Here is a 57,671-nt window from a genome sequence, read left to right on the forward strand (position 1 = left end):
CGTCCGGGTCCTGGCGTTTGCCGAACACGTTGAAGTACCGCAGGCCCACGGTTTCGAAACCGTAGGAGCGTGCGAAGACGTCGGCGTACAGTTCGTTGACGTACTTGGTGACCGCGTACGGCGACAACGGCTTGCCGATGTTTTCTTCGACCTTGGGCAGCGCCGGGTGGTCGCCGTAGGTGGAGCTGGACGCAGCATAGACGAACGATTTCACCTTGGCGTCGCGAGCGGCCACCAGCATGTTCAGGAAGCCGCCGATGTTGACGTCGTTGGTGGTGATGGGATCGTTGAGCGAGCGCGGCACCGAACCCAGCGCGGCCTGGTGCAGCACGAAGTCCGCGCCTTCAGCGGCACGGCGGCATGCGTCCAGGTCGCGGATATCGCCTTCGATGAAGGTGAAGCGCGCCCATTGTTCCGGGGTCACCGAGCCTTGCACCTCGTCCAGGTTGCGCTGGTGGCCCGTGGCGAAGTTGTCCAGGCCGGTCACCGACTGGCCCAGCTTGAGCAGGGTCTCCAGCAGGTTCGATCCGATGAAGCCGGCGCAGCCGGTCACCAGCCACTTGCGCGGCGACGCGGCCAGTTCCTGCGTGATGGTCTCAAAACGAGTGGTCATTGCAAAATCCCTTACAGACGCAGATCGGATTCGGCGGGCGACAGCACGTACTTCAGGTCGTACAGAATGTGTTGCGCCTTGCCCAGCTTGCGGATGCCTTCGGCGCCCATGTGCTTGAACTGGCTGTGCGCCACGGCCAGGATCACGGCGTCGTACTTGCCTTCCTCGGGCTTGGCGACCGGGGTCAGGCCGTACTCGTGCACCGCTTCTTCCGTGTCGACCCAGGGATCATAGATATCCACGTCGACGTTGTAGTCGCCCAGTTCACGCACGATGTCCACGACGCGCGTATTGCGCAGGTCGGGGCAGTTTTCCTTGAACGCCAGGCCCATCACCAGGACGCGCGCGCCCTGAACGTGGATGCGGCGCTTGGTCATGCACTTCACCAGTTGCGAGACCACGTAGCTGCCCATGGAATCGTTGAGACGGCGGCCGGCCAGGATGATTTCCGGGTGGTAGCCGATGGATTGGGCTTTGTGCGTGAGGTAGTACGGGTCGACGCCGATGCAGTGACCGCCCACCAGGCCCGGACGGAACGGCAGGAAGTTCCACTTGGTGCCGGCGGCCTGCAGCACGGCTTCAGTGTCGATGCCCATCTTGTTGAAGATCAGGGCCAGTTCGTTGATCAGCGCGATGTTCACGTCGCGCTGGGTGTTTTCGATCACCTTGGCGGCTTCGGCCACGCGGATGCTGGAGGCCTTGTGGGTGCCGGCGGTGATGATTTCCTTGTAGAGCTGGTCGACCAGCTCGGCCACTTCGGGCGTGGAGCCGGACGTGACTTTCTTGATGGTGCTGACGCGGTGTTCCTTGTCGCCCGGGTTGATGCGCTCGGGGCTGTAGCCGGCAAAGAAGTCCACGTTGAACTTCAGGCCCGACACGCGCTCGAGCACCGGCACGCAGTCTTCTTCGGTGGCGCCCGGGTAGACGGTGGATTCGTAGATGACGATGTCGCCGCGCTTGAGCACCGCGCCGATGGTTTCGCTGGCCTTGACCAGCGGCGTCAGGTCGGGTTGCTTGTATTCGTCGATCGGGGTGGGCACGGTCACGATGAACACGTTGGCCTCGCCCAGTTCGGCGCGCTCGGCGGTATAGCTGAGCTGCTTGGCCTCGCCCAGTTCGGCGTCGCTGACTTCCAGCGTGTGGTCGTGGCCAGCCTTCAGCGCATCGATGCGGCGCGTGTTGATGTCAAAGCCAATGACCGAACGCTTCTTGCCGAATTCCACGGCCAGGGGCAAGCCGACGTAGCCAAGGCCCACGACGGCGAGTTTCACATCCTGAATTCGCAACATAACTCTCCCTTCACCGTAGAACGATTACGGCATTTTAAATATGGTCTGGTGATGGATAACCGAGCCCCCGGCGGAGATCGCCGGGGCACTCAAACTAATCGGTGGTTCGCAGGACTGAAGGCAGCAGCAGCCAGCCCGGGCGGCGCCAGGACACGAGGCGCGCATACAGCCAGATGTAGACACTGGCGAAGACCACCAGGCTGGCGCTCAGCGCCCAGGCGTTGTCCCACCAGATCGTGGCTGGCACCAGCCCGATCAGCGCCAGCACCCACATGTACGGGGATGCCAGTGCATTGCACAACGCGGGGACGGCGTGACGCCGTCCGCGGCTGAAGGTCACGCGGACCAGGCGGCGGAACACGAGCTGGTGCAGGTGCAGCGCATCCGGCTGGTCGACGGGCACGCCGCGCTTGAAGCGGCGGCGCCAGATCGAGAAGCCGGTTTCGAATACGGGGTAGAACAGGACGGCCAGCGCGTAGAACGGCGACACCGACGGATTGCGCACCACCAGCAGCACCGCCAGCTCAGCCAGCATGAAGCCCAGGAAGTACGCGCCGCCGTCGCCCAGGAACACGCGGCCGAACGGGAAATTCCACACGAGGAAGCCCAGCGTGGCGGACGCCAGCGCCGCGGCCACCAGGAAGATCGGCACATCGCCGACTTGCAGGGCGACCAGGCTGATCGACACCGCCATCAACGTGGCGACCATGCCGGCCAGGCCGTTCATACCGTCGACGATGTTCAGCGCATGGGTACAGCCGCCCACGGCGAACATGGTGAACAGCAGCGACACAGGCCAGAACGACAGCACGTAATCCACAGGGGCCATGCCGACGCGGCTTACGCCGCCCAGCAGCCACCACGCGATGGCTGCCGACAGGAATGCGGCCAACAGGCGCTTGCTGGCGCCGATGTCCTTGGTAATGTCTTCAAGCAGGCCGGCCACGAAAACGGGCAGCGCCGCAACGAACAGCGCGGGCCAAAGCCAGGTAAGGGTCATGTTGCTGGGGCCGAGGACCAGCAGGCCGGCAAGGGTGCCGGCAAGCACCGCCAGCCCGCCCACGCGAGGCGTCGCGCGGGAATGGTTGGCTTGGGGCTTGTTGAGGTCGCTATCGCCCGTAAACGCGCCATGCCAGCGCTCGGACGCCACGATGAGTCCCCCCACCATGAACGCGACCACGCATATATACAGCCAGGTCACTGGATCACCTCTGGTTGGTCTATCGAGACAGGCCCGCCATTATCGGGGGCAGGTGTAACTCCCATATATGGGAGGGATAAAGAAGTGCAATTCCGCGGCACAGAACGTAACGCGGGGAGGCGGGAAATCCGTCCGCCCCGCATGTGACCGGAAGGCGCTGGCGTGGCAGCGCCCGGCAGTACTGGTTTCATGAATGGATTGTAGATCGTTCCGCCCTGAGGAGCGCGAAATATCCAAGGGAAAATGCGGAGCCTTGAACCTGCCGCAAGCGTGTATGCGGAACCCAGGAGTTGCCAAGCAACCTAAAAACGGGGACACAACAATTGCAGGCAAAAAAAAGCCCGAGATCGTGAGATCTCGGGCTAAATCCACCAAAGGAGGAGGGTGGAGGAGACAACCGTGGCATGCTGGGAGCTGGCCTTCTGCTCGCTGCGCTTCCGGGGTTTTCACCGCGCCGTCTGCGTTTCAACATCCGATGACTGAATAGTACCGAGGTTTTTTGTGCGATGCAAGATTTTTTTTGATCTCTTTTTAAGGCCAAAGCGCGCGTTGCTTTTTTGCCGCAATTTACCGCGCCCCCGGGCGGAAAGCCGCGCCAGTCAATGCCCTCGTCGAAAACCGGGTTAATGCCGAAGGGGTTTACCCGTTACGGACTAACCCTAGACGACAGCGGGTTATCCCACCCTGGAAATTGCACCAAAACAGTGCTGTCCGCACCACGACGCGGCCTCTTTTGCGCATTGCAACATTTCGCCGCGTTCCGTTTTCAGATCCAGTACGCCGTGCTGGTCATGACCTTGGACATCGCCCGCATGGCGGTTTTCACGGGCATGGGCAGGGGTACGCCGCCCGCCTGCTCGGCGCTGGCGCGATGCTGGGCTTCGTCGTCTTTCATCTTCTGGACGATCTGACGTGACCGTTCGTCCTGCACCGGCAAGGTGCGTAGATGTTCTTCCAGGTGGGCTTCGACCTGCTTTTCGGTTTCAGCCATGAAACCCAGGTTGCGCGGCACACCCGCGACGCTGGCCATCACACCCAGCGCGAACGAACCCGCGTACCAGAGAGGATTCAGAAGGCTGGGCCGGCTGCCGAGTTCCGTCAGGCGTTGATTGCACCAGACGAGGTGATCCACCTCTTCAGTGGCGGCGTTCAACAGCAACGCCCGGGGCGCGGGTTCCCGGCATACGGACGCCTGGCCCCGGTATAGCGCCTGGGCGCAGACTTCTCCGACGTGATTGACCCGCATGAGCCCGGCGGCGTGGCGCTTTTCCTTTGGCGACAGGGCCGTCGGCGTTTCCTCTGCCTTGGCCGGATAGGGACGGCCCGCGCTGGCGCTGCCCGACAGCACGCGCAAGGCGCGGTCGGCCTCGGCCAGCAAGGCGTCCAACGGGCCGGGCTGGCGACGAAGCGAAACGGGGCCTGTTCTGGACGACGTAGTGGACATGGCAACTCCTAGGCAAGTCAGCGCGTTCCGCCCCTGATGCGGAGCGGGGTTCTCGTGCCGGGGATTGTACGCAACGGGTATCATCAGCCATTGACTGTGCTCAAGCTCAAGGACGCGACAAAAATGGAATGCACGATCGACTGGGGCGGCCCCAACGGCATGCTCTTTACCGCCAGCACGGGTAGCGGCCACGTGGCCGTGATGGACGGCGCCGTGGACGGCGGCGGGCACAACCTGGCGCCCCGCCCCATGGAAATGCTGCTGGCCGGCACGGGCGGCTGCACCGCCTATGACGTGGTGCTGATCCTGAAACGCGGCCGGCACGCAGTCTCCGGTTGCAGCGTCAAACTGCAGGCCGACCGCGCGGACACCGACCCCAAGGTTTTCACGCGCATTCACTTTGCCTTCACCGTGACGGGCCGCAACCTGCCGAAGGCCGCTGTCGAGCGCGCCGTGCAGCTTTCCCACGAAAAATACTGCTCGGCGTCGGCGATGCTGGAAAAAACCGCCGCGATGACGTTCTCCGTGGAAATCGTCGACACGCAGGAAGCCGCCGCCACAGCCTGAGCCGCGCCCGCGGCGTGGTGTAATTCGGCTTGCTTTTATCTTTACAGGCGCCGCCGCGACGGGTTCGCGGCGGCGCGATTGCGTCGCCCGCCTGACGGGCAAGCGCAAGGACCGCCATGAAACAATATCTGGACCTCGTTCAATCCATCATCGACACCGGCTCATGGCAGGACAACCGGACCGGCATTCGCACTCTGAGCATGCCGGGGGCATCCCTGCGTTTTGACCTGCAACAAGGCTTCCCGGCCGTCACCACCAAAAAGCTGGCGTTCAAGTCCGCCATCGGCGAAATGGTGGGCTTCCTGCGCGCCTCGCGCAGCGCCGCGGAGTTCCGCGAGCTTGGCTGCAAGGTCTGGGACCAGAACGCCAACGAAAACGCGCAATGGCTGGCCAACCCCTATCGCGAAGGCCCGGATGATCTGGGTCCTGTCTACGGCGTGCAATGGCGCCAATGGCCTGCCTACAAGATGCTGGACGCCGGCCGTCCGGCGCAGATCGAAGACGCGCTGGCGCGGGGCTACGCCAAGGTCGCCGACCTGGACGAAGGCGGGGTGCCCAAGGTGTTGCTGTACAAGGCGGTCGACCAGCTTCGGCAATGCCTGGACACCATCCACGAACGCCCGGGCGACCGCCGCATTCTGTTCCACGGCTGGAACTGGGCCCAGATCGAAGAAATGGCGCTTCCGCCCTGCCACCTTCTGTACCAGTTCCTGCCCAACGCCACCACCCGCGAAATCTCGTTGTGCCTGTACATCCGTTCCAATGACGTGGGACTGGGTACGCCGTTCAACCTGACCGAGGGCGCGGCGCTGCTGCACCTGGTGGGGCGCCTGACGGGATACACCCCCCGCTGGTTCACGTATTTCATCGGCGATGCGCATATCTACGAAAACCATCTGCCGATGCTGCGCGAACAATTGACGCGCACGCCGTACGAGTCGCCCCGGCTCGTCCTGTCCGACCGCATTCCCGATTTCGCAGTTACCGGGCGGTACGAGCCCGAGTGGCTGGAAAAGGTGGAACCGAGCGACTTCTCGCTCGCCGGTTACACGCACCACGCCCCCTTGACCGCAGCCATGGCCGTATAAAGAGCGGCCGCGCGCCCACATCTGCCGGGGGCAAACCGCCCTTGGTGAAGATTGGTGAGCTTTTGGAAGCTCGATTTCGGTATAACCCATGCCTTAGCCACGGACGCGCGTCTAGCATGCCGCGCGCCCCGTTGGGTTTCGACCGGCCACTTGGCGCGCAATTCGCAGCGCCCGTACAACGCCGACCGCTGGCGTTGCTCGCCGCATCCCCCATCCCTACAAAGAGAGTGTGAGAATAGCCAGCGTCGAGAGCAGGACCATCCTTGCGACCGGAATGCAACTGTTGACTACCAATTGAATTGAATTCGTGCCCCGCGCAGCGGCCGTATGCGCTCAGGACAGGACCTCATAAATGCTCGTTGGAACTTATAACCCTTCGCTCGTCCTCGTATCCCTAGGGGTCGCCATCCTGGCGTCTTATACGGCGTTGGGTATGGCCAACCGCGTCAAGGCCGCGCAGGGGCTGCCGGCCGCGAAATACTGGTTGGCGGGTGGCGCGTTCGCGATGGGCATCGGGATCTGGTCCATGCACTTCGTCGGCATGCTGGCCTTCAGCCTGCCCATCCCCACCGGCTACGACCTGGCGCTGACGGTGCTGTCGCTGGCCATCGCCATCGGCTGCTCGGCCTTTGCCCTGTGGATCGTCTGCAAGGACGAGCTTCCCTGGCGCCAGCTTGCCGCCGGCGCGCTGCTGATGGGCGCGGGCATCGCCGCGATGCATTACATCGGCATGGCCGCCATGCGCATGGCGCCCGGGATTGAATACGATCCGCTGTGGCTCGCCCTGTCCATCGTCATCGCCGTCGCCGCCTCGGGCGCGGCGCTGTGGATCACCTATCGATTGCGCCAAGACGGTCCGCGGGTCGCGCTGTCCCGGCCGTTGGCCGCGGGCGTCATGGGGCTGGCTATTGTCGGCATGCATTACACCGGCATGGAAGCCGCGGGCTTTCCGGCCGGCAGCATCTGCATGGCGGCCGACGCCGGAATCTCCGCCGGCTGGCTGGCGATCGCCGTGACGGCCGTGACCCTGAGCGTGCTGGCCATTGCCCTGGTCGTCGCCGTGCTGGACAACCGCCTTGAAGCGCGCACCTCCGCCCTGGCCTCTTCGCTGGCCGAGGCCAACGAAGAGCTGGTGCAACTGGCGCTGCACGACACCCTGACCAAGCTGCCCAACCGCATCCTGCTCGAAGACCGCCTGGAACAGGCCATCGAAAGCGCCAGCCGGCGCCGTGGCTATTTCGCCGTGCTGTTCTTCGACCTGGATGGATTCAAGGCGGTCAACGACGCCTATGGACACCACACCGGCGACGCGCTGCTGATCGACCTGGCGCAGCGCATCCGCCAGGCCTTGCGCACGCAGGACACGGTCGCCCGCCTGGGCGGCGACGAGTTCATCGTGCTGAGCGAGGTGCTCGAACCCACCGACGCAGCCAACGTGGCCGACCGGTTGATCGACGCCATCGCCCGCCCCGTCACGGTGTACGGCCACGAAGTGCTTGTCACGTCGAGCGTGGGCATCGCGGTCTATCCCAACGACGGCGAGGACACCCATTCCCTGCTGACCAACGCCGACGCCGCCATGTATCACGCCAAGCGCCTGGGCGGCACGGGCTACAGCTTCTTCGAGCCGTCCATGAACGCGGATGCGCACGAACAGATCGAATTGCTGCACGACCTGCGGCTGGCGCAGGAACGCGGTCAGTTCGTCCTGCACTACCAGCCCAAGTACGAAGCGCCGGCCGGCCCCATCATGGGCGCCGAGGCGCTGCTGCGCTGGAACCATCCCACGCGCGGGCTGGTGGGCCCGGACCTGTTCATCCCCACGGCCGAAAAAACGGGCCTGATCCTGTCCATCGGCGAATGGGTCATCAACGAGGCCTGCCGCCAGATGCGGGAGTGGATCGATGCCGGCCAGGGGCACTGGACCATCGCGGTGAACATCTCGGCGCTGCAGTTCGCCCATGCCAGCCTGGTCGAGACGGTGCGCTCGGCCCTCACGCGGCACAACGTCCCGCCGTCCTGCCTGACGATCGAAGTCACCGAATCCACCGCCATGCGCGATGCCGAAGCCAGCCTGACGGTGCTCAAGCGCCTGTCCAACCTGGGCGTCACGATTTCCATCGACGACTTTGGCACGGGCTATTCGAGCCTGCTTTACCTGAAGCGGCTGCCCGCCACCGAATTGAAGATCGACCGCGGATTCGTCAACCAGCTCGACAACGACAACGAAGATGCCGCCATCGTTTCCGCGATCATCGCGCTGGCTCAGCAGTTGAATCTGCGCATCGTGGCCGAGGGAGTGGAAACGGCGGCGCAGCAGAAGTTCCTGACGGGGCTGGGCTGCGACTCGCTGCAAGGCTTCCTGCTGGGCAAGCCCATGCCGGCCACCGAATTCCTGGAGCATGCGGTGCACTGACGGCCGGCGCCGGCGCAATTTGCTACGCTTACGGCGTCCCGTTGCCCTAACCCTAACCGTTGCAAGCACGCATGCCCGCAAGCCTTACCCTGATCGTCGCCTATTCCACCAACCGCGTCATCGGACGCGACAATGCCCTGCCCTGGAAGCTGCCGGGCGATCTGGCTCATTTCAAGCGCAGCACGCTGGGGCATCCCATCATCATGGGGCGCAAGACCTGGGATTCGCTGGGCCGCCCCCTGCCCGGCCGCAGCAATATCGTCATCAGCCGCAACCCCGACTTCAGCGCCCAGGGTGCGATTCCGGCGCCCACGCTCGAGGCCGCCGTCGCCGCATGCGGCGACATCGAAGAAGCCTTCGTGATCGGCGGCGCGCAGATCTACGCCCAGGCGCTCCCCGTGGCCCGGCGTGTGCTGGCCACCGAGGTCCACGCCGACGTCGATGGCGACGCGTTCTTCCCGCTGCTGCCGTCATTCCAATGGAAGGAAACGGCGCGCGAGCCGCAGCCCGAAGAGAACGGCTACCGCTACGACTTCGTCACCTACGAACGCGCGTAGCGTCTGCTCGTGCCCGTTGCCACGGGCGCTCTGCCCGCCACAACCCGACCGCCCGGCATCGCCGCGCTGACTTCGCCGGCTAGGCCGCGCCGGCATTGCGCATGAACCGCCACAGCGCGGGCGCCGCCGAATACGCCACGTTGAAGCGCACCCAGGGCGTATCCGCCTCATCGGCCTCGAAGTAAGAGCCGGGCGCCAGCCAGATACCGTCTTTCAGCGCCAGTTCCGCCAGCCCGTTGGCGCCGCGATCACGCCATTGGCCGGCCACCCTGGCCCACAGGAACAAGCCACCCTGCGGCCGGCCATAGATTTCGAATCCATGCTGCCGCATCTGCTCGGCGACTTCCACGTGGGCTTGGGCAAGGCGTTCGCGGGTGCGCTCGATATGCGCGCGATACCGCCCTTCGCGGATGACCTGGTGCACGATGCGTTCCATGATTTCGGGCGTGGTCAATCCCACCGCCATCTTGGTGCGTGCGATGTCGCGCACCAGGTCGCGGTGAGCCACGACGTACCCCACCCGAACCGACGGGCTGATCACCTTCGAGTATCCGCCCAGGTAGACGACCCTGCGCGCCCCGTCCAGCGCCGCCAGCATGGGCGTCACTCCCGGCGCCAGCTCCCGCGAGATGTCGTCTTCCACGACCCACAATCCATGCCGCTCCGCCGCCTGCAGGATGCGGAACGCATTGGCCATGCTGATGCTGGCCCCCGACGGATTCTGCAGCGCGGTATTGATGAACAGCGCGCGCGGCCGGTGCTGGATCGCCACCCGCTCCAGCGCGTCGCAGTCCAGCCCGTCTATCGTCCGAGGCACCGCAATGACCCGCAGTCCCGCCAGGCGCAGCAGCTGCAGCAGATTGGCGTAGGCGGGCTGCTCCACGACCACGGTATCGCCCGGACGCAGCAAGGTGCGGATCACCGTGTCCAGTCCGTGCGTCACGCCTTGCGTCAGCAGCACCTGCGAAACGTCGACCTCCATGCCCTGCGCGCTGAGGCTGGCGGCGATGGTCTCGCGCAGCGGCGCATAGCCATAGGGATGCCCGTAGTTGGCGATGCGCATCGCGGGCACGCGCCCCATGTGGCGCAAGGCCACGTGCAGCCCTTCTTCGTTCAGCCATTCGCCCGGCAGCCAACCGCAGCCCGACTTGATGGGGATGGAATGGTCCGCGAAGATGTCCGACAGCAACCAGCCGGCATTCAGCCGGGGCGGTTCCCACGACGGCGGATCGGTCCGGCGCGCAGGCGCATCGGGCGAGGCCACCCGGTAGCCCGCGCCCGGGCGCGCGGCCAGCCACCCTTGCGATACCAGCCGGCTATAGGCGCTGGCCACGGTGAAGGTGCTGACGCCGTACTGGCGGGCGAACTCGCGCACCGAGGGTAGGGACATACCCGGACGCAGGGTCTGCGCCTCGATGGCGCCAAGAATGGCCGCGACCAGCTGCTCGACGAGGGTTGGCGCTGGCCCGCGGCCACGGACGGGTTGGAAGTCGATCACGGCATAACTGTACAGTTGCGGCGACACTAACTATACAGTTAGCGCTAAATGCGCGGATTGTATATTTTCATTCCCTGCGGGACGTTCCAGAATCGTCCGAAATCCGCTGCTCCCCCGCCCGTCGGCGCGGCGGTTATCCCCCCTTCCGGAGTCACCATGAACGCCCCCGCCCAGTTGCCCGACCTGTCCCATCTCTGGATGCCTTTCACTGCCAACAAGCAGTTCAAGGCCCACCCGCGCATGCTGGCCAAGGCCAAAGGCATGTACTACACCTCCACCGACGGCCGCCAGATCCTGGACGGCACCGCCGGACTGTGGTGCGTGAACGCCGGGCACGGCCGCGAGGAAATCGTCGAAGCCATCGCCCGCCAGGCCGGCATCATGGACTATGCGCCCGGCTTTCAACTGGGCCACCCGCTGGCGTTCGAAGCCGCCACGGCGGTTGCGGGCCTGATGCCGCAGGGGTTGGACCGCGTGTTCTTCACGAACTCCGGGTCCGAGTCCGTGGACACGACGCTGAAGATCGCCCTGGCCTACCACCGCGCGCGCGGCGAAGGCCAGCGCACGCGCCTGATCGGCCGCGAGCGCGGCTACCACGGCGTGGGTTTTGGCGGAATTTCGGTCGGCGGGATTTCGGCCAACCGCAAGACGTTCTCGGGCGCGCTGCTGCCCTCGGTGGACCACCTGCCCCACACCCACAACCTGGAGCAGAACGCCTACTCGAAGGGCCAGCCCGCCTGGGGCGCTCATCTGGCCGACGAACTCGAGCGCATCGTCGCCCTGCACGACCCCTCCACCATCGCCGCCGTGATCGTCGAGCCCATGGCCGGATCCACCGGCGTCCTGATTCCGCCCAAGGGCTATCTGGAAAAGCTGCGTGAAATCACGTCCAAGCACGGCATCCTGCTGATTTTCGATGAAGTCATCACCGCCTATGGCCGTCTGGGCGCCGCCACGGCATCCGAATTCTTCGGCGTCACGCCGGACATCATCGCCATGGCCAAGGGCGTCAGCAATGCCGCCGTGCCGGCTGGCGCGGTCGCGGTGCGACGCGAGGTCCACGACGCCATCGTCAACGGCCCGGCGGGCGGCATCGAGTTCTTCCACGGCTACACCTACTCGGCCCACCCGCTGGCCGCCGCCGCGATCCTGGCCACCCTGGACATCTACCGCCGCGAAGACCTGTTCGGCCGCGCGCGCAAGCTGTCGGCCGCATTCCAGGACGCCGCCCACAGCCTGAAGGGCGCGCCGAACGTCATCGACGTGCGCAATCTGGGCCTCGTGTCGGGCATTGAACTCGCCCCGCGCGAAGGCGCTCCTGGCGCGCGCGCCGCCGAGGTCTTCCAGAAGTGCTTCGACAGCGGCCTGATGGTGCGCTACACCGGCGACATCATTGCCGTGTCGCCCCCGCTGATCATCGACGAGAACCAGATCGGCCAGCTCTTCGAGCAGATCGGCAAGGTCCTGAAAGAGATCGCTTAGTATCCCGCGCGGCGCCACCGCGCGGCGCGCCAACCTGACCGGGCGGCCTCGGCGCCGCCCAACAGCTGTTTCACGAATTCCCGCATCGAGCCTTGCATCCATGAAGAAGATTCCCCATTTCATCAACGGCCAACCCTACGACGGCGGCAGCAGCCGCTACGCGGACGGCTTCAATCCGGCAACCGGCGAGATCTGCTCGTCGATTCCGCTGGCCTCCAATGACGACGTCGCGATGGCCGTGGCCGCCGCCAAGGCCGCCTTTCCCGCCTGGTCCGAAACCCCGGCGCTCAAGCGCGCGCGCATCCTGTTCAACTTCAAGGCGCTGCTGGACAAGCATCAGGACGAACTGGCCGAGCTGATCACCCGCGAACACGGCAAGGTGTTCTCGGACGCCAAGGGCGAAGTGATGCGCGGCATCGAGATCGTCGAATTCGCCTGCGGGATTCCCCAACTGTTGAAGGGCCAGTACTCGGACCAGATCGGTGGCGGCATCGACAACTGGAGCATGCGGCAGGCGTTGGGCGTGGTGGCCGGCATCACGCCGTTCAACTTCCCGATGATGGTGCCGTGCTGGATGTTCCCCGTGGCCATCGCCTGCGGCAACACCTTCGTGCTGAAGCCGTCCGAACGGGATCCCTCGGCGTCGCTGCGCCTGGCCGAACTGCTGACCGAGGCCGGCCTGCCCGCCGGCGTCTTCAACGTGGTGCATGGCGACAAGCAGGCCGTGGACGCGCTGATTTCTCACCCCGACGTCGAGGCCCTGTCCTTCGTGGGCTCCACCCCGATCGCAGAATATATCTACGCCGAAGGCACCAAGCGCGGCAAACGCGTGCAGGCCCTGGGCGGCGCCAAGAACCATCTGGTCGTCATGCCCGACGCCGACCTGGACCAGGTCACCGACGCGCTGATGGGCGCCGCTTATGGTTCCGCCGGCGAACGCTGCATGGCCATCTCGGTGGCCGTGGCGGTGGGCGACGTGGCCGACAAGGTCGTCGAACGTCTCATCCCCCGAGTCAAGGCCCTGGTCGTCAAGGACGGGATGCAGCCGGACGCCGAGATGGGCCCCCTGGTGACCGCGCAGCACCGCAAGAAGGTGATGGGCTACATCGAAGACGGCATCGCCAGCGGCGCCGACATGGTGGTGGACGGGCGCGACCTGAAAGTCGCCGGCAACGAAAAAGGCTTCTTCCTGGGCGGCACGCTGTTCGACAACGTGAAGCCCGCCATGAACATCTACCGCGAAGAAATCTTCGGGCCGGTGCTGTGCATCGTGCGCGTGCCCGACTTCGCCAGCGCGGTCGAACTGATCAACGCACATGAGTTCGGCAACGGCGTCGCCTGCTTTACGTCCGACGGCGGCGTGGCGCGCGCATTCGCCCGCCAGATCAAGGTGGGCATGGTCGGCATCAACGTGCCGATCCCGGTGCCCATGGCCTGGCATTCTTTCGGCGGCTGGAAGCGTTCGCTGTTCGGCGACCACCACGCCTACGGCGAGGAAGGCATCCGCTTCTATTCGCGCTACAAGAGCGTGATGCAGCGCTGGCCCGACAGCATCGCCAAGGGCGCTGAGTTCACGATGCCAGTCGCTAAGTAATCCCCCCCCGAAGCGCTGCGCGCTTCCCCCCCAGGGGGGCGTCGCAGCGGCCTGGCGAAGCCAGCTCCGCGCGACCTGGCTTGGGGCGGTTTGCCAATTTGTGGCGCTGTCTTTCTTTTGTTTTGCTTTGGTTGGTTTGCTCTGGGTGGTTTGCTTGGGTGGCGCATCGCGCCACCGGGAAGTGACATAAGCGCGGCGTGGGCCGCGCTATTCGAATATCTGTACGACAAGGGGATCCCTGATGCGTATCGGGATAGGCGGCTTTCAGCATGAAACCAATACGTTTGCGCCGTCGCGCGCCGGTTGGGAGGATTTTGCGGACAAGGGTGGGGGGTGGCCCAAGCTGGTGAGCGGGCCGGCGATGTTTCAGGCGGTGGCGGGCGCCAATATTCCAGTCGCGGGATTCATCGAAGCCATGGGGCAGCACACCTTGCTGCCTGCCACCTGGGCGGCGGCGAGCCCCTCCGGACATGTCACCCGCGACGCGTTCGAACGCATCAGCGAGATGATCCTGCGGGGGCTGTCGCAGGCGATGCCGCTGGATGGCGTGTACCTGGACCTGCACGGCGCCATGGTGACCGAGCACCTGGATGACGGCGAAGGCGAGCTGCTCAAGCGCGTGCGGGAACTGGTCGGGCCCGGCGTGCCCATCGTGGCCAGCCTCGACCTGCATGCCAACGTGACCCGCGCGATGGTTCGCCATGCCGATGCGCTGGTCTGCTATCGCACCTATCCCCACATCGACATGGCCGAGACCGGCCAGCGCGCCGCGAGCCTGCTGGCGTTGCGGCTGGCGGGCATGCCGCGCCATTACGCGGCGCTGCGCACCCTGCCCTTCCTGATTCCCCTTTGCTGGCAATCCACCGACATCGAACCGGCTCGCAGCCTGTACCAGCTGCTCGGCGATATCGAGTCGCGCGGCGGGGCGACCAGCCTGTCGTTCGCCACGGGCTTTCCCGCTGCGGACTTTCCCGAATGCGCGCCCACCGTGTGGGCCTACGGCATGACGCAGGCCGACGCCGATGCGGCGGCCGACGAAATGGCGCGAGCCGTCCTGAACGCGGAGCAGGATTTCGGCGGCAAGCTCTACACGCCGGACGAGGCCGTTCAGGAAGCGATGCGGCTGGCCCGTGACGCCACGCGGCCCGTGGTCATCGCAGACGCGCAGGACAATCCGGGCGCGGGCGGCAGCTCCGACACCACCGGCGTGCTGCGCGCGCTGATCCGGCACGATGTGCGCGACACGGCCATTGGCCTGATTGTCGACCCCGCGGCCGCGCTGGCCGCGCACCGCGCCGGCGCGGGAAACAAGGTCCGGATTGCACTGGGTGGACATTCGGGTATTCCCGACGACGAGCCGCTGGAGGCCGAATTCATCGTCGAAAAAACGTCGGAGGGACGCTTCGATACGCATGGCGCGTTCTATCGCGGCTTTCACATGGACCTGGGCCCCAGCGCCTGCCTGCGCATCGGCGGCGTGCGCATCATCCTCGCCTCCAACAAGGTGCAGATGGCCGACCAGGAAATGTTCCGGTTCGCCGGCGTGGAGCCCACCCGCGCGGCGATCCTGGTGGTGAAAAGCTCGGCGCATTTCCGCGCCGATTTCGCGCCCATCGCGCAAACCATCCTGGTGTGCGCGGCCCCTGGCTCCATGCTGATGGATGCGGCAAAACAACCATGGACACGGTTGCGTCCCGGCATCAGAATGGCGCCTTGCGGGCCAGTGTTCGACGGCCGGTCCGTTGCCACAGCCTGACCCTCGCGCGCCGCCAATGCGCGGCGCGTTAACGACGTAGCGGCCAACCACGCCGCTCACTACGCTTCAAGGGGAAATACATGCTCAAGTTTGTCCGAGCGGCCGCGCTGGCCGGTGTCACTCTCGCGATGGCTCATGGGGCCTACGCCGAGACCGTCATCAAGACGGTGATGCACTCGCCTCTGCGCCTGACCGATCCGCACGCCACCACCGCATATATCACCACGTGGCATGGCTACATGATCTACGACACCTTGCTGGCCACCGACGCCGACAACAAGGTGCAGCCGCAGATGCTTGAGAAGTGGGAAGTCTCCCCCGACGGCAAGACCTACACCATGACCTTGCGCCCCGGCCAGAAATGGCACGACGGCAAGCCGGTCACGTCGGAAGACTGCGTCGCGTCGATCAAGCGCTGGGCAGCCGGCGACGGCATGGGCCGCACGCTGCTCAAGTTCACGGACAAGATCGAAGTCATCGACGACAACAGCTTCCGCATCGTCATGAAGGAACCCACGGACCTGGCGCTGCGCGCCCTGTCCAAGCCCACCGGCACCGCGCCGTTCATGATGCCCAAGCGCATCGCGGAACAGGCCATCGGCCAGCCCATCACCGACATGACGGGATCGGGTCCGTTCAAGGTCATCGAATTCAAGCCGGGCGTGAAGACCGTCTACGCCAAGAACGCCGACTACGTGCCGCGCAAAGAGCCCGTCAGCGGCCTGGCCGGCGGCAAGGTCGTGCATGTGGACAAGGTCGAATGGGACGTCATGCCCGACGCCCTGACCACCGCCAACGCGCTGCTCGGCGGCGAGATCGATTTCGTCGAACAGTTCCCGTACGACCTGCTGCCCATGATCGAGGGCAACAAGGACCTGAAGGAAGAGTCGCTCAGCCCGGTCGGCTACTTCACGATGTACCGCTTCAACTTCAAGTACCCGCCCTTCAACAACAAGAAGATCCGCCAGGCCGCCATGTACGCGATCGGCCAGGAAGATGTGATGAAGGCGCTGGTCGGCAATCCCAAGTACTGGAAGACCTGCGCTTCGTTGTGGGGCTGCGGCACCCCGCTTGAAAGCGATATCGGCAAGGACATGGTCGTTCCGTCGAACATCGACAAAGCCAAGGCGCTGCTGAAGGAAGCGGGCTACGACAACACGCCCATTCTCGTGATGCACGCCACGGACGTCGGCACGCTGTCGGCGCAACCGGTCGTGATGGCGCAGGCGCTGCGCAAGGCCGGCTTCAACGTCAACCTGGCGGCGATGGACTGGCAGAGCGTTGCGACGCGCCGCGCATCGAAGGCGGCGCCCGCGGAAGGCGGCTGGAACATCCACAACACCAACTGGTACGCCACCGACGTGATGGACCCGGTGCGCTCGGCCCCGGCAGCCGCCAACGGCGACAACGCCTGGTTCGGCTGGCCCGAGTTCCCGCAGATCGAAGAACTGCGCACGAAGATGGCCTTGACCGCCGACCCGGCCGAGCAGAAGAAGATCTCCGAAGAAGTGCAGCGTATCGGCATCGACGAAGGCCTGTACGTGCCGCTGGGCCAGATGTCCGTGCCCACGGTCTACTCGACCAAGCTCTCGGGCCTGGTGCATGCGCCGGTCTTCGCGTTCTGGAACGTCAAAAAGGCCCCTTGAAGGGCGAAGGGCCCGCGCGAGGCGTCCTGCAGTACGCGCGGGCCTTACTAGTAACGGGGGAAATACATGCTGGCATTTGTCTCACGCCGGCTCCTCGCGACCATCCCGGTTCTGGTGATGGTCGCGGTGGTGGTCTTTGCGATATTGCGTTTCAGCCCGGGCGATCCGGCCATCATCATGGCTGGCGACGGCGCCACGCCCGAACGTATCGTCCAAATACGGCAGACGATGGGCCTGGACCAGCCGGTCATCAAGCAGTTCTTCATCTGGGGCGGCAAGCTCCTGCAAGGCGATTTGGGCACCTCGCTCATGTCGGGCGTTCCGGTCACCAAGCTGATCGCCCAGCGCCTTGAACCTTCACTTAGCCTGGCCGTGCTGACGCTGGTGTTCACGCTTCTTGTCGCGATTCCGCTCGGCGTGCTGGCCGCGTGGCGCCAGGGCAAGCTGCTGGACCGCGCGGTGATGGGGTTTTCGGTGCTGGGGTTCTCGGTCCCGGTGTTCGTCACGGGATACCTGTTGATCTGGGCCTTCGCCATCAAGCTGGGCTGGTTCAACGTGCAGGGTTACACGCCGCTGGAAAAAGGCTTCTGGCCCTTCCTGCACCGGCTCATACTGCCGTCGCTGGCGCTGTCCACGGTGTATGTGGCGCTCATCGCCCGCATCACACGCACCAGCGTCATCGAGGTCATGGGCGAAGACTTCATCCGCACTGCCCGCTCCAAAGGCCTGGGCGAGACCGGCGTACTGCTCGGCCACGCGCTGCGCAACGCCGCCGTGCCGATCGCCACCGTCGTGGGCGTGGGCATCGCGCTGCTGATCAGCGGCGTGGTCGTGACCGAATCGGTGTTCAACATCCCGGGCCTGGGCCGTCTGGTGGTGGAAGCCGTGCTGGCGCGGGACTACCCCGTCATCCAGGGCCTGACGCTTTTCTTCGCGTTCGTCTACGTGTTCATCAATCTAGTTGTCGATTGCGCCTATACGGTGTTCGACCCGCGGATCAGGTACTGACACCATGCAAACGCCAATTGATTCCGCTGCGCAAGCGGCCGCCGACCTCCCCGGAGGCGGCACACCCCACGTCACTGCCTGGCGGCAGATCCGCGAGGGGCTCAAGAGCTGGCCCGTCATGCTCGCGCTCGTCGTGCTGGCGGCCATCGTCGTCATCGCCCTGTTCGCGCCGCTGCTGGGCACGGTCGATCCCACCCTTCTCAATCCCGGCGCGCGCCTGAAGCAGCCGTTCACCGACTACCTGCTGGGCACGGACGCCTTCGGCCGCGACGTCTGGTCGCGCGTGGCCTACGGGGCGCGCATCTCGCTCATCGCCGGGCTGGGCGCCGCCGTGGTCAGCGTCGCAATCGGGCTGGTCATCGGCGTGATCGCGGGCTGGTTCCGGTCGCTGGACGGCCCCATCATGCGCACCATGGACGCCATCATGGCGATCCCCGGCATCCTGCTGGCGATCGCGCTGGTGTCGGTCACGGGTGCCAGCATCACCACCGTGCTCGTGGCCATCACCATTCCCGAGATCCCGCGGGTGGTGCGCCTGGTGCGCGGGCAGATCCTCAGCGTGCGCGGCGAACCCTACGTCGAGGCCGCGCTGGCGCTGGGCACACCGCTGCCGCTGCTGCTGTGGCGCCACATGGTGCCCAGCACCGTTGCGCCGCTGACCGTGCAGGGCACGTACGTCTTCGCATCCGCCATGCTGACCGAGGCGATCCTGAGCTTCCTGGGCGCGGGCATCCCGCCCGAAATCGCGTCCTGGGGCAACATCATGTCCGAAGGCCGCATGTATTTCCGCATGCTGCCCGGCCTGATCCTGTTCCCCGGACTGTTCCTGTCGCTGACCGTGCTCAGCGTGAACATCCTGGGCGACGCCTTGCGCGACGCGCTGGATCCCAAAATGGTGCGCAGGATCTGATGCCGATGACCTACTCCCCCAATCCCCCCGCGGGCGACACCTCCTCCGCCGTCCTGGCCATCCGCAACCTGTCGGTGGAAGTCGCCGGCGCCGGCAACCGCGTCGTGCGCAACCTCAGCCTGGACGTGCATGCCGGCGAAACGGTCTGCGTCGTCGGCGAATCCGGTTCGGGCAAGTCCGTCACCTCGCTGGCCGTCATGGGCCTTCTGCCGAAAGGCATCCTGGGCATCAGCGCCGGGTCCGTCCGCGTCGAGGGCGAAGACGTCGCGACCGCCACGCAGCGCCGGTTGCGTGAACTGCGAGCCACCCGCATGGCCATGGTCTTCCAGGAGCCCATGACCGCGCTGAATCCCGTGCACACGGTGGGCAAGCAGGTCGACGAAGTGCTGCGGCTGCATCGCAAGAACATGTCTTCGGCCGAGCGCCGCGCCAAGGTGCTGGACATGTTCCAGTCGGTGCACCTGCCCGACATCGAACACATCTACGACGCCTATCCGCACCAGTTGTCGGGCGGACAGCGCCAGCGCATCGTCATCGCGATGGCGCTGATCCTGGAACCCAAGCTGCTGATCGCCGACGAACCCACGACCGCGCTGGACGTCACCACGCAGAAGCAGATCCTGGCGCTGATCAAGGAACTGCAGGTCAAGCACCAGACCGCCGTGCTGTTCATCACGCACGACTTCGGCGTGGTGGCCGAGATCGCGGATCGCATCGTCGTGATGAACCGCGGCGACCTGATCGAAAGCGGCACGCGTCACGAAATCCTGGCCGAACCCAAGCAGTCCTACACGCGCCGCCTGGTGTCGTCCGTGCCCAGCCTGGTGCCTTCGCGCCGCGACGCGCCCGCCGGCGCGCCGGTGCTGCACGTCAAGGGGCTGGGCCGCACGTACGGCGGCAAAAGCTCGCTGTTTTCGCGCAAGGCGGCGCGCAACGTCGTCGCCGCCACGGACGTCAACCTGACGCTGCGCAAGGGCGAGATCCTGGGCATCGTCGGGGAATCCGGGTCGGGCAAGTCCACGGTGGCGCGCTGCATCGTGCGCCTCATCGAGCCCACCGCCGGCCACATGATGATGGGCGGCGAAGACCTCAGCACCTTGTCCGGATCCGCGCTGCGCCCCGTGCGCCGGCGCATCCAGATCGTTTTCCAGGACCCGTACCGCTCGCTGAACCCGCGCCGCACCGTCGGCGAGTCCATCATCGAGGGCCTCTTGAACTTTGGCGTGTCGCGCGAACAGGCGTTGAAGCGCGCCGGCGAAACCCTGAGCGTCGTCGGCCTGAGCCCCGACGCCATGCGCCGCTATCCGCACCAGTTCTCCGGCGGCCAGCGCCAGCGCATCTGCATCGCGCGCGCGCTGGTCATGGATCCGGAAATCCTGGTGGCGGACGAGGCGGTCTCCGCGCTGGACGTGTCCGTGCAGGCCCAGGTGCTGGAACTGCTGGAGCAGGTGCGGGAACGCACCGGCGTGGGTGTGCTGTTCATCACGCACGACTTGCGCGTGGCTGCCCAGATCTGCGACACGATCATGGTCATGCAGCGCGGCCAGGTGGTCGAGACCGGCACGGCCGAGACCGTCCTGACGGAACCCCGCCACGAATACACGCGCGCGCTGATCGACGCCGCACCGGGACGCGATTGGGACTTCCGCAATTTCCGGCCCATCGCGGCCGGCCTGATGCCCGCCGCCCCCGCCGCCTGACGCCCCAAGTCCACAGGAGTCGACCGAAATGTCGCAACCGCATGAATTGTCCGCCCGGGAACTGCTGGACGCCTATCGCAGCAAGACCCTGTCGCCCGTCGAAGCCACGCGCTCCGTGCTGGAACACATCGACCGCTGGGAGCCCCGCCTGAAAGCCACCTACGCGCTCGACCCCGACGGCGCGCTGGCCCTGGCGCGCGCCTCGGAGGCCCGCTGGATGAAGGGCGAACCGCAGACCTGCGGCGGCTACACCCTGGACGGCGTGCCGGCCACCATCAAGGAAAACATCGCCACCCGCGGCGTGCCGATACCGCTGGGCACGGCGGCCACCGATCTGACCCCGGCCGCGGCCGATGCTCCGCCAGCCGCCCGGATGCGCGAAGCCGGCGCCGTGGTGCTCGGCAAGACCACCATGCCCGACTACGGCATGCTGTCATCGGGACTTTCCAGCTTCCATGAGCTCACGCGCAATCCGTGGGATCTTTCCAAGAACCCGGGCGGCTCCAGCGCAGGCGCCGGCGCGGCCGCGGCGGCAGGCTATGGCCCGCTGCACATCGGCACCGACATCGGCGGCTCCGTCCGCCTGCCCGCGGCCTGGTGCGGCATCGCGACGCTCAAGCCCAGCCTGGGCCGCATCCCCATCGACCCGCCGTTCATGGGCCGCTGCGCCGGCCCCATGACCCGCACCATCGCCGACACCGCCCTCATGATGGGCGTGCTGTCGCAGCCGGATGCGCGGGACCACATGAGCCTGCCGTTCCAGGAATTCGATTGGCTGGACCTTGAGCACGACGTGCGCGGCCTGCGCATTGGTCTGCTGCTGGACGCAGGCTGCGGCCTGCCGCTGGACCCGGAGATCCGCGATGCGGTCGAGGCGGCCGCGCGCGCCTTCGAGGCCGCGGGCGCCATCGTCACGCCGATGCAGCCCTGGATGACGCCGTCCATGCTCGACGGCGTGGACCGTTTCTGGCGCACCCGATCGGCCATCGACCTGTCCGCGCTGTCCGAAGAGCGCCGCGCCAAAATCCTGCCCTTCATCCGGTCGTGGGCGGAAAGCGGCGGCGGCCAGAGCGGCGAAGCCGTGTTCCGCAGCTACTACGAAACCCTGAACGTGCGCGCCCGCACCGTCGCGGCCTGCGCGCCGTTCGACTACGTGCTGTCGCCCGTCGCGCCCGTCGTGGCCTACAACGCCGAATGGGCTTCGCCCACCAATGACGTCGCGACCACGATGCACCACATCGGCTTCACGCTGCCCTTCAACATGAGCGAGCAGCCCGCCGCCTCGGTCAATTGCGGCTACACCAGGGCGGGCCTGCCCATCGGGCTGCAGATCGCTGGCGCGCGCTTCGACGATCTGGGCGTGCTGCGCGTGTCGCGCGCCTGGGAACAGATGCGCCCCGCGCAGCGCCCATGGCCTGTTCCCCCGACGAACTGACTTTCCACGGCAAACCACAGGAACTCCCCATGCGTTGGCTTTTGGCAATGATCAAGCACGAGACGAACACGTTTTCGCCCGTGCCGACCCCTCTTGAACGCTTCTTCCGCGGCAGCCCCGAAATCCTGGCCGGCGAACGCGCCATCAAGGCTTACGAAAACACCGACAGCGGCCTGGGCGGCTACATCGAGGTCGCCCGCCGCGAGGGCGCCGAAATCGTGGTGCCCGTGGCCGCCGAATCCTGGCCCAGCGGGCCGACCAGCGCCGCCACGCACGAGCGGCTTTGCGCGCTGGTGCTGGACGAGGTCAAGCGCGGCGGCTTCGACGCCATCCTGCTGGACCTGCACGGCGCCATGGTGGCCGAGGGCGTCGAAGACGCCGAGGGCGACCTCCTGCGCCGGCTGCGCGAGATCGATCCCACGACGCCGGTCGCCGTGACGCTGGACATGCACGCCAACATCTACGACGACATCGTGCGCAACGCCACGGTCATCAGCGGCTTTCACACCTATCCGCACGTGGACATCCGCGACGCGGGCGTGCGCGCGGCCAACGTCATCGTCCGCACACTGAAGGGCGAGATCAAACCCATCATGACCTGGGCCAACAAGCCCATGCTGCCGCACATCATGTGCCAGGGCACCCATGCCGCCCCCAACAAGCCCCTGCAGGAACGCTGCAAAGAGCTGGAGGCCAATGGCGTGCTGGCGGCTTCGGTGTTCGTGGGCTTTCCGCACGCGGACATCCGCGAGGCCGGCCTGAGCGCCGTGGTCTGTACGGACGGCAACCTTGCCAGCGCCGAACAACACCGCGACGAACTCCTGGAACGCGCCTGGTCCGGCCGCGCCGACTGGGTGTTCCATTCCGAACCGCTGGCGCCCACCATCGCGCGGGCCAAGGCCATCGAACAAGGGCCGGTCGTCCTGCTGGACCATTTCGACAACACGGGCTCGGGCGGCACCATGGACACCACGGCCGTGCTTGCCGAAGTGCTGCGCCAGGAACTGGACAGCGTGGTGTTCTACGCCATCTGCGACCCGCAGGCGGCCCTGGAGGCTGCGGCCGCTGGCGTAGGCAGCACCATCACCTTGAAGGTGGGCGGCAAGCTGCCCATGCCGGCCATCAAGGAACCTAGCGAACCCCTGGAAGTGACGGGCCGCGTCAAGCTGGTGTTCGATGGCGTCTACCTGAACCGCGGTCCCATGTACCGGGGCGTGCGCAACGACACGGGCCTGACCGTCGTCATCGACACCGGCCGGGTCGAAATCGTGGTGGTGTCGCGCCACCAGGAACCCTTCGACATCAATTGCCTGCTGTCCGCCGGCATCGATCCGCTGCAAAAGCGCTATGTCGTCCTGAAAAGCCGGATCCACTGGCGCGCGGGGTTCTCCGACATGGCCACGCACATCATCGAATGCACCGGCGTCGGCGTCACCACGTCCGACTACAGCCAGCTCGAATTCAAGAACGTGCGCCGCCCGATCTATCCGCTGGACCCTCTGTAATCGCGACGGATTGTCGACAAAAAAGCCGGCGCCCATGCGCCGGCTTTCATTTTGAAATCTTCGGTAACGTCGAACGCGCCGGGTTAGACACGTGTCTCGGTATACTCCGGCGCGGGCCTTACAGGCCGATGAATACGCGTATCCCGAAGGCGCGCCCTCCAAGCGGGGCGCGGCGGCGCAATCAGCCGCTTTGCCGGATATGACTCGACAATCAACGATATAAGCAGAGCGATGAAAAAGAGCGTAGCGATCACCCTGGGCGTGGTCATAGTGGGAGCGGGAAGCTGGGTAGGCGCCTCGTGGTACACCGGCAAGCGCATCGAGGAAAGCTCGCAGCGCCATCTGGCCGAAGCCAATGAAAAACTGGCAAAGCTCACCCCGTTGTTCGGTCTGCGCATCGATCAGCTCAAGTACGAACGCAGCCTGTTTTCCACCCAGGCGCGCTACGGCGTGTCGCTCATCAAGAACGACAAGGGCCTGGATGACCTGCCCGCCGGCATGATCGAATTCGACGCCAACGTCGAGCACGGCCCCTTCCCCAAGAGCGCACTGGCGCGCGGCGCCATCGCGCCCAAGCTGGCCTTCGTCCATGCCGAACTCGCCAAGACCGACAACGTCAAGCCGCTGTTTGAACTGACCAAGGACGTTGCGCCCCTGGTCAGCGACGCCATCATCAGCTACAACGGCGCCGCCTCGACGACGGCCAGGATCGCGCCCGTCACCACCACGCATGACGGCACGTCGGTGAAGTTCAGCGGCATGCAGATCAACGGCACGTTCGACCGCGACACGCAGGCCGTCACCGCGCACAGCATGATGGAAGAACTGTGGGTGGACGTCAGCAAGGGCGATCCGGTCCAGCTCACGCTGGCCGGCATGGCGATCGATCTCGACAGCCGCATGGGCAAATTCGGCATCTCGATGGGCGATTCGGATGTGAAGATCAAGCGCATCGACGTCGTGCGTCCGGACGACAAGATGAAGGCATCGCTGGACAACTTCGCCTATGGCGTCAAGCTGTCCGAAGACGACAAGTCGATCAATGTGCAGGCGTCCTACCAGACCGGCGACATCACGGTGAACGACGTGGCGCTGGGCAACGGCCAGGCCGTGATCAAGCTGGCCAACCTCGACGGCCCGGCCGTCAAGCAGCTGTCCGACACCTACAACCAGCTCGCTCGCCAGTACATGCTGGGCGCCAGCGACGAAGGCCTGAAGGACGAACAGTTCGACCTGATGCTGGACAACGCCGGCAAGCTGCTGGCGGGCAATCCGTCGTTCAGCATCGATCCGATCAGCTGGAAGACCGCCAAGGGCGAAAGCAAGATCACGTTCTCGCTGGACCTGGCCAACCCGGCCAACGCCAAGGACCTGACGCCGCAGGAAATCGCGGTCCAGGCCATCAAGAAGATCGATGCGTCGCTGGTCGTCTCCAAGCCCATGATCCAGGACCTGATGGTGCAATACGCCATAAAGAAGGAAGGCAAGGCCCCGGACCAGGCGGCAGCGGAAGCCGACGAGCAGATCCGCCAGATGTCCGGCATGGCCGAGATGCTCAACGTGGGCAAGAACGACGGCGACAACATCGTCGGCAAGTTCACCTTCGCCAACGGCGAGGGTGACCTGAACGGCCAGAAGATTCCGGCGGAACAGATTTTCAGCGGTCTGCTGGGCGCTTCCGGCCTGGACTCCATGGACGACGAGGACGAACTGTCCGGCGCCAGCATGGACGATGAAGAGCCCGCCGCCAATGCGGTTCCCGCCGAAGGCATCCTGCAGGACTTCAACCTGGAATCCGTGGCCAGCATGCTCGAGGACATGGGCTACACCATCACCCGGACCGACGGCACCGACGGCCCCGTGCTGGTCCTGAATCCGGGCACCACCGGCGCCAGCGACCTGCGCCTGGAGTTCCTGTGCAACGACTTCACGGAAAAGTGCCTGGACCTGGTCGCGACCGCCACGTACGCCACCAAGAAGCCGATGACGCTCAAGGCCATCAACGCCTGGAACCAGGAATACCGCTGGAGCCGCGCCTATCTGGACGACAAGAACCAGGCCGTGCTGCAGATGGACATGAACGCCGAAGGCGGACTCGGCAAGGACAACCTGCAGATCCTGCTCAATACGTTCATCAGCATCGCCGAAGACTTCGGCGCCGCCGCCAAGGCGCCCGCCAAGTAATGCCATGCCGGCCTTGTGCCGGCATCAGCAAAAAGCCCCCGCCTGGACAGGTCGGGGGCTTTATTTTCGCCCTGATCGCTCGGCGATCGGGCGATGGCGTCCGGCGGTTGCCGGACGCGCGTTCGAGGGGCGTTACGCGTACGCTTCGATCGGCAGGCAGGCGCAGACCAGGTTGCGATCGCCGTAGGCGTTGTCCACACGGGCGACCGGCGGCCAGTACTTGGCGTCGCGCAAGGAAGCCACCGGGTAGGCGGCCTGCTGGCGCGGGTAGTCGTGCAGCCATTCCTCGGCCAGCAGCATCTGCGCGGTGTGAGGCGCGTTCTTCAGGACGTTGTCCTCGCGATCGCGCTCACCGCGCTCGACCTGGGCGATTTCCTCGCGGATCGAGATCATGGCGTCGATGAAGCGGTCGAGTTCGGCCACGCCTTCGGATTCGGTGGGCTCGACCATCAGCGTGCCCGCGACGGGGAAGCTCATGGTGGGCGCATGGAAGCCGTAGTCCATCAGGCGCTTGGCGATGTCTTCGGCGCTGATGCCGCTGGTGTCCTTCAGCGGACGCACGTCCAGGATGCACTCGTGCGCAACGCGGCCATTGCGGCCCGCGTACAGGACCGGATAGTGGTCGCGCAGCCGCGTGGCGATGTAGTTGGCGTTGAGGATGGCGACTTCGGTGGCGCGGCGCAGGCCGTCGGCGCCCATCAGCGCGATATACACGAACGGGATCGGCAGGATGCCTGCGGAACCGAACGGCGCCGCCGACACCGGACCGACCTTGGTGTCGCCGGGCAGCTTGCCCTGCTCGTTGACCACGCCAGGCAGGTACGGCGCCAGGTGCGCGCGCACAGCCACGGGGCCCACGCCCGGTCCGCCGCCGCCGTGCGGAATGCAGAAGGTCTTGTGCAGGTTCAGGTGCGACACGTCCGACCCGAACTTGCCGGGCTGGGCAACGCCGACCATCGCGTTCATGTTGGCGCCGTCCAGGTAGACCTGGCCGCCGGCCTGGTGGACCAGGTCGCAGATTTCGGTCACGGCTTCTTCGAACACGCCGTGGGTCGACGGGTAGGTGATCATCAGCGCGGCCAGCTTGTCGCCGACCTGCTCGATCTTGGCGCGCAGGTCCGGCAGGTCCACGTTGCCGTTGGCGTCGGACGCCACCACCACCACGTCCATGCCGGCCAGTTGGGCCGAGGCAGGGTTGGTGCCGTGGGCGGACGACGGGATCAGGCAGATGTTGCGCTGATGCTGGCCGTTGGCCTGGTGGTAGCCGCGGATGGCCAGGAGGCCGGCGTATTCACCCTGCGCGCCCGAGTTGGGTTGCAGGCTGATGTTGTCGTAGCCGGTGATTTCGCACAGCGCGGCCGACAGGCGGTCGATGAGTTCGTTGTAGCCCTGGCTTTGCGACGCGGGCGCGAACGGATGGATCAGCGCGAACTCGGGCCAGGTGATCGGGATCATCTCGGCCGTGGCGTTCAGCTTCATCGTGCACGAACCCAGCGGGATCATCGTGCGGTCCAGCGCCAGGTCCTTGTCGGCCAGCTTGCGCAGGTAGCGCAGCATGTCGGTTTCGGATTGCACGCTGGAGAAGACGGGGTGCGACAGGATCGCGCCTTCGCGGGCGACCGACGCGGGAATGCCGCCTGCGGCCGCCGCGTCCAGCGCGTCGATGTCCAGTTCGACGTCATCGCGTTCCAGGCCGGCGGCAAACACGTTGACCAGCGCCTGCAGGTCGGCCGTGGTGACGGTTTCGTCGAGCGACACCGCCAGGCGCGCGCCGTCGACACGGCGCAGGTTGATGTGCTCGCATTCGGCGGCAGTCAGGATCGCGGGCGTCGCAGCGCCGGTTTCCAGCAACAGCGTGTCGAAGAACGTATCGTTGGCAACCTTGATGCCCAGCTTGATCAGTTCGGCGCGCAGGATGGCGGTGCTGCGCTGCACGCGCTGGGCGATGCGGCGGATGCCGGCGGGGCCGTGCCACACGGCGTACATGCCGGCCATCACGGCCAGCAGCACCTGGGCGGTGCAGATGTTGGAAGTGGCCTTCTCGCGGCGGATGTGCTGTTCGCGCGTTTGCAGCGCCAGGCGCATCGCCGGGTTGCCCTGCGCGTCCTTGGACACGCCAACCAGGCGGCCGGGCATGTTGCGCTTGAAGGCGTCCTTGCAGGCCATGAAGCCCGCGTGCGGGCCGCCAAAGCCGAACGGCACGCCGAAGCGCTGGGCCGAACCGATGGCGATATCGGCGCCCCATTCGCCCGGTGCGGCCAGCAGGGCCAGCGCCAGCAGGTCGGTCGCGCACGCGACCACGGCGCCTTGCGCGTGGGCGGCTTCGGCCAGCTTGCGGTAGTCGGAAACGGAACCGGTGCTGTGCGGGTACTGCAGTAGCACGCCGAAGCACTCGGGCAGGCCTTCGGCTTCGTCGCCCACGCGGATCTCGATGTCCAGGCCTTCGGCGCGCGTGCGCACGACTTCGATGGTCTGCGGATGAACGTGGCGCGAGATGAAGAACACCGGGCTTTTGGACTTGGCGCCGCGGCGGGCGAGCGTCATGGCTTCGGCGGCGGCGGTGCTTTCGTCAAGCAGCGAGGCGTTGGAGATATCCAGGCCGGTCAGGTCGGCGACCATGGTCTGGTAGTTCAGCAGGGCTTCCAGGCGGCCCTGCGAGATTTCCGGCTGGTAGGGCGTGTAGGCCGTGTACCAGGCGGGATTCTCAAGAATGTTGCGCAACACCACGTTGGGCGTCTGCGTGCCGTAGTACCCCTGCCCGATGTAGTTGCGGAAGACCTTGTTGCGGCCCGCGATCTGCTTCAGTTCGGCCAGCACGTCGTCTTCGCTGCGCGAAGGCGGCAGCGCCAGCGGCGCCTGGCTGCGGATCTTGGGAGGCACGACTTCTTCGATCAGGGCGTCCAGGCTGGCGCTGCCGATCACGGCAAGCATGGCGGCCTGGTCGGCGTCGGAAGGGCCGATATGGCGGGGAATGAAGTCGGTGTGGGTGTCTAGGGCGCGCGACATGGGGATATCTCGGGGTAGCGTGTGCCGTCGGGTGACGGACGGTATTGCGTCTTGCGTGACGGGCGAGGCGCCTGCGGGGCCGCGCCCGTCACGAAAATGGCTTAGCCGTTGGCGACGGCTTCGTAGCCGGCGGCGTCCAGCAGCTTGTCGGCGTCGGCCGCATTGTCCGGCTTGATCTTGAAGATCCAGGCGGTGAAGGCCGATTCGTTGATCAGATTGGGGTTGCTTTCCAGCTCTTCGTTGAAAGCGACGATTTCGCCGGACACGGGCGCGTAGATGTCCGAAGCGGCCTTGACCGACTCGACCACGCCGGCGGTTTCACCCGCGTTCAGCTTGGCGCCGACGTTCACGTCGCCAACGAAAACCAGATCGCCCAGCTGATCCTGGGCGGTGTCGGTGATGCCGACGACGAACACGTCGCCTTCGGCTTTGACCCATTCATGGGACTCGGTGTACTTGCGATCGGTGGGCAGACTCATGGGAACTCCTGAGGGAATGCGGGTAGATGAATGGTGTTGCGCGCCTCGCGCGAAAGCCGTCGCCCATGCCGGGCCGGCGCTCGCGCGAAGCTTCAAGTTTACGAGTGTTCGACGGCTTTGCCGTTACGGACGAAGGGCAGCTTGCACGCCACTGCGGGCACCCATTTGCCGCGGATGTCGACCTCGACCGTGTCGCCCGGGTTCACGCCCTGGGGCAGACGGGCGAAGCCGATGGACACGCCCAGCGTGGGCGACATGGTGCCGCTGGTGAGCTCGCCCTGGCCTTGCGGCGTGCGCACCGTCATGTGCGCGCGCATCACGCCGCGGTCCTGCAGTTTCAGGCCGATGAAGGTGGCGGGCTTGGCGAATTGCTCGAGCGCGTCGCGGCCGATGAAACGGCGCTCGGCGTTCTTCAGGGACACCGTCCAGGTCAGGCCGGCTTCGCCGGGCTGGGTCAGTTCGTCCATGTCCTGGCCGTAGAGATTCATGCCGGCTTCCAGGCGCAGCGTATCGCGCGCGCCCAGACCCGCCGGACGCACACCCTGGGCGGCCAGGTCGCGCCACAGCTGCACGATTTCAGCGGCGGGCAGCACGATTTCGAAGCCGTCTTCGCCGGTGTAGCCCGTGCGGGCCACCAGCGTGTCATCGCCCACGCGGGCGGCGACGAAGGGAGTCAGGGGTTCAGTGGCGGCCTGCCAGGCGGGGCGCGCGGCCCAGACCTTGGCGCGGGCGTTGGGGCCCTGGACGGCGACCATGGCCAGGTCGCGGCGCGGCGTGATCGCCACGTCAAACGCGCCAGCCTGCTTCACGCGCTGCATCCAGGCCACGTCCTTGTCGGCCGTGCCGGCATTGACGACCACGCGCCATTCGTCGGCAGCGAAGTAATAGACGATCAGGTCGTCGATGACGCCGCCTTGCGGGTTCAGCATGCAGCTATAGAGCGCCTTGCCCGGCACCGTCAACTTGGCTACGTCGTTGGCGACCAGGCGCTGCAGGAATGCGAAGGCATCGGGTCCGATGACATCGACGTTCAGCATGTGCGACACGTCGAACATGCCGGCGTCCTGGCGCACGGCATGGTGCTCTTCGAGCTGCGAGCCATACGCAAGCGGCATGTCCCAGCCGCCGAAATCGACCATTCGGGCGCCGGCGGAGATGTGTTCTTCGGCCAACGGGGTGCGTTTGAGGGGTGCGGACATGCGGGGAACTCCGGGACGGCTGTGATGCCAGGGTTACGGAACGCCGTCGAATGCGGACGGCTGGCGTCCGCGCAACGGCTGAATCTTCCGCCCCTCTGTCCTTTTGCCTGAGAGTTGCCCCGCGTGGCGGGTTTGCACCTTCGGCGCCTGGGCTGCTCGCTATGTCCCTAGTTCAGGGGCGGCGCCAGGTCTCTCCAGAGTACTGTTTTGCCGCGTCCGCACGCCCGAAAGGGCGAAAAAAGCGGGACGGGACAAGCATGTGCGGTATCGGTTACCTGAGCGATTCTGGGCGAATTGCGCCTTCGGCGGCGGCCGGTTTTTGCTTGCGGCCGCTCTCTCCCGCAACATGCGTGACAGCGGCGAAAGCATACAACGAAAGCCCGGAGTAAGCCTAGGGCTTCTTAACCCAGCGCCGTATCCAGCAGCATCATCAGAACGAACCCCAACATCAAGCCGCAGGTGGCGTAGACCTCGTGCCCCTTGCGGTGCGATTCCGGGATGATTTCATGGCTGATGACGAACAGCATGGCGCCAGCGGCGAACCCCAGCCCCCAAGGCAGCATCGGCGCAGACCAGCCGACGATGGCGGCGCCCAGCACCGCGCCCACGGGTTCGATCAGCCCCGACAGCATGCCCAGCGCCACGGCGAAGGTGCGCTGGTAGCCGGCGGCCAGCAAAGCCACCGCCACCACCAGCCCCTCAGGGATGTCCTGGATCGCGATGCCGGTCGCCAGCGCCGTGCCGCGCACAGGGTCGCCGCCCGCGTAGCCCACCCCGATCGCCAGGCCTTCGGGAAAGTTGTGCAGCATGATCGCAAACACGAACAGCCAGGTGCGGCGCAGGCGGTGCGCCTCCATGCCTTCCCTGCCCTTGATGAAATGCTCGTGGGGCAAAACGCGATCCATCAGCAGCAGCACGCCCGCCCCCAGCAGCACGGCGGCGCCGACGGTCAGGCCCGCGCCCCAGGGCCCATAGCCCAGGTCCTTGCCCGCGGCGATGCCGGGCGCCACCAGCGAAAAGGCGCTGGCGGCCAGCATGACGCCGGCGCCGAAGCCGAACATGCTGTCCTGCGCCTTCTGGGGAATGGTGCGGGCGAACAGGATGGGCAGCGTGCCCAACGCGGTCGCACCAGCGGCAACCAGGCCGCCCAGCAAGGCGTCGGCCACGTGAGGCGCCCGGACGTCCAGATAGACCCAGAGCTGGTGCATGGCCAGGCAGACCACCATGACGGTCAGCGTCCAGACGCTGATGCTGGTGGCGGCGGGCCGCACGCGATGACGGCTGAAGGTGTTCATATGCCGCTGCGCTCCTTGCGAGAGAGGCGCTCAGCCCTTTGCCGCGGCGTAGCGGCGCGCTACCTCGGGCCAGTTGACCACGTTGTAGAAAGCGCCGATGTATTCCGGCCGGCGATTCTGGTACTTCAGATAATAAGCGTGTTCCCAGACGTCCAGGCCCAGGATCGGCGTATTGCCCTGCATCAGCGGGCTGTCCTGGTTGGCGCTGCTTTCGACCGCCAGCTTACCGCCCGGCGTCACGCTCAACCATGCCCAGCCGCTGCCAAAGCGCGTCAGCGCCGCTTTGGTGAAGGCTTCCTGGAAGGCGGCCAGCCCGCCCAGTTCTGATTCGATGGCTGCCGCCAGCGCGCCGTCCGGCTTGCCACCGCCCTGCGGCGACATGACGGACCAGAACAGGCTGTGGTTGGCGTGGCCGCCCCCATGGTTGCGGACGGCGCCGCGCACCGCCTCAGGCAACTGCTCCAGCCGCCCCACCAGGGCTTCGACGGGCTCGTCCGTCGTGATGCCGGCGCCTTCAAGGGCCGCGTTCAGACTGTTCACGTACGTCTGGTGATGCTTGCTGTAGTGGATCTCCATCGTCATCGCGTCGATGTGCGGCTCCAGCGCATCGTAGGCATACGGCAGGGGCGGAAGGGTGTAGGCCATGCAAGTCTCCGGCTGATCCGTCCCTGGGATGGACGGCTTTGATAAAGATCAAAACATAAATGATATGTATTTTTATTTGATATCACAATGCCGGTTTGAGGGAATCTTGCTTTAGTGCTGGTTTGGCCCCAATCGGGGTGCGTCGGCGGGTGAGGTGCGACGCGGCTTTCCAGTTCAGCGCCCGGCAGGCCCCCCATGGCCCGCCGCGGACGGCGCGCCTGCAGCTGCCTAGAGCGCCTGACCGCAGGCCACGCCGGAGGCCCAGGCCCATTGGAAGTTGTAGCCGCCCAGCCAGCCGGTAACGTCCACGGCCTCACCAATGAAGTAAATGCCCGGCGCCGCCTTGGCCTGCATGGACTTCTGGTCCAGGCCTCGCGTGTCAACGCCGCCCCGCATCACTTCGGCTTTCTTGTAGCCCGCCGTGCCGCTGGGGACGAGCGACCATTGATGGATGTCTTGCGCGAGCGCGCGCAGCGTCTTGTCCGGCGCATCCGCCAGCCGCAACGCCGCCAGTCCCGGCTTGCCGTCCTGCTCGGCCAGATGCAGCCATCGGTCGGCCAGGCGTTTGGGCCATAGGCCGGCCAGCACGGTGTGCAACTGCTGGCGGTTACCGGATTTGGACGACAGCAGTTCCTGCGCCAGGTCGCGCCCCGGCGCCAGATCGATCACGATGGGTTCGCCGGGCTTCCAGTAGCTGGATATCTGCAAGATTGCCGGACCGGAGAGCCCGCGGTGCGTGAACAGCAGGTCTTCGAGGAACTCGCCGCGCGTCTTGCCCTGCCCCGTTTGCAGGTTGACCTCCAGCGCCACGCCGGACAGCTCGGACAGCGCCTGCCATTGTGCGGGGTCGAACGTCAGGGGCACGAGGGCCGGCCTGGGCTCGACGACCTTCAGGCCGAACTGGCGGGCGATCTTCAAACCGAAGTCGGTTGCGCCAAGCTGCGGAATCGCCATGCCGCCGGTCGCCACGACCAGCTTGGCGGCGCGGATCGGCCCCTGGCTGGTGCGCAGCTCGAAGCCTTGTTCGCCGTGCGCGATCTCGGCCACCGAGCAGCCCATGCGCCATTGCACGTTACCAGCGCCGCATTCGGCGCGCAGCATGTCGATGATGGATTCGCTGGAGTCGTCGCAGAACAACTGGCCGCGGTGCTTCTCGTGCCAGGCGATGCGGTGACGCTTGAGCAGGGACAGGAAGTCCTGCGGCGTGTACGCCGACAGCGCAGACCGGCAGAAGTGTGGATTTTCAGAAAGGAAATTGGCGGGTCCGGCCCCGATGTTCGTGAAGTTGCAGCGGCCGCCGCCCGAAATGCGGATTTTCTCGGCCAGGCGCTGCGCGTGGTCGACCAGCACCACGCGCAAGCCGCGCTGGCCGGCGACCGCCGCGCACATCATTCCTGCGGCGCCGGCGCCGAGTACGGCTACATCGAACATCAAGACTCCAGACCCGCCCGCGCTCAATCTTCGATCAGGCAATCGACGTAGTAGCGCTTTTCGCCGTCCGGACCCACTTCGTCGGCCAGGCCGTGAATGTAGGTTTCGAAGCCGGGGAAGCGTTCGTTGAACTCGCGCGCGAACTGCAGGTATTGCACGATGGTGCGGTTGAAGCGTTCGCCCGGGATCAGCAGCGGAATGCCCGGGGGATACGGCGTCAGCAGCACGCCGGTGACACGGCCTTCGAGCTTGTCGATGTCGACGCGCTCGACCTCGCGGTGGGCCATGCGCGCAAACGCGTCGGACGGCTTGAGCGCGGGGACCATGTCGCTGAGGTACATCTCGGTGGTCAGGCGGGCCACGTCGCGCTCGCGGTAGGCTTCATGGATCTGCTGGCAGAGGTCGCGCAGGCCCATGCGCTCGTAGCGGCGATGGTCGCGGCAGAACTCAGGCAGGATGCGCCACAGCGGCTGGTTGCGGTCGTAGTCGTCCTTGAACTGCTGCAGGGCGGTCAAGAGCGTGTTCCAGCGGCCCTTGGTGATGCCGATGGTGAACAGGATGAAGAACGAGTACAGGCCGGTCTTCTCGACCACCACGCCGTGCTCGGTCAGGTACTTGGACACCAGCGCGGCGGGGATGCCGGTTTCGCCGAAGCTGCCCGACATGTCCAGCCCCGGCGTGATGACCGTGGCCTTGATCGGATCCAGCATGTTGAAGCCTTCGGCCATCTCGCCGAAGCCGTGCCAGTGGTCGTTGGCTTCCAGGATCCATTCGTCGCGGTTGCCGATGCCTTCGGACACCAGGCGGTTCGGGCCCCAGACCTTGAACCACCAGTCGTTCTTGCCGAACTCGGACTCCACCTTGCGCATCGCGCGGCGGAAATCCAGGGCTTCGCGGATGCTTTCCTCGACCAGGGCGGTGCCTCCGGGCGGTTCCATCATGGCGGCGGCCACGTCGCACGACGCGATGATCGCGTACTGCGGCGACGTCGACGTGTGCATCAGGTACGCCTCGTTGAAGACGTTGCGGTCCAGCTTGCGGGTCTCGGACTCCTGCACGATGATCTGCGAGGCCTGCGAGATGCCGGCCAGCAGCTTGTGCGTGGAGTGCGTGGCGAACACCATGGCATCCTGGCTGCGCGGGCGATCCTGCCCGATGGCGTGCATGTCCTGGTAGAACTCGTGGAACGAGGCGTGCGGCAGCCAGGCTTCGTCGAAGTGCAGCGTGTCGACATAGCTGCCGAGCTGCTTCTTGATCATTTCGACGTTGTAGATCACGCCGTCGTACGTGCTTTGCGTCAGCGTCAGGATGCGCGGATTCTTGTTCACCGCTTCGCGCGCGAAGGGGTTGGCTTCGATCTTGCGGCGAATGTTGTCCGGATGGAATTCTTCCAGCGGGATCGGCCCGATGATGCCCAGGTGGTTGCGCGTGGGGCGCAGGAACACCGGGATCGCGCCCGTCATCGTGATGGCGTGCAGGATCGATTTATGACAGTTGCGGTCCACGACCACGACGTCGCCGGCGGCGACGTTGGCGTGCCAAACGACCTTGTTGGACGTCGACGTGCCGTTGGTGACGAAGAAGCAGTGGTCCGCGTGGAAGATGCGCGCGGCGTTCAATTCGGATTCGGCGACCGGGCCGGTGTGGTCCAGCAGCTGGCCCAGTTCGTCCACGGCGTTGCAGACGTCGGCCCGCAGCATGTTTTCGCCGAAGAACTGGTGGAACATCTGCCCCACCGGGCTCTTCAGGAACGCGACGCCGCCCGAGTGCCCTGGGCAATGCCACGAGTACGAGCCGTCCTGCGCGTACTTCACCAGTTCGCGGAAGAACGGCGGCGGCAGGCTGTCGACGTAGCTGCGCGCTTCGCGGATGATGTGGCGCGCCACGAATTCGGGCGTGTCCTCGAACATGTGGATGAAGCCGTGCAGCTCGCGCAGGATGTCGTTCGGGATGTGTTCCGACGTGCGGGTCTCGCCGTACAGGTAGATGGGGATGTCGGCGTTGCGGAAGCGAAGCTCGCCGATGAAGGTGCGCAGGTTCTTGATCGCGCTGGCCACGTCCTCGGGCGAATCCACGTCGAACTCTTCATCGTCGATCGACAGGATGAACGCGCTTGCGCGGCTTTGCTGTTGCGCGAACGAGCTGAGGTCGCCGTAACTGGTTACCCCGATCACCTCGACGCCCTCGGCCTCGATTGCTGCAGACAAGGCACGGATACCCAAACCGGACGCGTTCTCGGAACGGTAGTCCTCGTCGATGATGAAGATAGGGAAGCGGAATTTCATGCAGGCGCTCCTGGGGGCAAGGCGTATCGGTCGCGTATCGCGGCGCGAATGAACTGCTGGTAAAAACCGTCGGATGACAGACGGCGCGAGCACCCGCCGGGCGGCGGGAATTGCGGAATTGTAGGGCTGTTTTTCTTACAGCCGTAAGGGAAACCCCCAGAAGCCGTCAGCGAGCGTTGTCCAGGCGCCAAAAACGGGGCCTGGACGGTGCTTCGGACCGGCCTAGCGGATGGTCCGGGCTTCGCCGGTCTGCAAGGCGTGGGTGAATTGCTCGAAGTAGGCGGGGATTGCCTCGGCGGGGCCGTAGCGGATGCGCCGTTCGACCTTGGCGATGGCGCCGAAGCAGACCTCGGCCCCGGGCTCTCCGCAGACCAGGACCACGGGGTCCTCGTCATCGCACACTTCGTACAAGCCGCCGTGAGCCCGCCTGCCGACCTCGTAGAGATAGGCGGCGGCGCCGACGGTCTGCATGGGTGTGAGAGGCAGCGTGCCCAGGTGGGCGGCCTCGAGCGCGTCATCGAGCGCGTGGACGCTGGACGGCGTGTAGTCCAGCACTGCGCCGGTGGAACCGGCGGCCTGCACAAAATCTTGCGCGGCATCCGCAACGCGCGCCACGAATTCTTCCTGCACTTCGTCGCGCGTAGCGTCCTGGTTTATCTTGAGGAAACCGAACATCCGTGGCCCCTTTTTGAAAACCGCAAGCGGCGTTGAAACCATTATAGGCAAGCCCTCCCGCCTATACTCCCCGAGCGTTCCCTATTCCCAACACTTTTCGCCCGCCATGTCCGAGCCTATCGTTCGACGTTTGTCCGCCTCCGATGCCGCGCCCCTGCGGCAATTGCGCCTGGACGCGCTGGTTGAAACGCCAGAGTCCTTCGGATCGAGTTACGAAGAGGAACACACGCTGACATTGGCGGACATCCAGGAATGGATCGTGCCCGCCAACGACGGCGCGATGTTCGGCGTGTTCACAGCGGACGCCCTGGCGGGCATGGTGGGCGTCGGGCGGCAGCGCAAGCTGAAGATGCGCCACAAGGCGCACGTCTGGAGCATGTACGTCGCACCGGCCCATCGGGGCCGCGGATTCGCCCGGCTGCTGATGCACGCGGCGATCGCGCACGCTCAGACCATGCGCGGCGTCCGTCAGGTGCAGCTGAGCGTGACCGCCAACAACACTGCGGCGGTGACGCTTTATGCCAGCCTGGGCTTTACCGTGTACGGCCACGAGCCCGAGGCGCTGTTCGTGAACGGGCAGCTTTACGACGAAGCGCTAATGGCTTTGCCGTTGGCCGGCAAGTAGTCGCCCGAAAGTCAGGCAGCCGCGCGACGCCGCGCGCCGTAGGCGCACACCTGGTTGCGGCCCCCGTCCTTGGCCTTGTAGAGCGCCTGGTCGGCCGCCTTGATCACGGCGTCCGGCGCGCGCAGCGCATCGCCGCGCTCGGCCACGCCGATGCTGACCGTCACGCGCAGCGGGCGGGCGCCGCGTCCGCCGCGGCCTCCACGCCGCCGCTGGCCGATCTGGTCGGCCTTGGGCCGCGCCGGCTTGTCGCGCAACCGCATCTGGTAGGCCTCGATGGCGCGCCGGACGGTTTCCAGGTGCGGCATGGCTTCAGCCGCGGTTTTGCCCGGAAACACCAGCGTGAATTCCTCGCCGCCGTACCGGTAGGCCTGGCCGCCGCCCGGCACGCGGCGCAATTGCGACGCCACCATGCGCAGAACCTGGTCGCCGACATCGTGGCCATGGGTATCGTTGAACGCCTTGAAATGGTCCACGTCGGCCATCGCCAGCGTGTAGACACGCCCCATGCGCTGCAGACGTTCGTTCAGCGCGCGGCGGCCCGGCAAGCCTGTGAGCTCGTCGCGGAACGCCATGTGGAAGCCTTCATGCGCCAGCGAAATGCACAGCGCCGTCAGCGACGCGGCGGACATCAGCGCCAGATCGCCGGGGTGGGCCGCCCCGCGCGGCAAGGCCCAGGCCATGCATACAAAACCGAGCCACTGGCCAGCCTGCTGCGGACGGCCATAGCGCAGCAACAGCAACGTCAGGGTCAATCCAGTGGCCAGCAGCGCGATGAGCGCCTCGGCCGGCACCCCCAGCCGCGCCAGCATGCCCTGCAGCGCGAACGTGCTGAAGACATCGCCCACGCCTTCCTTGCCCGCCAGCGCAATCGCTGCCACGCCGGCCGCCATCAGGCCGATGCGCAGCGCCACGTCGAGCAGCATGCTGGATCGTTCGGACCACAACGCGTTGATCGTATAAACGAGCGACCACCAGGCCAGCAGCGGCCCCATCGCCCACGGGGCCTCCCGCGCCAGCGTGGGCCACGCCGCCGTGATGGCAAGCACGCACAACATCAGCGCCATCGTCTGCGAGCGCTGGTACATGAGGCAGATTGCCGCGCCGATCACGGCCATCGCCCACGGCACGAACGGCACGATCAACGTCAGCGCCGGCGGCCAGTCCCGCCAGAACAGCAGCCCCACCGCCGCAGCCACCGGCAACGCGGGATAGAACAGGAGGGGCAACCAGGGGATATGGGGGTAACGCACGGATCAGGCCTTGCTCACGCTTGCAGAAATGACGTCGCCAAATCGGCAAACACATGTACTCTTTTTACGGACGCGGCATGGGGTTCTTTAGCGCCAGCCGCGTAACACCGGGCATCCCGCGCCCAGGACGCCCGCCCCTGGTCAGCCATCCGAAAAGTCCCATGCGCATACTGGTCAACATCGACGTACCCGATCTCGAACACGCCATCGCCTTCTACCAAAGCGCCTTCGTACTCACGCTGCATCGCCGCCTGGGCCCGACGGGCGCGGAAATGCTGGGGGCCGATGCGCCGATCTACCTGCTGGAAAAGGCGGCGGGCACACCGGCGGCCGGATCGGTGCGCCAGCCGCGTGACTATGGCCGGCACTGGACACCCGTGCACCTGGACGTGGTGGTGGAAGACGTGGATAGCGCGGTCGCCAAGGCGGTGGCCGCCGGCGCGCGGCTGGAAGGCCCGCCCGCCACCCATGCCTGGGGCCGGATCGCCCACCTGAGCGACCCCTACGGCCACGGCATCTGCATCCTGCAATTCCTGGGTCGCGGCTACGACGAGCTGGCCGAGGCAGAATCCGCCGACTCGGCGGGGCTGCGCCTGCAGCCCGCATCCGAAGCGGATTTCGAAGCGCTGCTTGCGCTGCGGATCGCGGCCATGCGCGACAGCCTGGAGCGGCTGGGACGGTTTGACCCCGCACGAGCGCGCGAGCGGCTGCGCAGCACCTTCCGGCCGGAATGCACCTGGTGCATCGAGCACGATGGGAAACGCGTTGGATTCTATGCCGTCAGGCCGGACGGCGACGGGCTGCGCCTGGATCATCTGTATGTGCTTCCCACGGCGCAGCGGCAGGGCCTGGGCGGCCAGGTATTGCGGCGGATCCTGCAGGAGGCAGATCGCCGCGGCCTGCCCGTGATGCTGGGCGCGCTGCGCGGCAGCGATTCGAACCGCTTCTATCGCCGGCACGGCTTCGTGCAGACCGGCGAAAGCGAATGGGACATCGAATACCAGCGGCCGGTGGCCGCTGGCTGAGGCCTCAGGTGCGCGGAAGCGTGACGCCGCGCTGGCCCTGGTACTTGCCGCCGCGGTCGCGATACGAGGTCTCGCAGACTTCGTCGCTTTCCAGGAACAGCATCTGGGCGCAGCCTTCGCCGGCGTAGATCTTGGCGGGCAGCGGCGTGGTGTTCGAGAATTCCAGCGTGACGTGGCCTTCCCATTCGGGTTCCAGCGGCGTGACGTTGACGATGATGCCGCAGCGCGCGTAGGTGCTCTTGCCCAGGCAGACCGTCAGGACGCTGCGGGGGATGCGGAAGTATTCCACCGTGCGCGCCAGCGCGAACGAGTTGGGCGGGATGATGCAGACGTCGCCCTTGAAGTCCACGAACGAGCCTTCGTCGAAATTCTTGGGATCGACGATGGTGGAGTTGATGTTGGTGAAGATCTTGAATTCGTCGGCGCAGCGCACGTCGTAGCCGTAGCTGCTGGTGCCGTAGCTGACGATGCGCCCGCCATTGGCCGTACGAACCTGCCCCGGTTCGAAGGGTTCGATCATGCCGGCGTCGGCCTGGCGGCGGATCCAGCGGTCGCTTTTGATGCTCATGGTGGGTGTGGTGCTAGGGAATGGAATGGACGCCATTTTATCCCGAGCGCGCCCGACCCGCCCCGGCCCGGGCGGGTCAGCCTTGTCCCGCCGCAAGCGGACTCGGGGTCAATTGCCGAAAAGCGTGCGGTAGACCAGCGAGATCCCGTTGACCGAGCCGCCCTTCAGATCGAGGGACAGGCCGCGCGCCAGGCGGTAGCTGGCCCGGCCGACCGTGTCGCTGCCCGACAGCGCCTGCTCGACGCTGAGCGTGATGCCATTGGCGAAGTTCTTGCTGGCCACCAGGAACTGGGTGGAGAGGTCGCTGTTGATGTCCCGGTTCACGTTGCCGGCCACCGTGCGGTCCGGCAGGATGCTGCCCGAGCTGCCCATGCTGCCCGTGCGCACCGCCACGTCGTCCAGGCCGAACTGCTTGAAGAACGGCTGTCCGCCGCCCAGCAAGGCGGTGCCGATCGACACCAGCAGGGCGGCGTCCCCGCCGCTTTCGTCCGGCCCCCGGCCCAGCAGCAGCCAGGACAGCTTTTCGACGTCGCTGACCTCGGGGTAGGAAACGAGGTCGATACGCGGCCGTTGCGCCGTCCCCACTACCCGCACGCCCGCCTCGACAATCTCGCCGGTGCGCAGGGCTTCGATGTCCAGGATGGGATTGTCCAGGCGCCCCTGGAAGGTCAGAGTGCCCCGGCTCAGGCGCAGCCGCTGGCCATAGGCCTCGATGCCGCCGCCGCGCGTGCGCAACTGCCCCCAACCGGTCAGACGCCCCTCGTTGAGCCGGATCTGGATGGAGCCCAGCAAACCGGCGTCCAGCCCCATGCCCGTGATATAGAAGCGCGGCCCCATGTCGAACTTGAGGTCCATGCTGGTCTGCAAGGGGGTCGACACGGTGGACGTGTCGTCGCCCGCGCGAATCACCCGGACGTCGTCGTCAAGCGACGGAACGCCCTGCAGGATCTCAAGACTGAACCAGCCCGCGTCGGCTCTCAGGTTGCCGACGATTTCCAGGCGCGGCATGGCCGCGCGGACATCGACGGTGCCGGACACCATGGCGTAGCGGTCCGACCGCTGCAAAGCCGGAAAGCGGAACAAGGTCAGGCGGATGCTGCCGCCGCCGTCCATGATGTTCCAGTCGCCCTTGGCCTCGGCGTACCCGCCCTTCGCCCCGGGGTCGTTCGTGATCCATTCCTTCGTGCGCCATTCCGCCGGCATCACGCGCAACGACGCGGGAAAGCGAAGGCTGTCCAGCAGCAGGCGCTGGCCGTCCAGGCGGGCGGACAGCGTGCCGTCGATCAGGCGCACACCATCGTCGATGCGCACCAGGCGGAGCTTTTCGCCCTGGATGGCGCCCGTGGCGCCCCACTGGCCGGCCAGCGTGCCCTGTACGTCGACATTGGCCTTCAGGGCGCCGCCGACTTCCATCGAGTCGCCGACGAACAGCCCCACCCAGGCCAGGTCGGCAATGTCTGCGTTGAGCCTGGCGCGCAGCGGCTGGCGGGAATCCAGCGCCATGCCGCCCTGGGCGTCCACGGCCAGCACCGCCGTGCCCGTGCCGTTGATCGAGCCCATCTTGTCGGTGGACAGATCAATCCGCGCATCCAGGCGGCTGGCGTTGGCCGACGTGGGCGTGGCGGTCACGTCCAGCGTCAGGGCCCTCAAGCCCAGCGGGATAGGCGGGTCGCCAGGAATCAGCAGATCGCCGGATCGGCGCGCGACCCGCGCCCTGCCGGCGAGGCGTCCGTCGAATTTCAGGTCCCACAGCAAATCCAGCGCTATCCGGCGCTGGCCTTCCGGAACCATTGCGTTCACCCGGCCGGGGTTGCGGCCCAGCTTCGCGGCGGCGTCGGGATCGACCGCGCCAACCAACTGGCGCGCCATGGCCGCTGTGATGACAAGGTTGTCCGCCTGCCCGGCGGTTTCCCAGCGCTTGCCGCCGCCGCGCGAAGCCTGATGCGCCACCGTCAGACGTTCCTTGCCCGGCAGGGTCAGGCTCAGCGCCGTCTGGCCAACCTGCCACTGCCATTGCGGCGCCAAGGCGGACGGCAGGAACGCCAGGGTGACCGGCCGGTCGGCCGATACCGCGAATCCGGCGGTGTCGGCGCTCAGACGGGAAAACGTGCCGCGCCAGCCCACCAGCGCCGCGTCGGGCTGGCCGGCCGGGCCCCTGCCCCACCCACCTGCGAACACGACGTTGGCCTGCGCCCGCGACTCGCCCAGGATCCCGGGGCGTGGTCGCGCCGGGGTATAGCTGGCGGTGATTTCACCGCGATGTGCCGCCACCGAACCGTCCAGCCGTGCCCTGACGTCCGCGCCGCCCGGCAGGTCCGGCCAGAAGGCGTCGAGTTGGGGCGCTTGCGCATCCAGCGTCAGCGCGCCGTTCGCCGCCCCGAGCTCGCCCGAAGCCCGGACTCGGTTGCGTCCGAGCCTCAGATCCACGTCCAGATCATGGATCCGAAAGCCCGCCAACGGATCGACCGCCGGGTCTGGCGCCGGAGCCGCCGGGGCCGTCCCGGCCGCGGCCGTTTCGGCGACGTCCACCTGGGCCTTCAACGCGCCGCTCAAGGGTTGCCGGTTCCAACGGCTGCCCTCTTCAAAACGCAGGTTGAATGCCGCGCGGCGAAGTTGGCTGAGGTTTTCGATATCGGCCTGCACGTCGGCGCGCACGGTCAGCAACGCGGGCGGAATGGCATTGCCCGCCCAGGGCGTCAGGTCCAGGCGCTGCGCATCAAGCGAGCCAACGATCCGGTCCCGCCCCGGCGCATCGCCGGCCTGCAGGTCAAACTGCGCCGCAAGCGTCGATTTGTCTGGCAACTGCGCCCGCGCCCGGGCGCTGCGCAACACCAGCGCAGTGCGGGGGGCCAGGTCGGCGACCACATCCAGCACCAGGTTCGAGCCCGTGCCGTCCAACTTGGCCTGGATGCCATCCAGCGATCCCGCGGCATCGGCGTGCAGCACGACCAGGCATGCCGGCGTGGGCGGGCCCATTGGCGCGGTCGCGGTTTCGGGCGGAGTCTGCGCGGGCTTGTCCTGCGTGGCGGGCGCGGTTGGCGCGGGTTTGCCTTTGGCTGGCGCGGACGCTGTTGGCTTGCCCTTTTGGGAGGCCGGCGCTGTCGGCTTGCCCTTGGCAGCGGCGGGCGCGTCGTCCGCCTTGGATCTGGTCTGCGCAGACCGCGGCTCGAACACGCCGCTCAGCCGGTCGGCCTGGCACAGCGGGGATTCGGGGCCCGACCCGCGCGCCGTCACATCCAGCCGCGCGGCAAAGGGCCAGGGATCGGCCATGCCCTGCAATTCGGCCTGGCCGCTCACGTCGGCCTGACCCACTTCGTGACCGACACGCAGGCTGGCGATCCGCAACTGCGCGCCCGGCTTGCCGGCGGCGAAAGTCGCGGAAAGGTCGTTCAGCGTAACCGGCAGGGGCTGGCCATCCTGAATGAACTGGAAGTCTCCCAACGCCAGTCGGTCCACGGCGATATCAACGGGCAACTCGGGCAGGCTGAACGGCTGGCCGTCGTCTTCGGCGGGCGGCTCGTCCGGCGACGAAGTCATGGCGACGCGCACGGATCCCGCGGACACGTTGCGCACATGCAGGAGCCTGTCGCCCAGCGCGCGCCACCGCACGACGAGATTGAGATCGCTGATATCGACGTGCGTGCCGCCGGTTTCCAGTTCCAGCCGGCCCACGGTCACGCCGCGCAGGATGGAGCCATTCACGTCCACCGCCTGGCCGTTCAATTGCTGCGCGGCAGTGGTCAGCAGCAGCCGCGTGCCGTTCTGCGAAGCCACTAGCCAGAACAGGAAGCCGGCCGCCAGCACGGCAAGCATCGCAAGCCCCGGCAGCCACCACACCAGCACGTGACGCAGGAATTTGCGCAGGAACTTCAAAACGCGATCCCCAACGAGAAATGCAGGCGCAGGTCGCGTTGACGCTGGCCGTAGGCCACGTCGAGGAACAGCGGACCTGCGGGAGTGCGCACGCGGGCGCCCACGCCATAGCCCACGTTCATCACCATGTCGCCAAAGGATTCGGCCGCATCGCCAGCGTCGACGAACACGCCCATGCCCCAACGTTCGTCAAAATAGTGGTCGTATTCGATGCTGCCCACGAGCAGCGTGGGCGCGCCCACGACCGCGTTGTCGCGATGCACGCCAATGCTCTGGTAGCGATAGCCCCGGATGGACCGCGCGCCGCCGGTCCGGAACCCGAAGTCGTCGGGCACCTGCACATCGCCGTTGGACCAGACGCGGCCCACCTCGCCTCGTATCATCAGCACGTCCAGCTTGCCGATCGGCCACCATTTCTGGCCGCGCAACCGCAGCCGCGTATAGGGCTCGCCCGTGTCCAGCGTGACGCCGACGCCGCCACCCACTGAAATCAGGTTGCCCTCGCGCGGGTCGTATTTGTTGTCGACGTCCCGGCGGAGCCATTCCGCCGTCGCGGTCAGCGTGGGCAGCGTGTAGCTGTCGCCGCCATCGATCTTTACGTGATCCTGCGCCAGCAGCATGCCCCAGCGCGTTTCGTATTCCACCCGGCTGTCGCCCGCGCCCTTGCGTTCCTGCGAGCGCGTCGCGCCCAACGCGTAGCGCGTCACTTCCAGACCCTGAATGTCCGATCGGTCGGCCAGTATCCCGACGGAATCGCGGTAGCCGCGCTCGGTCGGGGGCAACAGAATGTCCATGAAGGCGCGCTGGCGCAGCCGATCGACACCGAAACCCGTTTCCATCGTGACCGGCTGGCCGAACACGACGTTCTGGCGATACAGCGATTCCACCCGCACACCGGCCTCGTCGTCCACGCCGATCGACGCGGAAAAGCGCTTGGGCGGCGCTTCGACCACGCGGACCTGCACCGGCAAGGTCACTTCCCCGTCGGAGTCGAACTGGGCGGGCGGCGGCGGCATGCCGCCCGACACCGTGGGGTCGCCCGCTGGCGCGGATGCTGCGGCCTCTTCGGAGCCCGGCCCTCGGGCCCGGTCAGAAATGGGATCCGTGGGCTGGGCGGTCTCGCCAGGCTCCTGCAACGACACGAACGCGCCGCGGAAGAACGCGGTGGACTGCAGATCCTGCTGCCACTGGTCCAGGCGGTTCTGGTCGAACGCCGCACCTACGTTGTAGCGGACATAGCGATTGATCAGCTTTTCGGGCACGCGCTTCAAACCCGTCGTGTTCAGTTCGCCCATGCGGACCTGCGGCCCACTGTCGATCGAAACGTGCAGGTGAGCCGCCGCATTGTCGGCGTCGATATCAGCGCGCGAAGACGTCATGCGGGCCAGCAGGAAATCGCGGGTCGACACGTCGTCCAGCAGCGTTGCCTTGGCGCGGTTCCAGTCGCTGTTGATGAACGGCTGTCCTTCCTTCAGGCGCCAGTCGTCCCGCAGCTTCTGCACGCGCTGCGCATACTCGGGACGCGTGATGCGGCCCGCGAATTCCAGGTTTACGGACTCGACGGTCGTGCGCTTGCCGGGCACGATCGCGATGTCCCAGGTCTCGCCGCCGATATCGCTGCCGGCTTCCAGCGTGACCTTGGGCGAAAAATAGCCCTGGGTGGCCAGTGCGGCCAGCGTCGCGTCGCGCGCGCGCCGGCGCAGGCGGTTGATTTCACCGCCGTCCTGGTCTTCGGCCAGGCGCGCGATCGCGTCAACCGCCTGGGTGATCGCCTGGAGCGCGGCCGGGGGCACGCCCCCCGGGTCCACAATGACTTCCGGGCGCTTGGCCAATGCCTCGCCCGCCATCACACACAGTCCTGCCAAGAAGGCTCGGGCAGCCCACCGCATACTTCAGGTCGGTTGCTGTACGACGATGGAGGGGAACTTTCCGGCCATGTCGCGCGGAAGCGCCGCAATGCCCGCGGCCAGCTTTTTTGCGATAGCGCGATACAGCGACGCGGCTTCGCTGCCCGGGTCCGCCACGACCGTCGGCGTGCCGGCGTCGGTTTGCTCGCGGATGGCGAGCGTCAGCGGCAGGCTGCCGAGCCATGGCGTCTGGTATTGCTCGGCCATGCGCTGGCCGCCCCCTTCGCCAAAGATGTGCTCGGCGTGTCCGCATTGCGAGCAGATGTGGATGGCCATGTTCTCGACCACGCCGAGGATCGGCACTTCCACCTTCTGGAACATGCGCAGGCCCTTGCGCGCATCCAGCAGCGCCACGTCCTGCGGAGTGGTGACGATGACCGCGCCTACGACCGGCACCTTTTGGGCCAGCGTCAGGGCCACGTCGCCCGTGCCCGGCGGCATGTCGACGATGAGGTAATCCAGGTCGCGCCAGTTGGTCTGGCGCAGCAACTGTTCGAGCGCCTGCGTGACCATCGGGCCACGCCAGATGGCGGGCGAATCGGCATCGATCAGAAAGCCGATGGAATTGGCCTGCAGGCGATGGCCCGTCAGGGGCTCCATGCTCTTGTTGTCCAGGCTTTCCGGCCGGCCCGAGATACCGAGCATCGTGGGAACGCTGGGACCGTAGATGTCCGCGTCCAGCACGCCGACATTGGCGCCCTCGGCCGCCAGGGCCAACGCCAGGTTCACGGCGGTGGTGCTCTTGCCCACCCCACCCTTGCCGGAAGCCACCGCAATAATGTTGCGCACGTTCGGCAGGGGCTTCAGGCCTTTCTGCACCGCATGCGCCGCGACCCGCCACGTGACCGTAACCTGCGCGTCGGGCGCACCCGCCTGAGCGAGCGCCTGCACCGCGATGTCGCGGACCTGGTCGCGGACCGAGTCAGCGGGATAACCCAGCTCCAGGGTCAGGGCCACACGGCCGCCAGCCATCTGAATGTCACGATCTTTTACAGAAACACCCAAATCCAAACCGGTATTCGGGTCTTGCGCGGCGCGCAATGCGGCGCGGATGTGTTCTATCGTTATACTCATGTCACTATGGTTCCGTAGGCAGCGCGGCGTCTGCGGGCCGCCATCCCCTAAAGGATAGCGGATACACGGGAACCTTTCGCTGCGTTTTGCATCCGACATTCATGACCAACACACTTATCCGCTTCTTTCGTGCCGTCCTATTCGCCGCCCTGGCCTTGATCGGCATGGCGATGGCGCTGGTGTTCATGCTTTCGACGGCAGTCGCCGTGGCGATCCTGTACGTGGTCGCCAAGGTGCGCGGCAAACCTTTCGGCGTTCGCGCCTACTGGAGCCAGCGCCAAGGCGCCCGCCCGGGACCCTTCCAGTCCGCCAACGCTCCGTTCGCCACGCAACCGCATGGCGACGTGATCGACGTCGAGGCCCGCGAAATCCGCTGACGGCGAATTTCGTCGTGCTTGCGCCTCCGGTGGCGCAAGTGGGCCGGCGCGTGCCGCCCGCCCCCTCCACCTGCTCCAATCAACCCGCCTGATTCGCCTGGATGCGATGGGCGGGTTGCGTGCTTTCCGGGCACGCCACGGGCAAGTGCGCGCGCTTGCCCTAAAATGGCCGGCCAAATCCCTTTTCCCCTCAACCTCTGTCGACAACCATGTCTCGCACCCTTTTTGTCACCACAGCGCTGCCCTACGCCAACGGATCCTTCCACATCGGCCACATCATGGAGTACATCCAGGCCGATATCTGGGTTCGTTCGATGCGAATGGCGGGCCACACGGTGCACTTCGTGGGTGCCGACGACGCGCATGGCGCGCCGATCATGCTGAAGGCGGAAAAAGAAGGCATCACGCCGCAGGCGCTGGTCACCCGGTATGCGGCTGAACGCCCGCAATACCTGAACGGTTTCCACATCCGCTTCGATCACTGGCATTCCACGGACTCGGCTGAAAACGTCGCCCTGTCGCAGGACATCTATCGTGCGCTGAAGGCGCAGGACCTGATCGAAACGCGCTCCATCGAGCAGTTCTACGATCCGGTCAAGGGCATGTTCCTGGCCGACCGCTACATCAAGGGCGAATGCCCCAAGTGCCACGCCAAAGACCAATACGGCGATTCCTGCGAGGTCTGCGGCGCGGTGTACGCCCCGACCGAGCTGATCAATCCGTACTCGGCACTCACCGGCGCCACGCCCGTCCTCAAGTCTTCCGACCACTTCTTCTTCAAGCTGTCCGACCCGCGCTGCGTGGAATTCCTGCAGCAATGGACCACCGGGTCGAACAAGCACGGCGGCAAGCACCTGCAACCCGAAATGCTGGCCAAGACCCGCGAATGGCTGGGCGCGGAAGACGGCGAGGCCAAGCTGGGCGACTGGGACATTTCCCGTGACGCGCCCTATTTCGGCATCGAAATCCCGGACGCTCCGGGCAAGTATTTCTACGTCTGGCTGGACGCCCCGGTGGGCTACCTGGCTTCGCTGAAGTCGTACTGCGCGGTCAAGGGCATGGACTTCGACGCCCTGCTCGACCCCAACGGCGAAACCGAACAGGTGCACTTCATCGGCAAGGACATCGTGTATTTCCACGCGCTGTTCTGGCCCGCGATGCTGAAGTTCGCCGGCCGCAAGACGCCCGACGCCGTCAACGTTCACGGCTTCATCACCGTCAGCGGCGAAAAGATGTCCAAGAGCCGCGGCACCGGCATTTCGCCGCTGCGCTACCTGGAACTCGGCATGAACGCCGAATGGATGCGCTACTACATCGCCGCCAAGCTGAACGCGCGGGTCGAAGACATGGACTTCAACCCCGAAGACTTCATCGCGCGCGTCAACAGCGACCTGGTCGGCAAGTACGTCAACATCGCCAGCCGCGCCGCCAGCTTCATCACCAAGCACTTCGACGGCGTCCTGGGCTATTCGGGCGACACCAGCGCGCTGTCCGCCGAGTACGCGGAACAGGCCGAATCCATCCGCGCCGCCTTCGAGGCCCGCGAGTACAACCGCGCCATCCGCGAAATCATGGCCTACGCCGACCGCATCAACCAGGCGTTCGACACCGCGCAGCCGTGGGTGCTGGCCAAGGGCCTGGCTACGGCCGAGGACGCCCAGAAGGCCGCGCTGCAGGACATCTGCTCGCGCTCGCTGGCCGGCTTCAAGGCCCTGTCCGTGATGCTGGCTCCGGTGCTGCCGGCGCTGGCCGAACGCGTGGCCCTTGAACTGTTCGGCGCGCAGGCGCCCTTCACGTGGGCCGATGCTTCGGTGCTGCCGCAGCGCGTCGCGCCGTTCAAGCACCTGATGCAGCGCGTAGAGCCGCAGATGCTGGAAGACCTGTTCGAGCCGCCCGCCGCGCCCGTCGTGGTGCCCGGCGGCGAACCGCTGGCCGAAACCATTTCCATCGACGATTTCGCCCGCGTCGACCTGCGCATTGCGCAGATCGTCAACTGCGAGCACGTCGAAGGCTCGACCAAGCTGCTGCGCCTGACGCTGGACGTGGGCGAAGGCCGCCACCGCAACGTGTTCTCGGGTATCAAGTCGGCCTACAAGCCGGAAGACCTGGTGGGCAAGCTGACGGTCATGGTGGCCAACCTGGCCCCGCGCAAGATGAAGTTCGGCGTATCCGAAGGGATGGTGCTGGCCGCCAGCCATGCGGACGAAGCCGTCGACGCCGGCATCTACGTGCTGGAGCCGTTCCCGGGCGCCAAGCCCGGCATGCGCGTGCGCTGATCGGCGCGACCGCCCATCAAAAGAGCCCGCAGCGCGGGCTCTTTTTTTTGCCTTCCGCCTGCGGTTCAGGCGTTGCTGGGCGCCAGCGCCGGATCCAGCGAGATGCGTTCGTCGAACACGAAGCACTTGCCTTCGTAGCCCGGGCCGCCGGTTTCCTCGAAGTATTTGAGGATGCCGCCGTCAAGCTGGTAGACGTTTTCGATGCCGGCCTCGTTCATATAGATGGCGGCCTTCTCGCAGCGGATGCCGCCGGTGCAGAAGCTGACCACCGTCTTGCCTTCGAGTTGCGCGCGATTGGCGTTCACCGCGGCGGGAAATTGCGTGAAGCGATCGATGCGCCAGTCGATGGCGTTCCTGAACGTGCCCTCGTCCACCTCGAACGCATTGCGCGTATCCAGCATGACCACGGGCCGGCCTTCATCGTCCACGCCCTGTTCCAGCCAGCGGGCCAGCGTCTGCGCATCGACGCCCGGCGCGCGTCCCGCAGCGGGACGGATGGTCGGATGATCCATCCGGATGATCTCGCGCTTGATCTTGACCAGCAATTTGCGGAACGGCACGTCGCCACTGTGGCTGAACTTGACCTCGAGGTCGGCGAAACGCGCGTCGGCGCGCAGATCACGCAAAAAGGCATCAATCCCGTCGGCGGAGCCGGCCAGGAAAAGATTGATGCCTTCTTCCGCCAACAGGATGGTGCCCTTGAGCGCGGCGTCGCCGGCCTGGCCAAGCAGGTGGGCGCGCAGGCCCGGCAGGTCATCCAGCGGAACGAATTTGTAGGCGGCGATATTGACGACGGAAGTCATGGCAAAGCGGTGAAAAGCGGGCGGCGAAGCCCGTAATCATAATCGCTGGGCGGTTCCCTCCGCCCGCGCCCGCCGCCAAGCCCCGTCAGCGGCTGACGACGACCTGTTCAACCACGGCATCCAGCACCCACTGCAAGGCGGAGGCGTCCACCGGCGAATTCGGATCGTGAATCTCGACCACCCGCAGCCGGTAGCGCACGCCCGGCTGGAAGTTGAAGCCCGTGATTTCGCCGTGCCAGAGCTGCCAGGGCTGAGAGGCGCTGTCCCGCACCTGGTAGCACATGCCGTGTCCCGCGCTGGCGCCGCAGGGCACGCGCTCGGAGTTCACGTAAACCAGCTTGGCGGCGCCCATCTGCCCCCCCGCCACCGGGTCGACGCGGCGGCCGAAGTCCAGCGTGTCGCCCGTGCTGAGCTTCCAGGTCATGCGCTGCGGGTTGTTGGTGTTGTCCAGCGAACTGGCGGTGATGCGCGTGAGGCCCGCCAGGAAGTCCTGTTCAAGTCGTGCGGCCTGTGGTGCGCACGCCATTCGGGTGGCCACGGGATCGGAACGGACGATCAGCAAGCCATTGGCGACGGTGTACGGTGCGTTGAAGCTGTTGCACCCCGCAAAGCCCATCATGCGCGGCGATCCTTGGTCATGGATGAAGGCCACGGTAATGGGGCGCGACGTGGACGAGGGATGCGGCACGGGCCGCAGGGCGCCGCCTGGCAGCGTCCAGCGCGCCAGGTCCCAGTTGGTCTGCACCAGCATGTCCGACGCGGACGTGGGGTGAAAGCGCGGGTCCTGACCGTCGGCCGCACGCATGGGCGGGGACGAGCAGGCCGCCAGGCCGATGGCCAGCAGGCAAGGCGCCAGCCGGCGCACCAATGCGGAAAGGGGCATGCGGGTCTCTTGGCTGATCTGCGGCGCCGGGCCTCAGGGCGTCGGCGGATCCTGGCGGCGCTCGAACTCCAGCACTTCGCCGCCGCGCAGATTGAAGGTCAGGTGCCGCGGCGCGCCTCCGCTATCCAGCGTGAAGGTGTCGATGGCGCCCAATGCACGCAGGTAGTCGGCTTCGAGCTTCGCGCGTTCAGGCGGCACGCAGGCCATGCGCGTCGTGGCGGGTGCTGCGATGAACAGCTTGCCGCGTTCCAATTTGTATGTGCCCATGTACCGGTTGCAGCCTGAAAAACCGTTTACCTGGTATTGCTTGCCTTGGGCCAGGAAAGTCAGCCGTATGGGCTCGCCATTGTCGCCATGGGGAATGTCGCGCTGCGCGCCGCCGGCTTGCGTCCAGCGGACAAGTTCCCAGCTGGTTTGCGCAAGCGAATCCTTGCTGGTCGCCGCGCTGGCGGCGGCGGCGCCTTCGGGTTTGGCGCCTCCCATGGTCCCGGCGCAACCCGCCAAGGCTGCGGTCAACAGCCCCAGGCACAGCAACCGGCTCTGCGTGGACAGGAAAGTAGGCATGAACAGGACTCCAAGGTAGTTCATATCCTCGACTGTAACCGGCCTGCGCCGCCACCGCGATTTCTCCGTCCTCCAGCCGTATCCGAAAGCAGCATTGGATGACAAGCGGTTGTAGCTCCCCTGGCGCCGCAGCCTGCATCGAATGCCGCATGGCGGGCGCCGTCGGCGGCGCGCAGAATCAACGACAGTCGATGACTCCGGCCGGCTGCAAATTACAGGGAAAGAGGAACGGAGCACACGGCGACCGCTAGCGCAGGTGACCGGCCCATGGGGCCGCAAAACAATATCAACGGGGAGATGCGCGATGGGCTTTCTGAGAACCTTACTGGCCCTATCGGTGGTGCTCGACCACCTGGGCGGCGGCTATGGCGATCACCTGGTGGGCGGCCGCCTGGCGGTGCAGCTCTTCTATGTGATCTCCGGCTTTCTGATTTCCTATGTGCTGACCGCGACGGATCATTATCAGGGCGCGGTGGGCAAGTTCTACGCGAACCGCGCCCTGCGGCTGTTTCCGATCTATCTTGCCGTGGCGGCCCTGACGTTGACCGCGCACATCGTAAGCGGCGGCTCCTTCTTCCGCATCTACGCGTCCCTGCCCTTCAGCGCCGAACTGTTCCTGGTGATCTCCAACATCATCATCTTCGGCCAGGACTGGCTGATGTTCTTCGGCATCCGCGATTCCGCGCTGGCGTTCACGGGCAGCTTCGCGAACAGCGATGTGCCGCTCTACAAGGGCCTGCTGGTGCCCCAAGCCTGGACGCTCGGCGTGGAAATGAGCTTCTATCTGGTTGCGCCTTTTGTATTGCGCTCGCCGCGCCGCCTGCTTGCCTTGCTGGCCGCCTCGCTGGTCTTGCGCGCCGTGCTGATCGCAACCGGCATCGGCCGCTCCGATCCCTGGACCTACCGCTTCTTCCCGACGGAGCTGGCGCTGTTCCTGATTGGCTCGCTGTCGCATCAGGTGCTGTTGCCGCGCATGAAGGCGTGGACGCAGCGCGTGAAGCGCCTGCCCGAATTGGGCACGGGCATCCTGTTCCTCTACGTCCTGGTGCATTTCTCGGTCGGCATCAATCCCACGGTGCGCGATGGACTGGCGGTATTGCTGTTCGCCGCGCTGTTGCCGCTGGCTTTCCTGTTCCAGTCGCGGCATCGCCTGGACAAGGCGATCGGCGAATTGAGCTACCCGCTCTATATCTGCCACATGCTGGTGATCATGGCATTCAGCTGGCTGATGCACGGCCTGCAGGAACAACAACCCATGCTCTTCGCGGCCATGGCGATTACCGGATGCATCGGAGTCTCGGCAGTGCTGAACTATCTGATCGCGGATCCGTTGGAACGCCTGCGCAGCCGGCTGCGCTCGGCCGGCGGCCGCGACACGGCGCAGCCTGCGGGCGATGCCCGTCCGCGGTCGCAGACTGCCACTCCCGCGCAGCCCATGGGGACTATTCGCCGCGTGCCTTGATGTACGCGGCCAGCACCAGCTCGATCTGCCGTTTTTCCTGCAGGCTGAGGCGAGCGTAGGCGGCGTGGGAAACCGTCTCGAAGGGCCATGCTGGCGGTTCGGGCAGATCGCCGAGGCCGCTCAACGCATCGCTGCCCTGTCCGGCATCCACCATCGGCCCTTCGCCGGTGCTGAGCCACAGCGGGTTGACGCGCAGCGCGCGCGTCAGCTTGATGAGCGCATCGCTGGAGGGCTGCTGGCGCTGCCCGCTTTCGTAGTTGCCAATGGCGCTTTGCGACAGATTGCTTGCGACCGCCAAATCTTTTTGAGTCCATCCCTGCAGCATTCTTGCGTTTCGCAGGCGATGGCTAAACGTGTCCAATCGATCAACCCGAGACATTATTTGAATGGTTTTTTTGATTAAAGCATTTCGATTCTGCAGCCAAACAATGGGATTACACCCCAATTTCCGGGCTAATCCATAATTCGTTGCAGTGCCCCCTCGGCCGCTGGCGCGGCTTGTCGGCGCCGCCCGCCTTGCAACGCAAACCGATCAAAAACCTCATATCTATCATCAGCTTGCGCAAATCAGAGAGCGCGAGTCGGCACAGAGCACGCGCCCCGCGCGCGCGCTCTTGGCCAAAAAAGGCCGGACGAGTTTAGGGGCAATGCGGCGGACGAAAGGGAAAAGAAACGGAAAATAATGTATCGGTAATACATGTTCACGGGGTGTTCAAACGCTGAAATAAACAGCGTTTTAATGCGCTTATGAATGTTTCTACCCGGATGACTGTTACCAGTCGAAACCATAGATACGTATCTTCACAAAAAAACACGCCCGTGTTTAAATGAAACACGGGCGTGACTTTGAGTCGAAAAGCGCCCCCAGCGGCCGGCAACGCGAGGCTTTGCCAGAGGCCGTGGTCTATTCGCGGCGCCGCCCATTCGCGTCGCCTCATTGGAAGCATCAATGAACAACACGCTGGATGTCATTTTTCTTGGCAGTGACAATGCCAGGCATGCCAGATTGGTGGAAGCGCTCTCCCATTTGGGATTCAACGTCCGCCGCTGCCACGATCTTGTCGATGTCTACGACAGGTACTCCCGCCGGCCCAGCCCGCTGGTGGTGCTGGAAGCCCCTCTCACCGACGTACACAACGCCGCCGTGCGCTTGCGAGCCGTGGATCGCAGCCTCGGCATCGTCGCCATTGCCGAATTTGCCGATTCCGAAAGCCGTATCCGCACGCTGCTTTGCGGGGCGGACGCCTGCCTGCCGCCGGAAGTGACGGGGCTGGAACTGGCCGCAGTGTTGCAGGCCCTGGTGCGGCGCGCAGTTGGCCTGGACGGCATGGACGCGGCCTCGGACGCCCAGCCGGCGGAAGAACCGGCCCAGGCCGGGTGGCGATTGGCAAACAAAGGCTGGACGCTCATCAGCCCGCGGGGCCGGACATTGGGATTGACCACCGGCGAGCGCGACTTCCTGTCGCGCCTGGTCAAGGCGCCCGACCGCAAGGTCAGCCGCGATGCGTTCCTGGCCGACGGCGCCGACGATGCCGACAGCGGCATCACCCGCCGCCGCTTCGTGGACGTCATGATCAGCCGGCTGCGCCGCAAGGCCACGGCCAACCAGATGACGCTGCCCATCCGCGCCGTGCACGGATGGGGCTACATGTTTGCAGCAGACATCACGCTGGATCTGGAATATCGGGTAACGGGCCAGGAAGGCCGCGCCGACGGGCATCAAGCCTGGCGCAGCGAAGCGGCGGACGCGAGCGCGTCCGTTTAGCGACAAGCCCGGCACGTGGCGGCCGGGCGAAAAAAACGCGGCGCTGCCCCCGAAGGGTAAGACGCCGCGCTAAAACAACACGTGAACCTGGAGTCATCGGCCGGCACCGATGCCTTCTACCTGGATCACGCGATTCCAACATTCGTGCCTCATACTACTCACGCACGGTCCGACCGTGAACCCGCGCCCGGTCTCTAGTCCTTGCGCAGGCTGCAACGTGATCAACGCCTGGCAATGCGCCCACCGAACTGCTGGCGGCTTTACTGCCATATCAGCGGCGTTCCTTCCGGATAGCCGCCTGATGAGGAAAGTTTAGGACCTTGGCCGGGTTTCCAGTAATTCTTTGTTGATAGTCTTCCATACCTATTTGATATAGGAAGCTCCTGCGTCCCATGCCTCTGCCCCAGCCCACCCTGCGTCATCGGCTCCGCAAGCTGCTTGCGCTGTTCCCCCCGAATTGGTGCCTCGCCATCCTGGTTGCCCTGGATGGCTACGCCTTCATGCACCCCGTGATGCGCGAGGTGCGGGCGCGCGAGTATTCGTTCTGGCTGGCGCTGGACAACTGGCGCGACATCATGAACGTGGTTGGTCTGTTGGAAATACCGCGGCTGGTGCTCGGGGTCGGCCTGCAAGTCATTGCGTTGGGGCTGATCCTGAAAGCCCGGATCGCATGGGCTTTTTCACTGGTGCTGCTGATCGGCATCGGCACCTTCGCCATCCTGGGCGACGGGGGCCGCGCCGGGCTGGGCGTCTATACATTGATTCTGGTGATCGCCCTGGTGGTCTACTGGCGACGCTTCGACCGCGCCAGCGTGACGGCCGGGTCGCTGTTCGCGTTGGTCAGCGTGCTGTCGTTGATGATCTACGCAGTCTTCGGGGCGCTATACCTGGGCGCTGAGTTCAACCCGCCGATCCTGGACGCCGGCACCGCGCTTTATTTCTCGATCGTGTCCATGTCCACGGTCGGTTACGGCGACATCACGCCGCACAGCGGCACGGCGCGGCTCTTCACGGCGTCGATTATCATCCTTGGCATTACCGTGTTCGCCACGTCCATCAGCGCGATCGCCGGGCCGGTGATCGGCGGCAACCTGAAACGCATCGTCAAAGGCAGGTTTTCTTCCGCCATGAGAAAGAACCACATCATCGTCGCCGGGGCGACACCTCTTGCCTTGAGTGTCTATCAGGGGCTGCGCAGCCGCAACGAAGAAGTCACCGTCATCGTGCCGACCGGCATGGCGCACGACTATCCGGCGGCCACCGATCTCATCGAAGGCGATCCCTCCAGCGTCGACGTGCTGCACGCGGCCGGCGTGACGCGTGCGCGCTACGTGCTGGCGTTGCGCGACGACGACGCCGAAAACGCATTCATCGTGCTGGCGACGAAAGAAGCCGTCGGCTCGGCCGACACCAAGACCGTGGCGCTGGTCAACACCAGCAAGCACCTTGAAAAAATCCGGCGCGTGCAGCCCGATCTGGTGTTCTCGGTGCAATTGCTGGGCGCAGAATTGCTGACGCGCGCGATCAACGGCGAACCCATGGACAGCCAGGCGATCACTGACCTGTTCTTCGCCAAGTCCTCAACCGACGCCAAGCCGGTCTGACTCCTCTTGCGCCACGCCGGGCGGCGTATGCCCGGCATACCAAAGCAGAAAGTCGGCAGACGGCATGGGCCGGGCAAACAGATACCCCTGGATGAATGCCACGCCGCGCTGCGTCAGGTAGCGGAACTGCAATTCGGTTTCAACGCCTTCCGCCAGCACCGACAGGCCCAGGCGATGTCCCAGCGTGATGATGACATCCAGCACCGGCGCGTCTTCTCCGGAGGATTCGATGGCATGCACGAATCCTTTGTCGATCTTCAGGTAGTCGACGGGAAAGCGCTGCAGATACGAGAGCGAGCAGTGGCCGGTGCCGAAGTCGTCGATGGCGACGCGCACGCCCTGCGCGCGCAGGGCATCGATGTTGCGCCGCGCCTGCCCGTCGTCCGTGATCAGGCTGCGTTCGGTGATTTCCAGCACCAGCACCGGTTCGCGCGCCGCGATGTTCGCGGCGAAACGCTCCACGTCGGCCTTCAGGCTGGGACACGACAGGTGCTCCGCGGCGATATTGACGCCGACGTGAAATCCCGGCGGCGTGGTCCAGTCGCGCATGTCGCGCTCGATGAGCTCGAACAGATGGCGTGTCAGCGGAATGATCATGCCCTCGGCTTCAGCCGCCGCGATGAATACATCCGGCCGCACGGAGCCCACGCCGGGCCGCTCCCATCGCATCAGCGCCTCGACGCCGCTGCACCGGCCCGTCGCATGAC

Annotated in this window: 44 protein-coding genes and 2 riboswitches (2 of these 46 cut by a window edge); of the genes, 21 read left to right on the forward strand and 23 right to left on the reverse strand. The window is 65.8% G+C overall.

All coding sequences use genetic code 11. The annotated features are described in order from the left end of the window. The 4 genes from RT614_RS16910 to coq7 all read right to left on the reverse strand — a co-directional run. Positions 1–613: the 5' portion of an SDR family oxidoreductase gene (locus RT614_RS16910; protein WP_313623284.1), read on the reverse strand. The gene continues 413 nt to the left of window position 1, outside the view; only the first 613 of its 1,026 coding nucleotides appear in the window; the start codon lies at positions 611–613; its stop codon lies beyond the left edge, outside the window. An 11-nt stretch (positions 614–624) separates the two neighbouring features. Then, on the reverse strand, positions 625–1,902 hold the full coding sequence (gene tviB / locus RT614_RS16915) for a Vi polysaccharide biosynthesis UDP-N-acetylglucosamine C-6 dehydrogenase TviB (RefSeq protein ID WP_313623285.1): 1,278 nt from the start codon (positions 1,900–1,902) through the stop codon (positions 625–627). 94 nt (positions 1,903–1,996) lie between these two features. Beyond that, a complete protein-coding gene (locus RT614_RS16920; protein WP_056325286.1) occupies positions 1,997–3,103 on the reverse strand; it encodes an MraY family glycosyltransferase in 1,107 nt (368 codons plus the stop codon). A gap of 766 nt (positions 3,104–3,869) precedes the next feature. After that, a complete protein-coding gene (gene coq7 / locus RT614_RS16925) occupies positions 3,870–4,547 on the reverse strand; it encodes a 2-polyprenyl-3-methyl-6-methoxy-1,4-benzoquinone monooxygenase (protein WP_313623286.1) in 678 nt (225 codons plus the stop codon). Positions 4,548–4,670: 123 nt separating this feature from the next. Here coq7 and RT614_RS16930 point away from each other — a divergent pair, with 123 nt between their 5' ends. The 4 genes from RT614_RS16930 to RT614_RS16945 all read left to right on the forward strand — a co-directional run bounded on the left by RT614_RS16930 (position 4,671) and on the right by RT614_RS16945 (position 9,175). Next, positions 4,671–5,114: an OsmC family protein gene (locus RT614_RS16930; protein ID WP_313623287.1), complete on the forward strand. Its 444-nt coding sequence runs from the start codon at positions 4,671–4,673 to the stop codon at positions 5,112–5,114. Between the two features lie 116 nt (positions 5,115–5,230). Next, a complete protein-coding gene (locus RT614_RS16935; RefSeq protein WP_313623288.1) occupies positions 5,231–6,202 on the forward strand; it encodes a thymidylate synthase in 972 nt (323 codons plus the stop codon). A gap of 352 nt (positions 6,203–6,554) precedes the next feature. Further along, positions 6,555–8,618: a putative bifunctional diguanylate cyclase/phosphodiesterase gene (locus RT614_RS16940; RefSeq protein WP_313623289.1), complete on the forward strand. Its 2,064-nt coding sequence runs from the start codon at positions 6,555–6,557 to the stop codon at positions 8,616–8,618. A 71-nt stretch (positions 8,619–8,689) separates the two neighbouring features. Further along, the gene (locus RT614_RS16945) at positions 8,690–9,175 is read left to right on the forward strand and encodes a dihydrofolate reductase (protein WP_313623290.1); all 486 of its coding nucleotides are present in this window, start codon (positions 8,690–8,692) and stop codon (positions 9,173–9,175) included. A 79-nt stretch (positions 9,176–9,254) separates the two neighbouring features. On the opposite strand, the gene RT614_RS16950 is transcribed toward RT614_RS16945, so the two are convergent. After that, complete coding sequence (locus RT614_RS16950; protein ID WP_313623515.1) at positions 9,255–10,673, reverse strand: PLP-dependent aminotransferase family protein; 1,419 nt, start codon at positions 10,671–10,673, stop codon at positions 9,255–9,257. A 156-nt stretch (positions 10,674–10,829) separates the two neighbouring features. On the opposite strand from RT614_RS16950, the gene RT614_RS16955 reads away from it, so the two are divergent. The 10 genes from RT614_RS16955 to RT614_RS17000 all read left to right on the forward strand — a co-directional run bounded on the left by RT614_RS16955 (position 10,830) and on the right by RT614_RS17000 (position 25,893). Beyond that, on the forward strand, positions 10,830–12,155 hold the full coding sequence (locus RT614_RS16955; RefSeq protein WP_313623292.1) for an aspartate aminotransferase family protein: 1,326 nt from the start codon (positions 10,830–10,832) through the stop codon (positions 12,153–12,155). Between the two features lie 100 nt (positions 12,156–12,255). Next, positions 12,256–13,749: a CoA-acylating methylmalonate-semialdehyde dehydrogenase gene (locus tag RT614_RS16960; RefSeq protein ID WP_313623293.1), complete on the forward strand. Its 1,494-nt coding sequence runs from the start codon at positions 12,256–12,258 to the stop codon at positions 13,747–13,749. Positions 13,750–13,990: 241 nt separating this feature from the next. Further along, entirely contained in the window at positions 13,991–15,505 is a 1,515-nt protein-coding gene (locus tag RT614_RS16965; protein WP_313623294.1) for a M81 family metallopeptidase, read from the forward strand. A gap of 80 nt (positions 15,506–15,585) precedes the next feature. Continuing rightward, positions 15,586–17,151, forward strand: a complete 1,566-nt coding sequence (locus tag RT614_RS16970; RefSeq protein WP_313623295.1) for an ABC transporter substrate-binding protein — start codon at positions 15,586–15,588, stop codon at positions 17,149–17,151. Between the two features lie 66 nt (positions 17,152–17,217). Further along, a complete protein-coding gene (locus RT614_RS16975) occupies positions 17,218–18,159 on the forward strand; it encodes an ABC transporter permease (RefSeq protein WP_313623296.1) in 942 nt (313 codons plus the stop codon). A gap of 4 nt (positions 18,160–18,163) precedes the next feature. Beyond that, complete coding sequence (locus tag RT614_RS16980) at positions 18,164–19,069, forward strand: ABC transporter permease (protein WP_313623297.1); 906 nt, start codon at positions 18,164–18,166, stop codon at positions 19,067–19,069. Between the two features lie 5 nt (positions 19,070–19,074). Then, positions 19,075–20,769 (forward strand): ABC transporter ATP-binding protein, encoded by a 1,695-nt coding sequence (locus RT614_RS16985; RefSeq protein WP_313623298.1) that lies wholly within the window; start codon positions 19,075–19,077, stop codon positions 20,767–20,769. Positions 20,770–20,797: 28 nt separating this feature from the next. Then, the gene (locus tag RT614_RS16990) at positions 20,798–22,204 is read left to right on the forward strand and encodes an amidase (protein WP_313623299.1); all 1,407 of its coding nucleotides are present in this window, start codon (positions 20,798–20,800) and stop codon (positions 22,202–22,204) included. Between the two features lie 29 nt (positions 22,205–22,233). Beyond that, entirely contained in the window at positions 22,234–23,709 is a 1,476-nt protein-coding gene (locus tag RT614_RS16995) for a M81 family metallopeptidase (protein ID WP_313623300.1), read from the forward strand. Between the two features lie 231 nt (positions 23,710–23,940). After that, complete coding sequence (locus RT614_RS17000; RefSeq protein WP_313623301.1) at positions 23,941–25,893, forward strand: DUF945 family protein; 1,953 nt, start codon at positions 23,941–23,943, stop codon at positions 25,891–25,893. A gap of 132 nt (positions 25,894–26,025) precedes the next feature. Here the strand turns inward: RT614_RS17000 and gcvP are convergent, their stop codons facing one another. The 8 genes from gcvP to RT614_RS17040 all read right to left on the reverse strand — a co-directional run bounded on the left by gcvP (position 26,026) and on the right by RT614_RS17040 (position 36,908). After that, the gene (gcvP, locus tag RT614_RS17005; RefSeq protein WP_313623302.1) at positions 26,026–28,899 is read right to left on the reverse strand and encodes an aminomethyl-transferring glycine dehydrogenase; all 2,874 of its coding nucleotides are present in this window, start codon (positions 28,897–28,899) and stop codon (positions 26,026–26,028) included. A gap of 101 nt (positions 28,900–29,000) precedes the next feature. Further along, positions 29,001–29,378, reverse strand: coding sequence for a glycine cleavage system protein GcvH (gcvH, locus tag RT614_RS17010; RefSeq protein WP_056325238.1), 378 nt, complete (start codon positions 29,376–29,378; stop codon positions 29,001–29,003). A 98-nt stretch (positions 29,379–29,476) separates the two neighbouring features. After that, on the reverse strand, positions 29,477–30,577 hold the full coding sequence (gene gcvT / locus RT614_RS17015; protein ID WP_313623303.1) for a glycine cleavage system aminomethyltransferase GcvT: 1,101 nt from the start codon (positions 30,575–30,577) through the stop codon (positions 29,477–29,479). An 85-nt stretch (positions 30,578–30,662) separates the two neighbouring features. Next, a riboswitch (glycine riboswitch) is annotated at positions 30,663–30,785 on the reverse strand. A gap of 44 nt (positions 30,786–30,829) precedes the next feature. Then, a riboswitch (glycine riboswitch) is annotated at positions 30,830–30,929 on the reverse strand. A 49-nt stretch (positions 30,930–30,978) separates the two neighbouring features. Then, on the reverse strand, positions 30,979–31,872 hold the full coding sequence (locus tag RT614_RS17020) for a ZIP family metal transporter (protein ID WP_313623304.1): 894 nt from the start codon (positions 31,870–31,872) through the stop codon (positions 30,979–30,981). Between the two features lie 30 nt (positions 31,873–31,902). Further along, positions 31,903–32,517: a superoxide dismutase gene (locus RT614_RS17025; RefSeq protein ID WP_313623305.1), complete on the reverse strand. Its 615-nt coding sequence runs from the start codon at positions 32,515–32,517 to the stop codon at positions 31,903–31,905. A 228-nt stretch (positions 32,518–32,745) separates the two neighbouring features. Then, the gene (locus RT614_RS17030) at positions 32,746–33,948 is read right to left on the reverse strand and encodes an NAD(P)/FAD-dependent oxidoreductase (RefSeq protein WP_313623306.1); all 1,203 of its coding nucleotides are present in this window, start codon (positions 33,946–33,948) and stop codon (positions 32,746–32,748) included. A gap of 23 nt (positions 33,949–33,971) precedes the next feature. Beyond that, positions 33,972–36,233 (reverse strand): arginine/lysine/ornithine decarboxylase, encoded by a 2,262-nt coding sequence (locus tag RT614_RS17035; RefSeq protein WP_313623307.1) that lies wholly within the window; start codon positions 36,231–36,233, stop codon positions 33,972–33,974. Positions 36,234–36,455: 222 nt separating this feature from the next. Then, positions 36,456–36,908: a hypothetical protein gene (locus RT614_RS17040; protein WP_313623308.1), complete on the reverse strand. Its 453-nt coding sequence runs from the start codon at positions 36,906–36,908 to the stop codon at positions 36,456–36,458. 130 nt (positions 36,909–37,038) lie between these two features. On the opposite strand from RT614_RS17040, the gene RT614_RS17045 reads away from it, so the two are divergent. After that, positions 37,039–37,533, forward strand: a complete 495-nt coding sequence (locus RT614_RS17045) for an N-acetyltransferase family protein (RefSeq protein WP_409558487.1) — start codon at positions 37,039–37,041, stop codon at positions 37,531–37,533. Between the two features lie 11 nt (positions 37,534–37,544). On the opposite strand, the gene RT614_RS17050 is transcribed toward RT614_RS17045, so the two are convergent. Continuing rightward, a complete protein-coding gene (locus tag RT614_RS17050) occupies positions 37,545–38,783 on the reverse strand; it encodes a GGDEF domain-containing protein (RefSeq protein WP_313623310.1) in 1,239 nt (412 codons plus the stop codon). Positions 38,784–38,944: 161 nt separating this feature from the next. Between RT614_RS17050 and RT614_RS17055 the strand changes: the two genes are divergently transcribed. After that, positions 38,945–39,808: a GNAT family N-acetyltransferase gene (locus RT614_RS17055; RefSeq protein WP_313623311.1), complete on the forward strand. Its 864-nt coding sequence runs from the start codon at positions 38,945–38,947 to the stop codon at positions 39,806–39,808. 4 nt (positions 39,809–39,812) lie between these two features. Here RT614_RS17055 and dcd read toward each other — a convergent pair whose 3' ends face one another. The 4 genes from dcd to apbC all read right to left on the reverse strand — a co-directional run bounded on the left by dcd (position 39,813) and on the right by apbC (position 47,230). Next, a complete protein-coding gene (gene dcd, locus RT614_RS17060) occupies positions 39,813–40,376 on the reverse strand; it encodes a dCTP deaminase (RefSeq protein WP_076516843.1) in 564 nt (187 codons plus the stop codon). Positions 40,377–40,484: 108 nt separating this feature from the next. After that, a complete protein-coding gene (locus tag RT614_RS17065) occupies positions 40,485–44,189 on the reverse strand; it encodes a translocation/assembly module TamB domain-containing protein (protein ID WP_409558490.1) in 3,705 nt (1,234 codons plus the stop codon). 56 nt (positions 44,190–44,245) lie between these two features. Then, positions 44,246–46,138, reverse strand: coding sequence for an autotransporter assembly complex protein TamA (locus tag RT614_RS17070; protein ID WP_313623313.1), 1,893 nt, complete (start codon positions 46,136–46,138; stop codon positions 44,246–44,248). A gap of 3 nt (positions 46,139–46,141) precedes the next feature. After that, entirely contained in the window at positions 46,142–47,230 is a 1,089-nt protein-coding gene (apbC, locus tag RT614_RS17075) for an iron-sulfur cluster carrier protein ApbC (RefSeq protein WP_313623314.1), read from the reverse strand. 101 nt (positions 47,231–47,331) lie between these two features. Between apbC and RT614_RS17080 the strand changes: the two genes are divergently transcribed. Continuing rightward, positions 47,332–47,607 carry a hypothetical protein gene (locus tag RT614_RS17080; RefSeq protein ID WP_313623315.1) on the forward strand — a complete coding sequence of 92 codons (276 nt, stop codon included), beginning with the start codon at positions 47,332–47,334 and terminating at the stop codon, positions 47,605–47,607. Between the two features lie 209 nt (positions 47,608–47,816). Continuing rightward, the gene (gene metG / locus RT614_RS17085; protein ID WP_313623316.1) at positions 47,817–49,883 is read left to right on the forward strand and encodes a methionine--tRNA ligase; all 2,067 of its coding nucleotides are present in this window, start codon (positions 47,817–47,819) and stop codon (positions 49,881–49,883) included. Positions 49,884–49,948: 65 nt separating this feature from the next. On the opposite strand, the gene RT614_RS17090 is transcribed toward metG, so the two are convergent. From RT614_RS17090 to RT614_RS17100, 3 genes are all read right to left on the reverse strand, one after another. Then, positions 49,949–50,686: a sulfurtransferase gene (locus RT614_RS17090; protein ID WP_313623317.1), complete on the reverse strand. Its 738-nt coding sequence runs from the start codon at positions 50,684–50,686 to the stop codon at positions 49,949–49,951. Between the two features lie 85 nt (positions 50,687–50,771). Further along, positions 50,772–51,569, reverse strand: a complete 798-nt coding sequence (locus tag RT614_RS17095; RefSeq protein WP_409558488.1) for a DUF4377 domain-containing protein — start codon at positions 51,567–51,569, stop codon at positions 50,772–50,774. Between the two features lie 33 nt (positions 51,570–51,602). Continuing rightward, positions 51,603–52,133 carry an META domain-containing protein gene (locus RT614_RS17100; protein WP_313623318.1) on the reverse strand — a complete coding sequence of 177 codons (531 nt, stop codon included), beginning with the start codon at positions 52,131–52,133 and terminating at the stop codon, positions 51,603–51,605. A gap of 304 nt (positions 52,134–52,437) precedes the next feature. Between RT614_RS17100 and RT614_RS17105 the strand changes: the two genes are divergently transcribed. Then, positions 52,438–53,595 carry an acyltransferase gene (locus RT614_RS17105; RefSeq protein WP_313623319.1) on the forward strand — a complete coding sequence of 386 codons (1,158 nt, stop codon included), beginning with the start codon at positions 52,438–52,440 and terminating at the stop codon, positions 53,593–53,595. Here RT614_RS17105 and RT614_RS17110 read toward each other — a convergent pair. Beyond that, positions 53,576–53,974 carry a helix-turn-helix transcriptional regulator gene (locus tag RT614_RS17110; RefSeq protein WP_313623517.1) on the reverse strand — a complete coding sequence of 133 codons (399 nt, stop codon included), beginning with the start codon at positions 53,972–53,974 and terminating at the stop codon, positions 53,576–53,578. The genes RT614_RS17105 and RT614_RS17110 overlap by 20 nt on opposite strands. Before the next feature lie 570 nt (positions 53,975–54,544). Here RT614_RS17110 and RT614_RS17115 point away from each other — a divergent pair. Further along, positions 54,545–55,360: a winged helix-turn-helix domain-containing protein gene (locus RT614_RS17115; protein WP_313623320.1), complete on the forward strand. Its 816-nt coding sequence runs from the start codon at positions 54,545–54,547 to the stop codon at positions 55,358–55,360. Positions 55,361–55,752: 392 nt separating this feature from the next. Continuing rightward, on the forward strand, positions 55,753–56,964 hold the full coding sequence (gene kch / locus RT614_RS17120; RefSeq protein WP_313623321.1) for a voltage-gated potassium channel protein: 1,212 nt from the start codon (positions 55,753–55,755) through the stop codon (positions 56,962–56,964). Here kch and RT614_RS17125 read toward each other — a convergent pair. Next, positions 56,941–57,671, reverse strand: partial view of an EAL domain-containing protein gene (locus RT614_RS17125; RefSeq protein ID WP_313623518.1) — the 3' end only. 862 nt of this gene lie beyond the right edge of the window; the window shows 731 of its 1,593 coding nt (coding positions 863–1,593); the start codon falls outside the window, past its right edge; it ends in the stop codon at positions 56,941–56,943. The genes kch and RT614_RS17125 overlap by 24 nt on opposite strands.

The organism is Achromobacter sp., assembly GCF_032102605.1.
In the GTDB taxonomy this organism is placed as follows: domain Bacteria; phylum Pseudomonadota; class Gammaproteobacteria; order Burkholderiales; family Burkholderiaceae_B; genus Achromobacter.

What these genes read in the sequence shown, in the direction of transcription:
- tviB (WP_313623285.1), bottom strand. Translation starts at nt 1,902, where the DNA reads ATGTTGCGAATTCAGGATGTGAAACTCGCCGTCGTGGGCCTTGGCTAC.
- coq7 (WP_313623286.1), bottom strand. Translation starts at nt 4,547, where the DNA reads ATGTCCACTACGTCGTCCAGAACAGGCCCCGTTTCGCTTCGTCGCCAG.
- RT614_RS16930 (WP_313623287.1), top strand. Translation starts at nt 4,671, where the DNA reads ATGGAATGCACGATCGACTGGGGCGGCCCCAACGGCATGCTCTTTACC.
- RT614_RS16935 (WP_313623288.1), top strand. Translation starts at nt 5,231, where the DNA reads ATGAAACAATATCTGGACCTCGTTCAATCCATCATCGACACCGGCTCA.
- RT614_RS16940 (WP_313623289.1), top strand. Translation starts at nt 6,555, where the DNA reads ATGCTCGTTGGAACTTATAACCCTTCGCTCGTCCTCGTATCCCTAGGG.
- RT614_RS16945 (WP_313623290.1), top strand. Translation starts at nt 8,690, where the DNA reads ATGCCCGCAAGCCTTACCCTGATCGTCGCCTATTCCACCAACCGCGTC.
- RT614_RS16955 (WP_313623292.1), top strand. Translation starts at nt 10,830, where the DNA reads ATGAACGCCCCCGCCCAGTTGCCCGACCTGTCCCATCTCTGGATGCCT.
- RT614_RS16960 (WP_313623293.1), top strand. Translation starts at nt 12,256, where the DNA reads ATGAAGAAGATTCCCCATTTCATCAACGGCCAACCCTACGACGGCGGC.
- RT614_RS16965 (WP_313623294.1), top strand. Translation starts at nt 13,991, where the DNA reads ATGCGTATCGGGATAGGCGGCTTTCAGCATGAAACCAATACGTTTGCG.
- RT614_RS16970 (WP_313623295.1), top strand. Translation starts at nt 15,586, where the DNA reads ATGCTCAAGTTTGTCCGAGCGGCCGCGCTGGCCGGTGTCACTCTCGCG.
- RT614_RS16975 (WP_313623296.1), top strand. Translation starts at nt 17,218, where the DNA reads ATGCTGGCATTTGTCTCACGCCGGCTCCTCGCGACCATCCCGGTTCTG.
- RT614_RS16980 (WP_313623297.1), top strand. Translation starts at nt 18,164, where the DNA reads ATGCAAACGCCAATTGATTCCGCTGCGCAAGCGGCCGCCGACCTCCCC.
- RT614_RS16985 (WP_313623298.1), top strand. Translation starts at nt 19,075, where the DNA reads ATGACCTACTCCCCCAATCCCCCCGCGGGCGACACCTCCTCCGCCGTC.
- RT614_RS16990 (WP_313623299.1), top strand. Translation starts at nt 20,798, where the DNA reads ATGTCGCAACCGCATGAATTGTCCGCCCGGGAACTGCTGGACGCCTAT.
- RT614_RS16995 (WP_313623300.1), top strand. Translation starts at nt 22,234, where the DNA reads ATGCGTTGGCTTTTGGCAATGATCAAGCACGAGACGAACACGTTTTCG.
- RT614_RS17000 (WP_313623301.1), top strand. Translation starts at nt 23,941, where the DNA reads ATGAAAAAGAGCGTAGCGATCACCCTGGGCGTGGTCATAGTGGGAGCG.
- gcvP (WP_313623302.1), bottom strand. Translation starts at nt 28,899, where the DNA reads ATGTCGCGCGCCCTAGACACCCACACCGACTTCATTCCCCGCCATATC.
- gcvH (WP_056325238.1), bottom strand. Translation starts at nt 29,378, where the DNA reads ATGAGTCTGCCCACCGATCGCAAGTACACCGAGTCCCATGAATGGGTC.
- gcvT (WP_313623303.1), bottom strand. Translation starts at nt 30,577, where the DNA reads ATGTCCGCACCCCTCAAACGCACCCCGTTGGCCGAAGAACACATCTCC.
- RT614_RS17020 (WP_313623304.1), bottom strand. Translation starts at nt 31,872, where the DNA reads ATGAACACCTTCAGCCGTCATCGCGTGCGGCCCGCCGCCACCAGCATC.
- RT614_RS17025 (WP_313623305.1), bottom strand. Translation starts at nt 32,517, where the DNA reads ATGGCCTACACCCTTCCGCCCCTGCCGTATGCCTACGATGCGCTGGAG.
- RT614_RS17030 (WP_313623306.1), bottom strand. Translation starts at nt 33,948, where the DNA reads ATGTTCGATGTAGCCGTACTCGGCGCCGGCGCCGCAGGAATGATGTGC.
- RT614_RS17035 (WP_313623307.1), bottom strand. Translation starts at nt 36,233, where the DNA reads ATGAAATTCCGCTTCCCTATCTTCATCATCGACGAGGACTACCGTTCC.
- RT614_RS17040 (WP_313623308.1), bottom strand. Translation starts at nt 36,908, where the DNA reads ATGTTCGGTTTCCTCAAGATAAACCAGGACGCTACGCGCGACGAAGTG.
- RT614_RS17055 (WP_313623311.1), top strand. Translation starts at nt 38,945, where the DNA reads ATGCGCATACTGGTCAACATCGACGTACCCGATCTCGAACACGCCATC.
- dcd (WP_076516843.1), bottom strand. Translation starts at nt 40,376, where the DNA reads ATGAGCATCAAAAGCGACCGCTGGATCCGCCGCCAGGCCGACGCCGGC.
- RT614_RS17065 (WP_409558490.1), bottom strand. Translation starts at nt 44,189, where the DNA reads ATGCTTGCCGTGCTGGCGGCCGGCTTCCTGTTCTGGCTAGTGGCTTCG.
- RT614_RS17070 (WP_313623313.1), bottom strand. Translation starts at nt 46,138, where the DNA reads ATGCGGTGGGCTGCCCGAGCCTTCTTGGCAGGACTGTGTGTGATGGCG.
- apbC (WP_313623314.1), bottom strand. Translation starts at nt 47,230, where the DNA reads ATGAGTATAACGATAGAACACATCCGCGCCGCATTGCGCGCCGCGCAA.
- RT614_RS17080 (WP_313623315.1), top strand. Translation starts at nt 47,332, where the DNA reads ATGACCAACACACTTATCCGCTTCTTTCGTGCCGTCCTATTCGCCGCC.
- metG (WP_313623316.1), top strand. Translation starts at nt 47,817, where the DNA reads ATGTCTCGCACCCTTTTTGTCACCACAGCGCTGCCCTACGCCAACGGA.
- RT614_RS17090 (WP_313623317.1), bottom strand. Translation starts at nt 50,686, where the DNA reads ATGACTTCCGTCGTCAATATCGCCGCCTACAAATTCGTTCCGCTGGAT.
- RT614_RS17095 (WP_409558488.1), bottom strand. Translation starts at nt 51,569, where the DNA reads ATGCCCCTTTCCGCATTGGTGCGCCGGCTGGCGCCTTGCCTGCTGGCC.
- RT614_RS17100 (WP_313623318.1), bottom strand. Translation starts at nt 52,133, where the DNA reads ATGCCTACTTTCCTGTCCACGCAGAGCCGGTTGCTGTGCCTGGGGCTG.
- RT614_RS17105 (WP_313623319.1), top strand. Translation starts at nt 52,438, where the DNA reads ATGGGCTTTCTGAGAACCTTACTGGCCCTATCGGTGGTGCTCGACCAC.
- RT614_RS17110 (WP_313623517.1), bottom strand. Translation starts at nt 53,974, where the DNA reads ATGTCTCGGGTTGATCGATTGGACACGTTTAGCCATCGCCTGCGAAAC.
- RT614_RS17115 (WP_313623320.1), top strand. Translation starts at nt 54,545, where the DNA reads ATGAACAACACGCTGGATGTCATTTTTCTTGGCAGTGACAATGCCAGG.
- kch (WP_313623321.1), top strand. Translation starts at nt 55,753, where the DNA reads ATGCCTCTGCCCCAGCCCACCCTGCGTCATCGGCTCCGCAAGCTGCTT.